The sequence below is a fragment of the Streptomyces hydrogenans genome (assembly GCF_014656075.1).
Classification (GTDB): Bacteria; Actinomycetota; Actinomycetes; order Streptomycetales; family Streptomycetaceae; genus Streptomyces; species Streptomyces hydrogenans.
In genome coordinates, this window is record NZ_BNBS01000011.1 from 57182 (window position 1) to 114852 (window position 57671).

46 protein-coding genes (2 of these 46 running past the window's edge) are annotated in these 57671 nt (G+C 73.9%); 26 read left to right on the forward strand and 20 right to left on the reverse strand.

Features of this window, described 5'->3' with window-relative positions; genetic code table 11:
• Together IE321_RS07570 and IE321_RS07575 are read right to left on the reverse strand one after the other, a co-directional pair.
• A protein-coding gene (locus tag IE321_RS07570) for a DMT family transporter (RefSeq protein WP_190222229.1) crosses the window boundary here: on the reverse strand, positions 1–123 show its 5' end (the start). The gene continues 807 nt to the left of window position 1, outside the view; only the first 123 of its 930 coding nucleotides appear in the window; it begins with the start codon at positions 121–123; its stop codon lies beyond the left edge, outside the window.
• Positions 124–128: 5 nt separating this feature from the next.
• Positions 129–1082, reverse strand: a complete 954-nt coding sequence (locus IE321_RS07575; protein ID WP_190222230.1) for an EamA family transporter — start codon at positions 1080–1082, stop codon at positions 129–131.
• 138 nt (positions 1083–1220) lie between these two features.
• Between IE321_RS07575 and IE321_RS07580 the strand changes: the two genes are divergently transcribed.
• Positions 1221–1730, forward strand: a complete 510-nt coding sequence (locus IE321_RS07580; protein ID WP_043230084.1) for a MarR family winged helix-turn-helix transcriptional regulator — start codon at positions 1221–1223, stop codon at positions 1728–1730.
• Positions 1731–1936: 206 nt separating this feature from the next.
• Here the strand turns inward: IE321_RS07580 and IE321_RS07585 are convergent, their stop codons facing one another.
• Genes IE321_RS07585 through IE321_RS07595 form a run of 3 tightly spaced genes read right to left on the reverse strand, consistent with a single transcriptional unit; the run spans position 1937 to position 4549 of the window.
• On the reverse strand, positions 1937–2164 hold the full coding sequence (locus IE321_RS07585; protein ID WP_043230086.1) for a hypothetical protein: 228 nt from the start codon (positions 2162–2164) through the stop codon (positions 1937–1939).
• A 20-nt stretch (positions 2165–2184) separates the two neighbouring features.
• Positions 2185–4272, reverse strand: coding sequence for a 4-alpha-glucanotransferase (gene malQ, locus IE321_RS07590; protein WP_190222231.1), 2088 nt, complete (start codon positions 4270–4272; stop codon positions 2185–2187).
• A 1-nt stretch (position 4273) separates the two neighbouring features.
• Positions 4274–4549 carry a hypothetical protein gene (locus IE321_RS07595; protein WP_043230088.1) on the reverse strand — a complete coding sequence of 92 codons (276 nt, stop codon included), beginning with the start codon at positions 4547–4549 and terminating at the stop codon, positions 4274–4276.
• 310 nt (positions 4550–4859) lie between these two features.
• Here IE321_RS07595 and IE321_RS07600 point away from each other — a divergent pair, with 310 nt between their 5' ends.
• Positions 4860–8048, forward strand: a complete 3189-nt coding sequence (locus IE321_RS07600; RefSeq protein ID WP_190222259.1) for a glycoside hydrolase family 84 protein — start codon at positions 4860–4862, stop codon at positions 8046–8048.
• Between the two features lie 64 nt (positions 8049–8112).
• Here IE321_RS07600 and IE321_RS07605 read toward each other — a convergent pair whose 3' ends face one another.
• Entirely contained in the window at positions 8113–8676 is a 564-nt protein-coding gene (locus IE321_RS07605) for an HNH endonuclease (protein ID WP_043230089.1), read from the reverse strand.
• Between the two features lie 240 nt (positions 8677–8916).
• Between IE321_RS07605 and IE321_RS07610 the strand changes: the two genes are divergently transcribed.
• From IE321_RS07610 to IE321_RS07640, 7 genes are all read left to right on the forward strand, one after another.
• Positions 8917–9999 carry a mechanosensitive ion channel family protein gene (locus tag IE321_RS07610; RefSeq protein ID WP_051842701.1) on the forward strand — a complete coding sequence of 361 codons (1083 nt, stop codon included), beginning with the start codon at positions 8917–8919 and terminating at the stop codon, positions 9997–9999.
• A 246-nt stretch (positions 10000–10245) separates the two neighbouring features.
• Positions 10246–11454: an ROK family transcriptional regulator gene (locus IE321_RS07615; RefSeq protein WP_043230092.1), complete on the forward strand. Its 1209-nt coding sequence runs from the start codon at positions 10246–10248 to the stop codon at positions 11452–11454.
• 69 nt (positions 11455–11523) lie between these two features.
• Positions 11524–12870, forward strand: a complete 1347-nt coding sequence (locus IE321_RS07620) for an ABC transporter substrate-binding protein (protein ID WP_043230094.1) — start codon at positions 11524–11526, stop codon at positions 12868–12870.
• Positions 12871–13006: 136 nt separating this feature from the next.
• On the forward strand, positions 13007–13888 hold the full coding sequence (locus IE321_RS07625) for a carbohydrate ABC transporter permease (protein ID WP_226651893.1): 882 nt from the start codon (positions 13007–13009) through the stop codon (positions 13886–13888).
• Between the two features lie 3 nt (positions 13889–13891).
• Positions 13892–14764 (forward strand): carbohydrate ABC transporter permease, encoded by an 873-nt coding sequence (locus IE321_RS07630; RefSeq protein ID WP_043230096.1) that lies wholly within the window; start codon positions 13892–13894, stop codon positions 14762–14764.
• A gap of 7 nt (positions 14765–14771) precedes the next feature.
• Positions 14772–16037, forward strand: coding sequence for a 6-phospho-beta-glucosidase (locus tag IE321_RS07635; RefSeq protein ID WP_043230098.1), 1266 nt, complete (start codon positions 14772–14774; stop codon positions 16035–16037).
• Positions 16028–17014: an N-acetylglucosamine kinase gene (locus tag IE321_RS07640; RefSeq protein WP_372470218.1), complete on the forward strand. Its 987-nt coding sequence runs from the start codon at positions 16028–16030 to the stop codon at positions 17012–17014. Before IE321_RS07635 ends, IE321_RS07640 begins: the two co-directional genes overlap by 10 nt.
• 301 nt (positions 17015–17315) lie before the next feature.
• On the opposite strand, the gene IE321_RS07645 is transcribed toward IE321_RS07640, so the two are convergent.
• Positions 17316–18023, reverse strand: a complete 708-nt coding sequence (locus IE321_RS07645) for a helix-turn-helix domain-containing protein (protein WP_190222233.1) — start codon at positions 18021–18023, stop codon at positions 17316–17318.
• Between the two features lie 323 nt (positions 18024–18346).
• Here IE321_RS07645 and IE321_RS07650 point away from each other — a divergent pair, with 323 nt between their 5' ends.
• Entirely contained in the window at positions 18347–19093 is a 747-nt protein-coding gene (locus IE321_RS07650; RefSeq protein ID WP_190222234.1) for a peptidoglycan-binding domain-containing protein, read from the forward strand.
• A gap of 17 nt (positions 19094–19110) precedes the next feature.
• Positions 19111–19875 carry a D-Ala-D-Ala carboxypeptidase family metallohydrolase gene (locus tag IE321_RS07655; RefSeq protein WP_190222235.1) on the forward strand — a complete coding sequence of 255 codons (765 nt, stop codon included), beginning with the start codon at positions 19111–19113 and terminating at the stop codon, positions 19873–19875.
• Between the two features lie 305 nt (positions 19876–20180).
• Here the strand turns inward: IE321_RS07655 and IE321_RS07660 are convergent, their stop codons facing one another.
• Positions 20181–22583, reverse strand: a complete 2403-nt coding sequence (locus IE321_RS07660) for a bifunctional serine/threonine-protein kinase/ABC transporter substrate-binding protein (RefSeq protein ID WP_190222236.1) — start codon at positions 22581–22583, stop codon at positions 20181–20183.
• 331 nt (positions 22584–22914) lie between these two features.
• Between IE321_RS07660 and IE321_RS07665 the strand changes: the two genes are divergently transcribed.
• A complete protein-coding gene (locus IE321_RS07665; protein WP_229916335.1) occupies positions 22915–23772 on the forward strand; it encodes an SMP-30/gluconolactonase/LRE family protein in 858 nt (285 codons plus the stop codon).
• A 112-nt stretch (positions 23773–23884) separates the two neighbouring features.
• Here the strand turns inward: IE321_RS07665 and atzF are convergent, their stop codons facing one another.
• The 4 genes from atzF to IE321_RS07685 are packed head-to-tail and all read right to left on the reverse strand — an operon-like array spanning position 23885 to position 30628.
• Positions 23885–25570 (reverse strand): allophanate hydrolase, encoded by a 1686-nt coding sequence (atzF, locus tag IE321_RS07670; RefSeq protein WP_190222238.1) that lies wholly within the window; start codon positions 25568–25570, stop codon positions 23885–23887.
• Positions 25567–29154, reverse strand: coding sequence for an urea carboxylase (gene uca / locus IE321_RS07675; protein ID WP_190222239.1), 3588 nt, complete (start codon positions 29152–29154; stop codon positions 25567–25569). The genes atzF and uca overlap by 4 nt, the downstream gene beginning before the upstream one ends.
• Positions 29151–29804 (reverse strand): urea amidolyase associated protein UAAP2, encoded by a 654-nt coding sequence (locus IE321_RS07680; protein WP_190222240.1) that lies wholly within the window; start codon positions 29802–29804, stop codon positions 29151–29153. The genes uca and IE321_RS07680 overlap by 4 nt, the downstream gene beginning before the upstream one ends.
• Complete coding sequence (locus IE321_RS07685; RefSeq protein ID WP_226652401.1) at positions 29801–30628, reverse strand: urea amidolyase associated protein UAAP1; 828 nt, start codon at positions 30626–30628, stop codon at positions 29801–29803. The genes IE321_RS07680 and IE321_RS07685 overlap by 4 nt, the downstream gene beginning before the upstream one ends.
• Before the next feature lie 185 nt (positions 30629–30813).
• Between IE321_RS07685 and IE321_RS07690 the strand changes: the two genes are divergently transcribed.
• Complete coding sequence (locus IE321_RS07690) at positions 30814–31509, forward strand: TetR/AcrR family transcriptional regulator (protein ID WP_226652399.1); 696 nt, start codon at positions 30814–30816, stop codon at positions 31507–31509.
• A 27-nt stretch (positions 31510–31536) separates the two neighbouring features.
• Here IE321_RS07690 and IE321_RS07695 read toward each other — a convergent pair whose 3' ends face one another.
• Positions 31537–33102, reverse strand: coding sequence for an amino acid permease (locus tag IE321_RS07695; protein WP_190222242.1), 1566 nt, complete (start codon positions 33100–33102; stop codon positions 31537–31539).
• Positions 33103–33455: 353 nt separating this feature from the next.
• On the opposite strand from IE321_RS07695, the gene IE321_RS07700 reads away from it, so the two are divergent.
• From IE321_RS07700 to IE321_RS07720, 5 genes are all read left to right on the forward strand, one after another.
• On the forward strand, positions 33456–33761 hold the full coding sequence (locus tag IE321_RS07700) for a hypothetical protein (RefSeq protein WP_190222243.1): 306 nt from the start codon (positions 33456–33458) through the stop codon (positions 33759–33761).
• A 322-nt stretch (positions 33762–34083) separates the two neighbouring features.
• Positions 34084–35136: a PucR family transcriptional regulator gene (locus IE321_RS07705; RefSeq protein ID WP_190222244.1), complete on the forward strand. Its 1053-nt coding sequence runs from the start codon at positions 34084–34086 to the stop codon at positions 35134–35136.
• A 491-nt stretch (positions 35137–35627) separates the two neighbouring features.
• Entirely contained in the window at positions 35628–36053 is a 426-nt protein-coding gene (locus IE321_RS07710; protein WP_190222245.1) for a hypothetical protein, read from the forward strand.
• A gap of 43 nt (positions 36054–36096) precedes the next feature.
• Positions 36097–38118, forward strand: a complete 2022-nt coding sequence (locus IE321_RS07715) for an SPFH domain-containing protein (RefSeq protein WP_190222246.1) — start codon at positions 36097–36099, stop codon at positions 38116–38118.
• A gap of 100 nt (positions 38119–38218) precedes the next feature.
• The gene (locus IE321_RS07720; protein WP_190222247.1) at positions 38219–43075 is read left to right on the forward strand and encodes a DNA repair ATPase; all 4857 of its coding nucleotides are present in this window, start codon (positions 38219–38221) and stop codon (positions 43073–43075) included.
• Positions 43076–43113: 38 nt separating this feature from the next.
• On the opposite strand, the gene IE321_RS07725 is transcribed toward IE321_RS07720, so the two are convergent.
• Together IE321_RS07725 and IE321_RS07730 are read right to left on the reverse strand one after the other, a co-directional pair.
• Positions 43114–46050: an ABC transporter permease gene (locus IE321_RS07725; protein ID WP_190222248.1), complete on the reverse strand. Its 2937-nt coding sequence runs from the start codon at positions 46048–46050 to the stop codon at positions 43114–43116.
• Between the two features lie 2 nt (positions 46051–46052).
• Complete coding sequence (locus IE321_RS07730) at positions 46053–46790, reverse strand: ABC transporter ATP-binding protein (protein WP_190222262.1); 738 nt, start codon at positions 46788–46790, stop codon at positions 46053–46055.
• 331 nt (positions 46791–47121) lie between these two features.
• Between IE321_RS07730 and IE321_RS07735 the strand changes: the two genes are divergently transcribed.
• The 4 genes from IE321_RS07735 to IE321_RS07750 all read left to right on the forward strand — a co-directional run bounded on the left by IE321_RS07735 (position 47122) and on the right by IE321_RS07750 (position 49464).
• On the forward strand, positions 47122–47379 hold the full coding sequence (locus tag IE321_RS07735; RefSeq protein ID WP_190222249.1) for an SHOCT domain-containing protein: 258 nt from the start codon (positions 47122–47124) through the stop codon (positions 47377–47379).
• Between the two features lie 206 nt (positions 47380–47585).
• Complete coding sequence (locus tag IE321_RS43150; protein ID WP_373316610.1) at positions 47586–47885, forward strand: DUF1918 domain-containing protein; 300 nt, start codon at positions 47586–47588, stop codon at positions 47883–47885.
• Positions 47867–48766, forward strand: a complete 900-nt coding sequence (locus tag IE321_RS07745) for a universal stress protein (protein WP_190222251.1) — start codon at positions 47867–47869, stop codon at positions 48764–48766. Before IE321_RS43150 ends, IE321_RS07745 begins: the two co-directional genes overlap by 19 nt.
• A complete protein-coding gene (locus IE321_RS07750; protein ID WP_190222252.1) occupies positions 48766–49464 on the forward strand; it encodes a helix-turn-helix domain-containing protein in 699 nt (232 codons plus the stop codon). Before IE321_RS07745 ends, IE321_RS07750 begins: the two co-directional genes overlap by 1 nt.
• A gap of 63 nt (positions 49465–49527) precedes the next feature.
• Here the strand turns inward: IE321_RS07750 and IE321_RS07755 are convergent, their stop codons facing one another.
• Positions 49528–50385: a universal stress protein gene (locus IE321_RS07755; protein ID WP_190222253.1), complete on the reverse strand. Its 858-nt coding sequence runs from the start codon at positions 50383–50385 to the stop codon at positions 49528–49530.
• Positions 50386–50573: 188 nt separating this feature from the next.
• Between IE321_RS07755 and IE321_RS07760 the strand changes: the two genes are divergently transcribed.
• From IE321_RS07760 to IE321_RS07775, 4 genes are all read left to right on the forward strand, one after another.
• Positions 50574–50777 (forward strand): hypothetical protein, encoded by a 204-nt coding sequence (locus IE321_RS07760; RefSeq protein ID WP_190222254.1) that lies wholly within the window; start codon positions 50574–50576, stop codon positions 50775–50777.
• Positions 50774–51703, forward strand: a complete 930-nt coding sequence (locus IE321_RS07765) for a universal stress protein (protein ID WP_190222255.1) — start codon at positions 50774–50776, stop codon at positions 51701–51703. The genes IE321_RS07760 and IE321_RS07765 overlap by 4 nt, the downstream gene beginning before the upstream one ends.
• Before the next feature lie 361 nt (positions 51704–52064).
• Complete coding sequence (locus tag IE321_RS07770; RefSeq protein WP_043226035.1) at positions 52065–52523, forward strand: Hsp20/alpha crystallin family protein; 459 nt, start codon at positions 52065–52067, stop codon at positions 52521–52523.
• Positions 52520–53023 (forward strand): flavodoxin domain-containing protein, encoded by a 504-nt coding sequence (locus IE321_RS07775; RefSeq protein ID WP_190222256.1) that lies wholly within the window; start codon positions 52520–52522, stop codon positions 53021–53023. The genes IE321_RS07770 and IE321_RS07775 overlap by 4 nt, the downstream gene beginning before the upstream one ends.
• Positions 53024–53566: 543 nt before the next feature.
• Here the strand turns inward: IE321_RS07775 and IE321_RS07780 are convergent.
• From IE321_RS07780 to IE321_RS07795, 4 genes are all read right to left on the reverse strand, one after another.
• Entirely contained in the window at positions 53567–54865 is a 1299-nt protein-coding gene (locus IE321_RS07780; RefSeq protein WP_226652395.1) for a metal-dependent hydrolase family protein, read from the reverse strand.
• Between the two features lie 277 nt (positions 54866–55142).
• Positions 55143–56039 carry a sulfite exporter TauE/SafE family protein gene (locus IE321_RS07785; protein ID WP_190222257.1) on the reverse strand — a complete coding sequence of 299 codons (897 nt, stop codon included), beginning with the start codon at positions 56037–56039 and terminating at the stop codon, positions 55143–55145.
• Positions 56036–56617: a rhodanese-like domain-containing protein gene (locus IE321_RS07790; RefSeq protein WP_190222258.1), complete on the reverse strand. Its 582-nt coding sequence runs from the start codon at positions 56615–56617 to the stop codon at positions 56036–56038. Before IE321_RS07790 ends, IE321_RS07785 begins: the two co-directional genes overlap by 4 nt.
• A gap of 203 nt (positions 56618–56820) precedes the next feature.
• Positions 56821–57671 carry part of the coding region annotated (locus IE321_RS07795; protein WP_268257401.1) for a rhodanese-like domain-containing protein on the reverse strand (this coding region is incomplete at its 5' end). Its footprint extends 30 nt past the window's final position, so 851 of the 881 annotated nt are shown.

The following is a 57671-nucleotide window of genomic DNA, read 5'->3' on the forward strand; positions in this document are numbered from 1 at the left end:
GCCGGACCAGACGACGGTGGCGAGGAGGGCGAGGAGCAGGCCGAGACCGGCGCCCCTGGCGGGCGCCGGTCTCCGGGTGGCCGCTGCGGACGCGGTCGGGTGGCGTGCGGTCGTGAGGGTCATGCGGCCTACCGTCGCATTCCCGAAACCTCCAGGTCCATCGAAACTTCCTGACCGTTCTTTTCAGTGGAACTGAACGGTACGGCTCCGGCCCCGGCAGCCCTGGGCTTCGCGGGGGCCAGCTGGCCGGCCAGGGTGGCGCCGAAGGCGATCACCATGCCGAGCACCTGCACGGGACCGAGGGCCTGGCCGAGGGCGACCCAGCCGATGACGGCGGCGGTGATCGGGGAGAGCGGGCCGAGCAGGGTGACCGAGGAGGCGCTCAGCCGCTCGATGCCGCGGAACCAGAGGAAGTAGGAGATCGCGGTGTTGCCGAGGGCGAGGTAGGCGTAGCCCGCGAGGTGGGTGCCGGTGAGGGCGGGCGGGGCGCCCTCGACCAGGAAGGCGATCGGGAGGATGACCAGGCCGCCGGCGGTGAGCTGCCAGCCGGTGAGGGCGAGGGCGCCGACGCCCTCGGGCCGGCCCCAGCGCTTGGTGAAGACGACGCCCGCGGACATCGAGAGGGAGGAGAGCAGTCCGGCGAGGACGCCGACCAGATCGAAGGCGGCCCCCGCCTTGAGCACCACGAGGCTGACGCCGAAGGCGGCGGCGACGGCGGTGAGCAGGGTCCTGGTGGTGGGCTTCTCGGCGAGGAAGAGGGCGGCGAGGCCGACGACGAAGAGCGGGCCGACGGAGCCGACGACGGCGGCGACTCCGCCGGGCAGCCGGTAGGCGGCGAGGAAGAGCAGCGGGAAGAAGGCCCCGATGTTGAGCGCGCCGAGGACCGCCGACTTCCACCACCAGGCGCCGCTCGGGAGCTTGCGGGTCAGCGCGAGGAGCAGCAGGCCGGCGGGGAGGGCCCGCATCAGGCCGGTGAAGAGGGGCCGGTCGGGCGGCAGGAACTCGGTGGTGACGAAGTAGGTCGAGCCCCAGGAGATCGGGGCGAGGGCGGTGAGCGCGACGACGGCGGCCTTGCGGGACATGGCAGGACTCCCCCTGAAGCGGTGCGGCCCCGGCGGTCCGGAGCGCGACTGGCTTGGCGGTAATTAACTTAGCACTAAGCTACTTACTTGCAAGTGGCTTTCTTGCCATCGACCGGGAAGGGGCGGAACACTGAGGTCATGAAGACGCAGCCCCCGGCGCACGACGCCGTCGACGCCATCACCGACCAGTGGGCGGCCGTCCGCCCCGACCTGGACACGCTCCCCATGGCGGTCTTCGGGCGCATCTACCGGCTGGCCGCCGCCATGCGCGGCAAGGTGGACAAGGCGTACGCGCCGTACGGCATGGCGCTCGGGGAGTTCGACGTGCTCGCGACGCTGCGCAGGTCCGGGGAGCCGTACACGCTCTCGCCGCGCGAGCTGACCGCCACCCTGATGATCACCACCGGCGGGATGACCGGCCGGCTGGACAAGCTGGAGAAGGCCGGACTGCTCACCCGCAGCCCCGACCCGAACGACCGGCGCGGACTGCGCGTCACGCTCACCGAGCGCGGCCGGGAGCTGGTGGACCAGGCGGTCGGCGCGGGCCTGGAACGGCAGCGCGAGGCGCTGGAGCCGGCGCTGACCGAGGAGGAGGCCGAGCAGCTCGCCGGACTCCTGCGGAAGCTGCTCGCGACGACGGCCGCGTGACGGTCGGCGCGTCCGGGCGGCCGTCGCCCGGACGCGGCACGGTCACCGCCCGGACGGACGCCGCCCGGACGGTCACGGCTCCGGCCGACGGCGCGGGCATGCGGTCCGCGTGTCCGCGTGCGGACGCGCGAGGGCGCCGCACGGCCTCTCCGGCCGGGCGGCGCCCTCGTCCCGCTACAGGTGGAGGCCCTGGGGCCTCCCGGGGGTCACGCCTTCTTGGACTTGTCGAGGACCATCACCAGACCGGTGATGACCAGGAACAGCACCAGCGGGGCGGCAACGAACAGGCCGAGGGTCTCGATGACCTCCAGCTTGGGGGCCGGGTCGTCACCGTCGTCGCGGGTCAGCGCGAGCGCGGGGGACGACATGAGCAGCATCATCAGCGTCGTACCGGCCGCGACGGCGCCGGCGCGCAGGGCGTTCTTCTTGTCCACGGTGCAAAAGTAGCGAACACCTAAACGGCCCGCGCGCCCGGGGGTGCCGTACGGGCTCCGACCCCCTCGGCGGCGGTCCGCAGCAGCGCGTGCGCGCGGGGCGAGGCGGCGATCCGCTCCAGGGTGAGCGGCTGTCCGTCGGGGCCCGCGACCGGCAGCCGCCAGTTGGGGTACTCGTCCCAGGTGCCCGGCAGGTTCTGCGGCCTGCGGTCCCCCACCAGGTCCGGCAGCCAGACCCCCACCATCCGGGCCGGGGTGCGGGCCAGGAAGCGGTGCAGGGCCCGGATCTCGGCCTCCTCGTCGCCCGGCCCCTCCGGGAGCAGCCCGAGCCGCTGGAGGATCCCGCGCCACTCGGCCGTCTCCGCCGCGTCGGCGGCCCGCTCACGCGCCAGGTCGCCGGTGAGCAGGCCCAGCCGGTGCCGCAGCACCACGTGGTCGCCGGAGAGCCGGGCGGCGGTGGGGGGCAGGTCGTGGGTGGTGGCGGTGGCCACGCAGTCGGCCCGCCACGCCTCGGGCGGCAGCGGGGCGCCGCCGCCGTCCCAGTCCCGCTCGAACCAGAGCACCGAGGTGCCGAACACCCCGCGCGCGGCGAGGGCTTCGCGGACGCCCGGCTCGACGGTGCCCAGGTCCTCGCCGACGACCAGGGCGCCGGCCCGGTGCGCCTCCAGGACGAGGACGGCCAGCATCGCCTCGGCGTCGTACCGGACGTAGGTGCCCTCGGTGGGCTCCCGGCCCTCCGGCACCCACCAGAGCCGGAACAGGCCCATCACGTGGTCGAGGCGCAGCGCGCCCGCGTGCCGCAGGAGTTCGCGCAGCAGCCCGCGGTACGGGGCGTACCCGGCGGCGGCGAGGGCGTCGGGCCGCCACGGCGGCAGCCCCCAGTCCTGGCCGCGGGAGTTGAAGGCGTCCGGCGGGGCGCCGACCGACATCCCGGCGGCGAAGTCGCCCTGCCGGGCCCAGACGTCGGAGCCCTCGGGGTGCACGCCGACGGCCAGGTCGTGGACGAGCCCGACCGCCATCCCGGCCTCCCGCGCCGCCTCGGCCGCCTCGCCGAGCTGTCGGTCCGTCAGCCAGGCGAGCCGGCAGTGGAAGTCGACCCGGGCGGCCAGCGCCGCGTCGGCGCGGACCGCCGCCGCGGCGCCGTCGGGGGTGCGCAGCGGTGCGGGCCAGGAGCGCCAGCGCGGGCCGTGGAGTTCGGCCAGCGCCTGGTAGGTGGCGTGGTCCTCCAGGGCGCGGCCGCGTTCGGCGAGGAAGTCGTGGTACTCGGCGCCGCGGCCGGGGCCGGGCTCGACCGCGGCGAGGAGTTCCAGGGCCCGGAGCTTGAGCGCCCAGACGGCGTCCCGGTCGATCGTGGTGCCCTTGGCGAGGACGCTCTCGCGGAGTTCGGCGGCGGAGGCGAGGATCCCGTCCAGCTCCTCGCGCCGGCCGGGGTCCAGGTGGGCGTACTCGGGGATCCGCTCGATCCGCAGGTGGACGGGGTCGGGGAAGCGCCGGGAGGAGGGGCGGTACGGCGAGGGGTCGCAGGGAGCCCCGGGCACGCCCGCGTGCAGCGGGTTGACCTGGACGAAGCCGGCGCCGTGCGCGCGCCCCGCCCAGGAGACGAGTTCGCGCAGGTCGCCGAGGTCGCCCATGCCCCAGGAGTGCTCGGAGAGCAGCGAGTAGAGCTGCACGAGCAGGCCGTACGCGCGCGTCGCCGGGGCGGGCACGCGCGCGGGGGCGACGATCAGGGTGGCGCGGGCGGTGCGCCCGTCGGGCGCCTCGGCGTCCACGGTGTGCACGCCGAGCGGCAGCCGCTCCCAGTCGTCGCCGGCGCGGACCTCGCCGGTCTCGGTGGTGACCCGGAGCAGGGTCCCGTCGGGCAGCCCGTCCGGCGGGCGCACCGGCTCGCCGCCGGTGTGCCGGACCAGGGTGGGCGGGAGCAGGCGCTCCCGGTCGGCCCGCTCCGCCGCGCCGAGGGAGGCGGCGACCGCCTCCGGGGTGGTCGCGTCGACCCCGAGGGCGCCGAGCACCGCGATCACGGTGGCCTCGGGCACGGGCGCGGTGACGCCCTCGGACGGGCTGAACGCGGTGGCGACGCCGTGACGGGCGGCGAGGCGGGCCAGGGTCACTTCACACTCCGGGGGACTCCGTGCCGCACCGGCCTCCGGGGGCGGTGGGCTCGCTGGTGAGGGGGGCGGCGCCGGTGAGCGGCGGCTCGCTGGTGAGGGGCGCCGCGCCGGCGAGCGGGGGCTCGCTGGTCAGCGGCGCGAGGTCGGCGCACGGGGGCTCGCTGGTCAGCGGCGCGTCGGCGGCCGGCGCGGGCTCGCCGGCCGACGGGGCGCCGCCGGGTGCGGCCTGACGTGGGATCCGTATCCGTCCGGAGAGGTGGCGGGCGGTCGTGGTCACGGGGGTCTCCCGGGTCTCGTCTCGACGTGGTGGCCGGCCGGCGGCGGGTGGCCGCCGGCCGTGGGTGCGACGAGTGATAGCCCTACCCACCACACCTCCCTTTGCCCCTTTTACCGGGGGAAGTCGGCGAAAGGGCGACAGCTCGCCGGTGGTTCGCCGGGCAAAGCCGACACTTCGCCCCGGCGGATTGACACCCGCGTGCGACGGGTGGTGGGCTCGTGATCCGCTCGTTACCAACCGGCCGGGCGGGGCCCGCCCCTGACGACCCGGCGGGTTCCGGCCCCGGCGAAGGGAGACCGCCGTGACCCCCGTGCGTCCGGGACGCGGACCGCGTACGGCGACCGCGGTCGCCGCCGCCGTCATCGGCGGACTCCTGGGCGGTGCCGTGCCCGGTGCGGCGGGCGCCGTCCCGCTCCCCGTGACCGTGCCCGACCTGGCCGCCTCTCCCGCGCCCGCGAAGGCCCCCACCGGGCCCGCCGCGAGCCCGGCCGTGCCCGCGCCCCGGACCGGCTCCCCGCGCGTGGCGCCCGCGGTGCCCGCCGTGTGGCCCCGGCCGCAGTCGCTGACGGCCGCCGGGCCGGCCGTGCGCCTCGGGGAGCGGGTCACGCTCGTCGCGGACGAGGACGCCGATCCGTACGCCCTCGCGGCGCTGCGGGCGCTGCTCGGCGAGGCCGGGGTGCGGAGCGTCCACGAGGGGCTGCCGGGCGCCGGGCCGGTCGTCCGGGTCTCGGGCCCGTCCGGGGAGGCGGCGCAGGAGGCGCTGGCCTCCTTCGGGGTGGCCGAGCGGGCCGATCTGCCGGCCGGCGGCTACCGGCTGGCCACCGGCCGCTTCGGCGGGCGGGACACGGTGGTGCTGGACGGGGTCGGCGAGGACGGGCTCTTCCACGCGGTGCAGACGCTCCGCCGGCTCCTCGGCGAGGGGACGGACGGCCTCGGCGGCGAGGTGCCGGGCGTCGTCGTCCGGGACTGGCCGGGGACCGCCGAGCGGGGGATCGCGGAGGGCTTCTACGGCACCCCGTGGACGACGGAGCAGCGCCTGGCGGCGGTCGACTTCCTGGGCCGCACCAAGCAGAACCGCTATCTGTACGCGCCGGGCGACGACCCCTACCGGGCGGCGCAGTGGCGCGAGCCCTACCCGGAGGCGCAGCGGGCCGGGTTCCTGGCGCTGGCCGAGCGGGCCCGGGCGAACCACGTGACGCTCGGCTGGGCGGTGGCGCCCGCGCAGTCGATGTGCCTGTCCTCGGACGAGGACGTGGCGGCGCTGACGCGGAAGCTGGACGCGATGGCGGAGCTCGGCTTCCGCTCCTTCCAGCTCCAGTTCCCCGACGCCGGGTACGGCGAGTGGACCTGCGACGAGGACGCCGACGCCTTCGGGCGGGACGCGGCGGGCGCGGCCCGGGCGCACGCGCGCGTGGCGAACACCGTGGCCCGGCACCTGGCCGGGCGCCGGCCGGACGCCGAGCCGCTGACGGTGCTGCCGACGGAGTACTACCAGGAGGGCACCAGCGAGTACCGCTCGGCGCTCGCGGAGGCCCTGGACCCGCGCGTGCGGGTGGCGTGGACGGGCGTGGGGGTGGTGCCGCGCACCGTCACCGGCACCGAACTGGCCGGGACGCGGGCGGCCCTGGGGCAGCGCCCGCTGGTCACCCTGGACAACTACCCGGTCAACGACTACGCGCAGGACCGGCTCTTCCTGGGGCCGGTCCGGGGCCGGGAGCCCGCGGTGGCGGCCGGTTCCGCCGCCTATCTGGCGCACGCGATGGAGCAGCCGGCCGCCTCCAGGATCCCGCTGTTCACCACCGCCGACTTCGCCTGGAACCCGCGCGGCTACCGGCCCGGGGAGTCCTGGCGGGCGGCCGTCGCCGACCTGGCGGGCCCCGATCCGGCCGCGCGGGCCGCGCTCGGCGCCCTGGCCGGGAACGCGGCCTCGTCGATCCTCGCCCCGGACGCCGAGTCGGCCGGTCTCAAGCCGCTGATGAGCGCCTTCTGGTCGGCCCGGGCCGCGGGTCCGGCGGCGGCCCGGGAGAAGGCGGGCGCCGAGCTGCGGGCCGCCTTCGACGTGGTGCGGGAGGCGGCGGAGCGGCTGGCCGGCACGGCGGACGGCGCCCTGCGCGCCGCGGCCGGGCCCTGGCTGGAGCAGTTGGCGCGGTACGGGGCGGCGGGCGAGGCGGCCGTCGACATGCTCCTCGCGCAGGCGCGCGGGGACGGGCCCGCCGCCTGGCAGGCGCAGTTGCGCCTGGAGCCGCTGCGGCCGCGGATCGCGGCGAGCGGGGTGACGGTCGGCGACGGGGTCCTGGACCCCTTCCTGGAGCGGGCGGCGAAGGAGGCGGCGGCCTGGACGGGCGCCGACCGGGACCCGGAGCGCGCGGTGGACCGGGCCTCCGGCTCGTACACGGTGAAGCTGGACCGGTCGCGGCCGGTGGAGTCGGTGACGGTGCTCACCGGGAAGCCCTCGGACAGGCCGGCCGGCGGCGGGGAGCCGGGCGACGGGAAGGCCGCGCACGCGCGCGTGGAGGCGTATGTGACGGGCGAGGGCTGGCGGCCGCTGGGGCCGCTGGACTCCTCGGGCTGGACGCAGACCGAGCTGAAGGGGCTGCGCGCGGAGGCGCTGCGGATCGTCTGGGACGGCGAGGGCCCGGCGCCCGACGTGCGGTCGCTGGTGCCGTGGTTCGCGGACGGGCCCAAGGCCGGCCTGGAGCTGTCCCGGAGCACGGCGGACCTGGAGGCCGGCGGCCCGGCGGGCCGGGTGGACCTGGAGCTGACGGGGCGGCGGGCGGCCGAGGTGCGGGACGCCCCGACGGCGCGGGCGCCGAAGGGGATCTCGGTGCGGCTGCCGAAGGAGGCCGCGGTGGAGCGCGGCGGCACGACGACGGTGCCGATGGAGGTGTCGGTGGCGCCCGGCACGCCGTCCGGGGAGTACCGGGTGCCGGTGTCGTTCGCGGGCGAGGAGCGGGTGCTGACGGTGCGGGCCTTCCCGCGCACCGGCGGCCCGGACCTGGCCCGGACGGCGACGGCCTCCTCCTCCGGCGACGAGACGGCGGACTTCCCGGCCGCGCTGGCGGTGGACGGCGATCCGGCGACCCGCTGGTCCTCGCCGGCGGAGGACGGGGCGTGGTTCCAGCTGGAGCTGGCCGAACCGGCCCGGATAGGGCAGGTGGTGCTGCACTGGCAGGACGCGCACGCCTCCCGCTACCGGGTGCAGGTATCGGCCGACGGCCGGAACTGGCGGACCGCGGCGACCGTGCCGGAGGGCCGGGGCGGCCGGGAGTCGGTGCGGATGGACGCGGCGGACACCCGCTTCCTGCGGGTGCAGGGCGAGAAGCGGGCGACGCCGTACGGCTACTCGCTCTGGTCGGTGGAGACGTACGCGGTGACGCCGCCGGAGGAGGGCTCCCCGGAGGCGAAGGCACCGGAGACGAAGGCGCCGGAGGCGAAGGCGCCCGGTACGGAGACGCCGGGTACGGAGACGGACGCGCCGGAGGAGGGCGTCGCCCCCTGAGCGGCGGCGCCCTCGGCTCCGTACCCCTGGCCGGACCGGCCGGGAAACACGAGAGGCCCGGATCTCAGCCGGTCGTCAACGCCCCCGCGGGGGTGTCGGCGACGGAGTCGATCCGGGCCATCGCGTCCTCGGCGCCGTACGGCGTGAGGTAGGGCAGCCATCGTGGGTCCCGGTGGCCGGTCCCGATGATCCGCCAGGCCAGGCCGGTCGGCGGCGCGGGCTGGTGGCGCAGCCGCCAGCCGATCTCCCGCAGGTGCTTGTCGGCCTTGAGGTGGTTGCAGCGGCGGCAGGCCGCCACCACGTTCTCCCAGGCGTGCGTCCCTCCCCGGCTGCGCGGGATGACGTGGTCGACGCTGGTCGCCACTCCCCCGCAGTACATGCAGCGCCCGCCGTCGCGTGCGAAGAGGGCCCTGCGGGTCAAGGGAACGGGCCCCCGGTAGGGGACCCGCACGAAGCGCTTCAGCCGTACCACGCTGGGCGCGGGGACGATCTGATGCTCGCTGTGCAGGAAGGCGCCGGACTCCTCGATGCAGAGGGCCTTGTTCTCCAGTACGAGGACGAGTGCGCGGCGGAGCGGTACGACGCCCAGGGGCTCGTACGACGCGTTGAGGACCAGGACATGCGGCACGGATGCCTCCTATGACGCCGGCGGCGCGTGGCTCGCGCCGGGACGAACTGCTCTCAGTCTCTCCTCATGCCTGGTCGGAGCGCCACCACGTTCCCGCGATCGCGGGGGACGCGGCGGACGTGTTCTCGACCACACCGGCATGTCTTCCGGGTATGTGCCCGGGTGAGGTCGGTCTCTCCCTCGAACAGGGCAACGGGTGCACGTCCGATGCCCCGTTAGGGTGGATGGCCTGCGTACGCGATGCCTGGAGGTTGTCCCGTGTCCTGGTCCGTCCTGGCGGCCGCCACCGAACCCGAGCCCATCCCGGTGTCTCTGGACGAGGCGGCGGAGAAGGCCACCAACGCGGCGAGCTGGGTGGAGGAGAACTGGTCCACCTGGCTCAACACCGGTCTGCGCATCCTGCTGATCGTGATCGTCGCCCTGATGCTGCGGTGGGCCGTCCGGCGCGCCCTGACGAAGCTGATCGAGCGGATGAACCGCTCCGCCCAGGCGGTGCAGGGGACGGCGCTCGGCGGACTGCTCGTCAACGCGGAGCGCAGGAGGCAGCGGTCCGAGGCGATCGGCTCGGTGCTGCGGTCGGTGGCGTCGTTCCTGATCCTGGGCACCGCCGGACTGATGGTGCTCGGCGCCTTCGACATCGACCTGGCGCCGCTGCTCGCCTCGGCCGGTGTGGCCGGTGTGGCGATCGGCTTCGGCGCGCGGAACCTGGTGACGGACTTCCTCTCCGGCGTCTTCATGATCCTGGAGGACCAGTACGGCGTCGGTGACTCGGTCGACGCGGGCGTGGCCTCCGGCGAGGTCGTCGAGGTCGGGCTGCGGGTGACGAAGCTGCGCGGGATCGACGGCGAGATCTGGTACGTGCGCAACGGCGAGATCAAGCGGATAGGGAACCTCAGCCAGGGCTGGGCGACGGCGGCGGTGGACGTGACGGTCCGGCCGACGGAGGACCTGGACGAGGTGCGGTCGGTGATCGCGGCGGCGGGCGAGGCGATGGCCAAGGACGAGCCGTGGAACGAGCGGCTGTGGGGTCCGGTGGAGGTGCTGGGCCTGACCGAGGTGCTGCTGGACTCGATGACGGTCCGGGTCTCCGCGAAGACGATGCCCGGCAAGAAGCTGGGCGTCGAGCGCGAGCTGCGGTGGCGGATCAAGCGCGGTCTGGACGAGGCCGGCATCCGGATCGTCGGCGGGCTGCCCCCGCAGGCGGAGGAGGCGGCGGCCGACCCGACGGCGGGCATGGCGGCCCCCTCGGTCTTCTCGAACGCGGCCTCGCCGCAGTCGGCGGCGGCCACCCCGCTGCCGAGGACGGACCTCTCCAAGCCCTGACGGCCCGTCCCCCGGGCCCTCGGCGCACGCCCCGACCGCCCGTCCCCACGGGCCTCGACGCCCCCGTCGGCAACGCTTCGGTTGCCGACGGGGGCGTCTCGCGTTCACGGGTATTGACGGCCAGGTGGCGGCCGTCCTACCGTCCTCCCACCGGATAGGAAACTTTCCTAACAGTGTGGTGGGAAGCAGGGCCGCCGCGAGGCGCCAGAATGGGCCTCCCAGCATCGAAGGGCAGGTACGAACGTCATGGCAGGTACCCAGGGAACCCCTGGCACCCCGCGCGTGCTGCGGGCCATGAACGACCGCGCCGCGCTCGACCTCCTGCTGGAGCACGGCACCCTCTCGCGGACCCGGATCGGCAAGCTCACCGGCCTCTCCAAGCCGACCGCCTCCCAGCTCCTCGCCCGCCTCGAAGCCGCCGGCCTGGTCCGCGCCACCGGCACCACCGAGGGCCGGCCCGGCCCCAGCGCCCAGCTGTACGCGCTGAACCCGGACGCCGGCCACGCCGCCGGACTCGACGTCAACCAGCACCGCATCCGCGCCGCCGTCGCCGACATCACCGGCACCGTCACCGGCGAGTACGAGCTCCGCACCGGAGGACGTACCGGCGACGGAGTCGTCCGGCAGGTCACCGACGCCCTCGACGGGGCCGTCGCGGCCGCCGGGCTCACCCGGGCCGACGTCCGACGGCTGGTCATCGGCACCCCCGGCGCCTTCGACCCGGCCACCGGGCGGCTCCGCTACGCCTCCCACCTCCCCGGCTGGCACTCCCCCACCCTCCTGGAGGAGCTGGCCGCGGTCCTGCCCATGCCCTTCGAGTACGAGAACGACGTCAACCTGGTGGCCATCGCCGAGCGGGCCGTCGGCGCCGCCCGCGGCCACGAGGACTTCGTCCTGCTGTGGAACGAGGAGGGCCTCGGCGCCGCCCTCGTCCTCGGCGGCCGGCTGCACCGGGGCTTCACCGGCGGTGCCGGCGAGGTCGGCTTCCTCCCGGTCCCCGGCACCCCGCTGGTCCGCCAGGTCACCAAGGCCAACTCCGGCGGCTTCCAGGAGCTCGCCGGCGTCCAGTCCGTGCCCCGGCTCGCCCGCGCGGCCGGCATCGACACCCCCGACCACCCCTATGTGCCGGTGGCCTCCGGGCTGCTCGCCCGGGCCGCCGAGACCCCCGACGAGGGCCCGCACGCGGAGCTGCTCGACCGGTACGCCGAACGGCTCGCCACCGGTCTCGCCTCCCTCACCGCCGTCCTCGACCCCGAACTGATCGTGCTGTCCGGAGACGTCCTCGTCGCCGGCGGCGAACCGCTGCGGGCCCGCGTCCAGGCCGAGCTCGCCGACCTCGCGGCCTCCCGGCCGCGGCTGGTCCTGACCGCCGTCCCCCGTGAACCCGTGCTGCGCGGGGCGCTGGAGAGCGCCCTCGCCACCACCCGCGACGAGGTCTTCGACACCTCGCGCTGACCCCGCACCAGGCCCCGTACCAGGCTCCTTCCCCCCTTCCCCCTCCGCCCCGCCCAGGGAGACATCGCCATGTCCGCACGCCCGCGCAGAGCCGTCGCCGCGCTCGCCGCCACCGCCTCCATCGCCCTCTTCGCCGGCGCCTGTACCGGCTCCGCCGGCACCAAGGCGAGCGACGACCCCAAGGCCGAGACCACGATCACCTTCTGGCACGGCTGGTCGGCCCCGGCCGAGGTCAAGGCGATCGAGGACAACGTCGCCCGCTTCACGAAGGCCCACCCGAACATCAAGGTGAAGGTCGTCGGCAACATCAACGACGACAAGCTCGGCCAGGCGCTGCGCGCGGGCGGATCCAACGGCCCGGACGTGGTCGCGTCCTTCACCACCGCCAACGTCGGCAAGTTCTGCCACACGGGCGCGCTCGCCGACCTCAAGCCCTTCGTCGAGAAGGACAAGCTGGACCTGGACAAGATCTTCCCGAAGGTCCTCCAGGACTACACCCAGTTCGAGGGCAAGCGCTGCACGCTGCCGCTGCTCTCCGACGCGTACGGCCTCTACTACAACAAGGACGCCTTCCGCGAGGCCGGCCTCGACCCCGAGGCCCCGCCGAAGACCTGGTCCGAGTTCACGAAGGCCGCCAAGGCGCTGACGAAGGCCAAGGGCGACTCCTTCGAGCGGCTCGGCTTCATGCCGAACTACCTCGGCTACGAGACGGTCGTCTCGCACTACATGTCGCAGTGGGGCCACGGCGGCTACTTCGACAAGGACGGCAGGTCGACGGCGGCCTCCGACCCGGCGTTCGCCGAGATGATGACGTACCAGAAGTCGCTGGTGGACGCGCTCGGCGGCTTCCAGAAGCTGGACAAGTACCGCACCACCTTCGGTGACGAGTGGGGCGCGAAGCACCCCTTCCAGACCGGCCAGGTCGCCATGCAGCTGGACGGCGAGTGGCGGCTGAACTTCATCAAGGACGCCAAGGTGCCCTTCGAGGTCGGCGTCGCCCCGCTGCCCGTCGCCGACGACGAGGTGGCCGAGTACGGCAAGGGCTACCTCTCCGGCACGATCATGGGCATCGCCCCGCAGTCGGAGAAGCAGAACGCCGCCTGGGAGCTGGTCAAGTACATGACCACGGACACCGAGGCGGTGGTGAACTTCGCCAACGCCATCGGCAACGTCCCCTCCACCCTCGACGCCCTCAAGTCCCCGGACCTGAAGTTCGACGCCCGCTTCAAGACCTTCCTCGACATCGCCCGGCACCCGAAGTCCACCACCTCGGACGGCGCGGTGAACGGCTCCGCGTACCAGGACACCCTCCAGAAGTTCGCCCAGCAGTACGAGAAGGGCCAGGTCTCCGACCTGAAGAAGGGGCTCGCCGACACCGCCGCCCAGATCGACCGCGACATCGCCGCGGCGAAGTGACGGCCGGACCCCGCCCATGAGCACGGACACCCTGCCCGCGACGGAGGCGGCCCCGGCCGCCTCCGGCTCCACCGCCGCCCGGCGCAACACCCTGCGGTCCCGGCGCCGGAGCAACGCCCTGCGGACGCTGGCCTTCATGTCGCCCTGGCTGATCGGCTTCGGCTTCTTCTTCGTCTACCCGCTGGTCTCGACCGTCTACTTCTCGCTGATGAAGTACGACGGGCTCAACGCGCCGGAGTGGCGCGGCCTGGACAACTGGGAGTACGTCTTCACGTCCTTCCCGCAGTTCTGGCCCGCCCTGCGGAACACCCTCTGGCTCTGCGTCGTCATGGTGAGCTGCCGGGTCGTCTTCGGACTCGGCATCGGCATGCTCATCACCAAGATCAAGACGGGTGCCGGGATCTTCCGGACCCTCTTCTACCTGCCCTTCCTGGCCCCGCCGGTGGCCGCGACGCTCGCCTTCGTCTTCCTGCTCAACCCCGGCACCGGACCGGTCAACACCCTCCTGGAGGCCATCGGCCTGCCCGCCCCCGCCTGGTTCACCGACCCGGCCTGGGCCAAGCCGGCCCTGACCCTCCTCGCCGTGTGGGGCATCGGCGACCTCATGGTCATCTTCATGGCCGCCCTGCTCGACGTGCCCAAGGAGCAGTACGAGGCCGCCGAACTGGACGGCGCGAACGGGCGGCAGCGGTTCCGGCACATCACGCTGCCGAACATCTCGCCGATCATCCTGTTCGCGGTGGTCACCGGGATCATCGGCGCGATGCAGTACTACACCCAGCCGATCGTGGCCTCGAAGGTCGCCTCCGGCGTGATGGGCGGCTCCGGCGTCACCTTCGTCCCCGGCTACCCGGACGACTCCACGCTGACCCTGCCGCAGCTCGTCTACAGCCTCGGCTTCAGCCAGTTCAACTACGGCGCGGCCTGTGTGGTGGCGCTCGTGCTCTTCGCCTTCTCCATGGCCTTCACCGCGCTGCTCATGCGCCGGCGCGGCGGCCTGATCGGCTCGGGTGACTGAACCATGACCCTCACCGCCCCCGTGACCGGCACCGCCGCGAGGCGGGCCCGCCGGACGGCCCTGCTGCACTGGATCGCCGTCCACTCGCTCGGGATCGCCGCGGCGCTCTTCTTCGTGCTGCCGTTCGTCTTCGTGGTCCTCACCTCGCTGATGAGCGACCAGCAGGCGCTGACCCGCGACCTCACCCCGGACTCCTGGCACTTCGGGAACTACCTCAAGGTCTTCGAGACCGAGGGCTTCCTCACCTGGTGGAAGAACTCCCTGCTGTACGCCGGGCTCGGCACCGTCCTCGTCGTGGTGTCGTCGCTGCCCGTGGCGTACGCGCTCGCCAAGTTCCGCTTCCGCGGCCGGCACCTGTCGCTGCTGCTGGTGATCTCGATGATGATGCTGCCGCCGCAGGTCGTGATCATCCCCATGTACCTGTTCTGGGCCCAGCAGATGGACCTCTCCGGCTCGCTGTGGCCGCTGATCATCCCGATGGCCTTCGGCGACGCCTTCGCGATCTTCCTGCTGCGGCAGTTCCTCCTCACCATCCCCGACGAGTACGTCGAGGCGGCCCGGATCGACGGCTGCGGCGAACTGCGCATCCTGCTGCGGGTCGTGCTGCCGATGGCGAAGCCGGCCGTCGCCGCCGTCGCCCTCTTCCAGTTCTTCTACTGCTGGAACGACTACTTCGGGCCGCAGATCTACGCCTCCGAGAACCCGGCCGCCTGGACGCTCAGTTACGGCCTGGAGTCCTTCAAGGGCGCGCACCACACCGACTGGAACCTGACCATGGCCGCGACCGTACTGGTCATGGCCCCCGTGATCCTCGTGTTCTTCTTCGCGCAGAAGGCGTTCGTCGAGGGAGTCACACTGACCGGAGTGAAGGGCTGATACGAGAATGAAGCTCGCTGTCGTGGGGGGCGGATCGACCTACACCCCCGAACTGATCGACGGATTCGCGCGGCTGCGCGACACCCTGCCCCTCACCGAACTCGTCCTCGTCGACCCGGCCGCCGACCGCCTCGACCTCGTCGGCGGGCTCGCCCGCCGGATCTTCGCCAAGCAGGCGCACGACGGACGGATCACCACCACGACCGACCTCGACGCCGCCGTCGAGGGCGCCGACGCCGTCCTCCTCCAGCTCCGCGTCGGCGGCCAGGCCGCCCGGAACCAGGACGAGACCTGGCCGCTGGAGTGCGGCTGCGTCGGCCAGGAGACCACCGGCGCCGGCGGCCTCGCCAAGGCGCTGCGCACGGTCCCCGTCGTCCTCGACATCGCCGAGCGGGTCCGCCGCGCCAACCCCGACGCCTGGATCATCGACTTCACCAACCCCGTCGGGATCGTCACCCGCGCCCTGCTGGGCGCCGGGCACAAGGCCGTCGGCCTGTGCAACGTGGCCATCGGCTTCCAGCGGAAGTTCGCGAAGCTCCTCGACGTGGCCCCCTCCGAGGTCCACCTCGACCACGTCGGCCTCAACCACCTCACCTGGGAGACCGGCGTGCGGCTCGGCGGCCCGGACGGCGAGGACGTGCTGCCGCGCCTGCTCGCCGAGCACGGCGACGCCATCGCGGGCGACCTGCGCCTGCCGCGCCCCGTGGTGGACCGGCTCGGCGTCGTCCCCTCCTACTACCTGCGCTACTTCTACGCGCACGACGAGGTGGTGGAGGAGCTGCGCACCAAGCCCTCGCGGGCCGCCGAGGTCGCCGCGATGGAGAAGGAACTCCTGGAGATGTACGGCGACCCGGCGCTCGACGAGAAGCCGGCGCTGCTCGGCAAGCGCGGCGGCGCCTTCTACTCGGAGGCGGCCGTGGACCTGGCGGCCTCGCTGCTGGCGGGCGGGGGTTCGCCGTACCAGGTGGTCAACACCCTCAACAACGGCACGCTGCCGTTCCTGCCGGACGACGCCGTCATCGAGACGCAGGCGGCGGTGGGCACGAACGGGGCGGTGCCGCTGCCCGTGGCGCCGGTCGACCCGCTGTACGCCGGGCTGATCGCGCACACGACGGCCTACGAGGACCTGGCGCTCGACGCCGCCCTGCGGGGCGGCCGGGAGCGGGTCTTCAAGGCGCTCCTCGCGCACCCGCTGGTCGGGCAGTACGCGGCCGCCGAGCGGCTCACCGACCTGCTGGTCGCGCACAACCGGGAGCACCTCGCGTGGGCGTGAACCTGAACGGGGTGCTCCTCGCGGTCGACGCAGGGAACAGCAAGACCGACGTGGCGGTGCTCGCGCCGGACGGCACGGTGCTGGGGACGGCGCGCGGCGGCGGGTTCCAGCCCCCGCTGGTGGGGGTGGCGGAGGCGGTCGACACGCTGGCGGAGATCGTCGGGCGGGCCTGGCGGGCAGCGGGCGGCCCGGCGGACCCCCGCTTCGCCCATGTCACCGCCTGTCTCGCCAACGCCGACCTGCCGGTCGAGGAACTGGAGCTGGAGCGGGAGCTGCTGGGGCGGGGGTGGAGCCGTTCGGTACGGGTCCACAACGACACCTTCGCCATACTGCGGGCCGGGCTCGACGAACCGCGCGGGGTGGCCGTGGTCTGCGGCGCGGGCGTCAACTGCGTGGGCATGACCCCGGACGGGCGGACCGCCCGCTTCCCGGCGATCGGCAAGATATCCGGGGACTGGGGCGGGGGCGGCGGCCTCTCGGACGAGGCCATGTGGTTCGCGGCCCGCGCGGAGGACGGCCGGGGCGCGCCGACCGAGCTGGCCCGCGCGCTCCCCGCGCACTTCGGCCTGGACACGATGTACGCGCTGATCGAGGCCGTGCACCTGGGCCGGATCCCGCACGACCGGCGGCACGAGCTGGCGCCGGTGCTGTTCCGGGTGGCGGCGGAGGGCGACCCGGTGGCGCTGGCCCTGGTGCACCGGATGGCCGAGGAGGTCGTGGCGCTGTCGACGGTGGCGCTGCGGCGGCTGGAACTCCTGGACGAGGAGGCGCCGGTGGTGCTCGGCGGCAGCGTGCTGGCCGCCCGGCACCCGCAGTTGGAGTCCCGGATCCGCGAACTGCTCACCGAGCGGGCGCCGAAGGCGGTCGTCCGGTTCGTCACGGCGCCGCCGGTGCTGGGCGCGGGGCTGCTCGCCCTGGACGAGGCGGGCGCGGACGCGGAGGCGGCGGAGCGGCTGCGGGAGCACTACGCGGCCTGACGCCACGGCGAGGGGCGTCCTCCGGCACGGAGGCGCCCCACCGGCATGTTCACCTGTTCGAGCGATCCCCCGGACGGAACCGATCCGGGGGATCCGACGTATTCAGAGTGAGGGGTGTTCGAAGAGGGTTCGAGGAGAGTGCGGGGAGAGTCCGGGGAGACGTCGAGGGGGGTTCGCCTGCGGAAGTCCCGTGGGGGTGGGGCACGATAGGCACAAGATCGTGTCATTCCCGGTGTGCGGGCGGGCCGCCTGCGGCCATACTGCTCGCCGGGGTCGATCGACGTCGAGACCGAGGGGGAGGTCACGTGACACAGCCGCCGAGCGCGCCCGCCGGGGCGCCGGACACCGCAACCGCGCCCGCGCGGCCGACGGTGCCGGGGCAGGTCTCGCGCGCCGCGGCCGTCGGGGCCGCGCCTCCGGCGGGCTCCGCGGCCGGACCGGCCCCGGCCCGCGCGGACCCGTCGGCGCCGTCGGGCTCTCGGGACGAGGCCGGCGCGCCACCCGCCGCGGGTCGCTCCTCCCGTAAGGGTTCCCCGTCCCGTACGGGCTTCCCCCGGCCCGTCGGCTCCTCCGGCCCCGGCCCCGGCGCCGTCCCGTCCCGGCCCTCGTCCTGCCCCTCGCCCCGGCCCTCCGGTCCCGGGCCGTCCGTCCCCTCTCGCTCTCCCCGCTCCGGCTCTTGCTCCCCCTGGGCCTCCGGTCCGGCTCCTTCGCGTCTGCTTCTGCGGGCCAGTTTCTCGGCGTGTTCCCAGAGGGCGATCAGGGGCGTCGGGTCCTGTCCGACCACGTCCGCGAGCTGCTGGATCGCGGCGCGGCTCGGCCACTGCTTCCCGTTGAGGAAGCGTTCCCAGGACGAGCGGCTGTAGTGCGTCTTCTCGGCGAGCCGGCCGTAGCTCAGACCGAACTCCTCCTTGATCCGGCGCATCCCCGCCAGGACCCGTTCGCGGACGGCCCTGAGCTCGGCGTCCCGCCGACGCCGCTCGTCCCGGGCCCGCTCCTCGACAGCAGTCATCCGAAGTCTCTCCCCCGTGTTGAACCCCCCTTGCAGGCAAGGGAGTTCATGAACAACGTGCCGCTACCTGCGGCAGGACTTTGTCACACCGGGACACCCGCGTCCCAGCGGACTCACAGACCTCCGAGGCATGCTCAAGTGATCTGCGCCACAAACAGCGGAGTGAAGCGGGTCGTCCCGCCCCGTCCCGTCCCGCAGGCCCCCGGCGTCCCGCCCGTCCCGGTCCCGTCCCGTATCGCTCGCGAGAACCTCCGAAGCGACAGCCATGGCAGCAGCATGACTTCGGCCGCTCCCCGATCCACCGCGAAGACAAGGACCCCCGAGTGACACCCACCCGAACGCCGGACCTCCGGCGCCGCCTGCCGCTCGCCCAGGCGGCGCTCGTGCTGGCCGCCGCCCTGCTCGCCGTGCTGGCGCCCTCCGTCCCCGCGCACGCCCTGGACTCCACCACCTGGATACAGCGCAACCTCGCGGGCATCGGCTACCTGCCGGCCGGCGGGATCGACGGCGTCTACGGCGCGCAGACCACCGCCGCGGTCCGCTCCTTCCAGCAGGACAACGGGCTCGCCGAGGACGGCGACTACGGAAGCCGCACCGAACTCGCCCTGCACAACAAGGTGAAGGAGGTGCAGCGCAAGGCCGGCGCCACGGCCGACGGCGCGTACGGCGACGGCACCAAGTCCAAGGTGACGTCCTGGCAGCAGGCGAACGGCCTGTCCGCCGACGGTGTCGCCGGCCCCGCGACGATGAACGCGATGCGGGTGGCCCGCACCGTGAAGATCACCGCACAGTGGAAGATCACCGAGCACGGCTGGTCCGTGAGCGGCCAGTTCGGCTGCCTCGACAACCTCTGGATCCGCGAGAGCACGTGGAAGGTGTACGCGACGAACCCCTCGTCCGGCGCCTACGGCATCCCGCAGTCCCTGCCCGGCGACAAGATGGGCGCGGCGGGCCCCGACTGGCAGACCAACCCGGCCACCCAGATCGAGTGGGGACTCGACTACATCAAGTCCCGCTACGGCACTCCGTGCGGGGCGTGGTCCTTCTGGCAGTCCCACAACTGGTACTAGGCGAAGAGGAGTTCACCATGACATCGGCATCCGACCTGTCCCGCCGTTCACTGCTGCGCCTCGGCGCCGGCGCGGCCGCGGCCACCGGTCTGGCCGTCGGCGGCGGTCTGGTCCTGGCTTCCCCGGCCGCCGCGTACGGCTGGCCCCCGCAACTCGCCCAGGGCGCGAGCGGCGCGGCCGTCACGGAGCTCCAGATCCGGATCGCGGGCTGGGCGGCGGGCTCGGCCCAGCAGACGTACGTCACCGTCGACGGCCAGTTCGGCCCCGGGACCGGCGCGGCGCTGCGCCGCTTCCAGGCGGCGTACGGGCTCTCCGCCGACGGGGTGGCCGGGCCCCAGACCTTCGGCAAGCTCAACGCGCTGGAGAGCTCCGACGGGTCGACCGCGCACTTCGACTTCTCCGAGTTCCAGAGCAAGGACGGCTCGGGCTTCTCGGGCGGCAAGGTGGGCGCGGCGACCGTGAAGGAGAACGTGCGCCGCAACATGTACAAGCTGGAGGCGCTGCGCAAGAAGTGCGGCGACCGGGCCGTCACGGTCAACTCCGGCTTCCGCAGCATCTCCCACAACTCCTCGGTGGGCGGTGCCTCGAACTCCATGCACCTGTACGGCATCGCCGCGGACGTCGCCATCTCCGGGCTGTCCACGAAGAGCATCTACCAGAACGCCGAGACCTGCGGCTACTCGGGACTGGAGACGTACACGGTGTCCTGGCAGCACGTGGACTCCCGGGTCGAGCACGCGTACGGCTCGCAGTCGTGGTGGTGGGAGGACGGCGTGGCCTGACCTCGGACGCGTGCCTTCCCATGGCGGCCACATGAGGTGCGACGTGGATCACAGCCAGAGACGGCGCGGAAGGGAACCGGACATGCGCGCTTCCCCTCTCCCTGTCCGGTAACACCGTGCGGGCCCCTCCCCCCGGGCCCGCACGGTGCCTCCGCCCCCCTGTTCGTCACGTCCCGCTCCCAGGGCGACGAGCACGTCCGCTTCGGCGACAAGCCGGGCACCGCCTCGGCCACTCCCCGACGCCGGCATCCGATCAGCGGCCGGCGGCCGGCCGGCGCCGGTGACGGCAGTCGAAGGGCGCCCCGTCACGGGGCGGAAGAACCGGTCGTCCTGGCCTGCCAGCTTCCGTCGTCCACCTGGTACACCGTCAGTCGGCGGTCGACCGCGTCGCCGCCGTCGAAGGCGACGGGGCCTGTGACGCCGTCGAAGGCCAGATGCTCGACGGCCCGCGGCAGTTTCGCGCGGGTGTCGCCGGGAAGGGTGCCGCCGTTCGACTTCGCGAGGTCCTTCACCGCCTCGATGAGCGCCCAGGTCGCGTCGTAGGCGTAGGGGCCGTACCAGCCGGGCGGCTGCGCGTAGCCCGCCTTCTCGTACCGGGCGAGGAAGTCGCGTCCTGCCGCCGACTCCTCGGCCGGTGCGCCGATCTGGGTCGCGAGGTCGCCGTCGGCCCGGGGGTTCCCGGTGAGGTACGCCTGGTCGAAGATGCCGTCGCCGCCCATGAGGGGGACGGTCACGCCCGCTTGCTTGAGCTGTTGGGACAGCGGTGCCGCGGTGTCGTAGTAGCCGCCGAAGTAGACGGCTTCGGCTTCCGAGGACCGCACCCTGAGGGCGAGGCCCGCGAAGTCGCGTTCCGCGGGATCGACTCGCTCGGTGCCGACGACGGTCCCCCCGAGTCTCTTCCACGCGGCGGTGAGGCCGGAGGCGACGGCGGTTCCGTGGGGGCTCGCGTCGTCGACCACGTAGATCTTGGTCTTGCCGGCGCCGTGCAGGTACCGGGCGGCGAACGGCCCTTGGTCGGCATCCGTGCCGACCGTCCGGAAGTAGGTGGAGTACGGACGGGCGCGGGTGCCGGTGGCCCAGTCGGGGCCCAGGGTCAGGGCGGGGTCGGTGTTGCCCGGTGACACGTTGACCACGCCCGCGCGGGAGAGCACGGGCACCAGGGTGCGGGCGACGCCGGAGTTGAGCGGGCCGACGACGCCGACCAGTTTGTCGTCGGACACGAACCGGGTGGCGTTGACCGCGCCCTTGGAGGGGTCGGCTCCGTCGTCCAGGGCAGTGAGTTCGAAGGTGACACCGGGGACGTGTCCGGTCTCGTTGGCGGTCCGGACCGCGAGTTCGGCGGAGTTCCTGATGCCGGTGCCCATCGAGGCGAGTCCGCCGCTGAGGGGCGCGTCCACCCCGATCCGCACCGTGACGGAGGAGGCCGCCGACCCGCTGCCGCCCGCCCCGCCGCCCCGCGGGTCGTCGTCGCGGGTGAGGGACCAGGTCAGGAGCGAGCCCGTGGCGAGCACGGCGAGCACCGTCCCCAGGACCGCGGAGCGCCGGGTGAGGCCCCGCGGCCCCCTGGACGTCCGGCCGTCCGGCTCTGACGGGGCCGTCGCGTCGAGTGTGGGCGGCTGCTCGTCCGGGGCCGCGACGACCGGCGGCGCGGTCGGCCGGTCGGGCACGCGGTGACGCGCGGCGCCCACGACGCCCCCGGAGGGGTCGGGGACGGTGGGGGTCGGTACGGACGGCGTCGACGAGGGGGCCCGTTCGGGCGTCGTCGGGGCAGAGGACGGTTCCACCGGCGCGTCCGGCCTCGGAGCCGCCTTCGTACCGGGAGCGGGCACCGGTCCCGGAGCACCGCCCGGTTCGGCCTCCCGCCCGGGGCCGGTGGGGGAGGGGGCGGCGCTCAGCACGGCCCTGAGCGTCTCGGCCGCCTCCGCGGCGCCCACGCGCTCGGCCGGGTCCTTGGTGAGCAGCGCGTCCAGCAGCGGGGCGAGTGGACCCGCGTGGACCGACGGCCGGTGCGGACGGGTGAACACGGCCACGGCGAGGGCGTGGAGACCCTCAGCCTCGAACGGGGGACGCCCCTCGACGGCGTGGTACAGGGTGGCGCCGAGAGCCCAGAGGTCGTTGGCAGGAGTCGGGCGTTTGCCGTCGAGCTGCTCCGGCGGCATGTACTGCGGGGTGCCGATGACGATCCCGCTGTGGCTCAGCTTGGTCGTGGCGTCGGCGAGGTGGGCGATGCCGAAGTCGGTCAGGACGACGCGGTCCCTGGCCAGGAGCACGTTGTCCGGCTTGATGTCGCGGTGGACGATCCGCGCCGCGTGCGCCTCGGTCAGCGCGTCGAGCACGGCGGCTCCGATCTCCGCCACCCGCCGTACCGGCAGCCGGCCGTGGTCGCGGATCTCGGCGGCCAGGGACCGGCCGCGGATCAGCTCCATGACGATGACGGGGGCGCCGCGGTGCTCCACGACGTCATGGACGGTGATGACCCCCGGGTGGCTGAGAGTGACCGCTGCGCGTGCCTCGCCGGTGAACCGCCTGAGCAGGGCCTCGCGGTCGGCCTCGTTCATGCCCGGAGGGAAGAGGATCTCCTTGATGGCGACTTCGCGCCCGAAGAGCTGCTGGTCAAGGCCGCGCCAGACCCGGCCCATGCCGCCTTGGCCGATACGTTCGACCAGGCGGTAGCGGCCGGCGATGAGTGGGTGGTTCTCCTCGGTCACGCGCACACTCTAGATTCTGAAGGCCGATCGGGTGACGGAAAGACGGCTTGATCGGGTGGGCCCCGCGAGAGCGGGCGGCCGCCACCCGACGCCGCGGTGCTCCGAAACGCGCCCGCGCCGGGCATTGGAGTGGCGCGGGGGACGGCGGGCGGCGTGGTTCCCGTGTCTTCCGCCGTCCCTTCCTACGGTCGGCGCAGGTACGGCAGCGGGCCGGGCCGCTCAGACCCGATGGGGAGTCATGGTGCGTACGACGGCCGGGCCCGGAGCAGTGACGTCCATGCCTGCGAAGGGGCGCGCCCCCCGCCGGCGGGCCCGTCGACTCGCTGCCGCGGTGGGACTCCTGGCGCTGTGCGCGCTGCCCACCTCGACGGCGGGCGCGGCCCCGCCGCAGGACGGCCGGACCTCCGCGCACGCGTCCCTGTACGTGTCCGACTACGGCCACAACAGGGTGGTCGCCCTGCCCACGGGAGACGGTGACCAGAGACCCGTGCCCTTCGAGGGGCTCGTACGGCCGACGGGCATGGTCTGGGACGCGTCGGGCCGCCTCTACGTGTCGGACACCGGCAACAACCGCGTGGTCGTGCGGGCGGCGCACGGGGGCGGCCAGACCACCGTCCCCACCGACGGCTTGTCGCGCCCCCTCGGGCTCGCCGTCGACCGGGCCGGGAACCTCTACGTCGCCGACAGCTTCAACGACCGGGTCGTGAAGGTGTCCGTGGCGAGCGGGACCCAGACGACCGTACCGACCACGGGGCTGCTGCACCCCTGGGGGCTGGCGCTGGACGCCGCCGGGAACCTGTACGTCTCCGACTTCGTCAACGACCGCGTCGTCAAGGTGGCCGGCGACGGGAGCGGCCAGTCCACGGTCCCCGCCGTCGGCCTCTCCCAGCCGACCGGCCTGGCACTCGGCGACACGGGGGACCTCTACATCGCCGACAGCGGCCACGACCGCGTGGTCAGGATCGCGGAGGACGGCGGCCAGACCACCGTCCCCATCACCGGTCTCGGCGATCCGCTCGGCCTCGCGCTCGACGGCTGCGGCGGCCTGTACATCGCCGACGGCTTCAACGACCGGGTGGTCCGCGTCCAGGAGACGGGCGGTGGCCAGACCACCCTCCCGGCCACCGGCCTGAACACGCCGACGGGCCTCGCCTTCCCGCCGATGGGCGCCCGCCCCGAAACACCATGATCCGGCGCCTTCGGTCCCGGCCGCTCCGGGGCCGGTCGTCCGAAGGCGCGGAAGGCACGGCTCACCCGCCGCGGGCCGGGGCCCCGCGGTCTTCGGGGCCCTTGCGGACGCCTCACTCGCGCGGAAGGGCGTGCCCGGCTTCCACGGGACGGGCGAGCGAGGCGAGCGCGGCACGCCAGCCGCCGTACGCGGTGATCTCACGGGCGCCGTCGAGGGCCCCGGGCTCGCAGAGGAAGCCGGGTACGCAGGCGCCGTCCGCGAGTTCCACGCTGCCGAGGGTCATCGGGCGGGGGAGGGCGGCCACCAGCGCGCCCAGCCCCTCGGCGGGGAGCCGCCACACCTCGGCCTCGATCGCCGCGCCGCCCTCGCGGACCCGGACCAGACCGGGTTTCGGCGGGGTCGTGTCCAGCGCGTACAGCCGGTATGCGGACGCCGTGGTGGTGGTGCGGACGAAGCGGCCTCCCAGGGCGAGCAGTTGTCCGTCGAGCGGCTGTCCGGTGAGGTGCGCGCCGACCACCGCCAGGTGCAGGGGCGGAGCCGTGAGCGCCCCGGCGATCCGGGCGAGCCGTTCGTCGGTGTGGGCCGGGCCGATCAGCATCACGCCGAACGGCCGCCCGGCCACCTCGCCCGCCGGGACGGCGACCGCCGCGAGGCCGAACAGGTTCGTGGAGTTGGTGAACCGGCCGAGCCGCGCGTTCGCGCCCAGCGGGTCGGCGGCGACCTCCGCGAGCGTCGGGTGCCCCGGTGCCGTCGGCAGGAGCAGGGCGTCCGCGTCGCCGAGGGAGGCCAGGGCCCGGGCGCGGAGGGAGGTCAGCCTCTCCCGGTCCGCGCAGAGGCGGTGGGCCGGGACGTCCCGGGCCCCCGCGATGATCCCGGCCACCGTCGGGTCGAGGTCCGGCGATCCGGCGTGCGCGTCGACGAAGGCGCCGACGGCCGCGTAGCGCTCGGCGACGAACGCCCCCTCGTACAGCATCGCCGCCGCCTCGGTGAACGGTTCCAGGTCCACCGGCAGCAGCTCGGCGCCCGCGTCGGCGAGCCGGGCGGCCGCCGCTTCGAACGCCTCCGCCCAGCCCTCGTCCAGCTCGCCGAGCTGCGGGGCGTCGGGGACCGCGATCCGCCACGGCCCCGGACGGCGCGCCGGCACTGCGGCGGGCTCCGCCGGCGCCGCCATGAAGGACAGCGCCTGCCCGGCCTCCGGGAGCGTGCGGGCGAAGACCGTCACGCAGTCGAGCGACGCGCAGGCGGGGACGACGCCCTCGGTGGGGACCAGGCCGGGGGTCGGCTTGAGGCCGACCACGCCGTTGAAGGCCGCCGGCACCCGGCCGGAGCCCGCGGTGTCCGTGCCGAGGGCGAGGTCCACGAGGCCGAGGGCGACCGCGACCGCCGAGCCGGACGAGGAGCCTCCGGAGACGTACGCCGGGTCGACGGCGTCGCGGACCGCACCGTAGGGGCTGCGGGTGCCGACCAGGCCGGTGGCGAACTGGTCGAGGTTGGTGGTGCCGAGGACCACGGCCCCCGCCGCCCGCAGTCGTGCCACCGCCGGCGCGTCGGCCTCGGGAAGGTACGCGTACGAGGGGCAGCCGGCGGTGGTCGGGAACCCGGCCACGTCGATGTTGCCCTTGACCGCGAGCACCGTCCCGGCCAGCGGCAGCCGCTCCCCGGCGGCGGTCCGCGCGTCGACCGCGGCGGCCTCCGCCTCCGCGTCCTCCTGGGGGCGGAGATCGATCCACACCTCCGGGCGGTCCACCCGCGCGACGCGCGCGTACGCGGCCCGGACCCGTTCCAGCGCGGTGCTCATGCCGCCACCTCCGCGGTCTCGACGGGGGCCAGGACGACGAGGGCGGTGCCCGCCTCGACCTGGCTTCCCGGTCTGATCAGGATCTCCGTGACGACGCCCCCGGCGGGCGCCGTCACGGGAGACTCCATCTTCATCGCCTCCAGCGCGACGAGCTGCTGACCCGCCGACACCCGGTCGCCGACCTCGACGTTGACCTGCCAGACGCAGGCGGTGAAGTCGGCCTCCACCAGCCTGCCGCCCTCGGGCACCTCGACGTCGGTGGTCGGGGGGAGGACCTCGGCCGCCGCGTCGGCGCGGGCGAACTCGCCGGCCGCCTCCCAGGCGTCGCGCTCGGCCCCGAAGGCCGCGCTCTGCCGGTCCCGGAAGGCGGCGATCGAGACGGCGTTCGCGTCGAGGAAGCGCCGGTACGCGGCGAGCGAGAAGGTGCCTTCCTCGGTCCTCGGGACGAACCGGCCGGAGACGATGTCGGCGCGCAGCTCCAGGAGCTCGTCGGCGTCGACCGGGTACCACTTGATGCGGTCGAAGAAGCGCATCAGCCAGGGCCTGCCCGGTTCGAAGGCGCCGCGCTGCCGCCAGGGCGACCAGACCTGGGTGGTGCGGCCGACGAACTGGTAGCCGCCGGGGCCCTCCATCCCGTAGACGCAGAGGTAGGCGCCGCCGATGCCGACCGAGTTCTCCGCCGTCCAGGTGCGGGCCGGGTTGTACTTGGTCGTCACCAGACGGTGCCGGGGGTCCAGCGGGGTGGCGACGGGCGCGCCGAGGTAGACGTCGCCCAGGCCGAGGACCAGGTACTCGGCGTCGAAGACGGTCCGGTACACGTCGTGGACCGTGTCCAGGCCGTTGACGCGGCGGATGAACTCGATGTTCGACGGGCACCAGGGGGCGTCGTCGCGCACGCCCGCGACGTACCGCTCGATGGCCTCGCGGGTCGCCGGGTCGTCCCAGGAGAGCGGCAGGTGCACGACCCTGCTGGGCACCACCAGGTCGTCGGTGGCGGGCAGTTCCTCCTCCACCCGCAGCACGACGTCGAGCAGGTCGTGCTGCGGCAGGACGTCCGGGTCGGTCCGGATCTGGAGCGAGCGGATGCCCGGGGTGAGGTCGAGGACGCCGGGGAGCCCGCGCGCGGCCAGCGCCTCCGCGAGCGCGTGGACGCGCATCCGCAGCGCCAGGTCGAGCTGCATCGGCCCGTACTCGACCAGGAGGTTGTCGTCGCCGCTGCGCCGGTAGGTGACCGAGGGGCGCGCCGTCGTCTCCGCCAGGCGGGCGAGAACGCCTCCGTCCCCGAGCGGCGGCCGGTCGGCGCGGGGCGCCGCCGCCGGGGTGCGGCGCAGGGCGGCGGCCGTCTCGGGGGTCACCGGGACGAAGCGGACGGTGTCGCCGGGCCGGAGCTGGCCGAGCTTCCAGCGCTGCCCCGTGACCACCGTCGCCGGGCAGACGAAGCCGCCGAGGGAGGGGCCGTCGGGGCCGAGGAGGACCGGCATGTCGCCGGTGTAGTCGACGGCGCCGACGGAGTACGGCGTGTCGTGGATGTTGGAGGGGTGCAGTCCCGCCTCGCCGCCGTCCGTCCGCGCCCAGCGCGGCTTGGGGCCGACGAGGCGGACGCCGGTGCGGGCCGAGTTGAAGTGGACCTTCCAGCCGGCGGCGTAGAAGTCGCGGACGTCGTCCTCGGTGAAGAACTCGGGCGCCGCGTGCGGGCCTTCGACCGCGCCGATGTGCCAGGTGGCGTCGAAAGCCGGCCGGGCGTCGAGGGGGACGACGGAGGTGTTCGTACGGGTGTGTCCGCCGTGCAGGACGTCGCCCGGGCGCAGGGCGCGGCCGCCGTGTCCGCCGAACCGGCCGAGGGTGAAGGTGGCGGCGCTGCCGAGGAACTCCGGTACGTCGAGGCCGCCCGCGAACAGGACGTAGGTGCGCAGGCCGTGTGCGGTGGGCGCGTCGACGGCGAGGGTCTGCCCGGCCTCGACGGTGACCGGTTCCCACTGCGGCACGGCGGTGCCGTCGACCGTCACCCGGGCCGGGGCGCCGGTGACGCAGACGGTGGTGGGGTGGGTGAACCGCAGGGAGGGGCCCTGGAGGGTGCATTCGAGGCCGGGGGCGCCCTCGTCGTTGCCGAGGGCGGTGTTGCCGAGCCGGAAGGACAGGTCGTCCATCGGGCCGCCCGGCGGGACTCCGACCTGCCAGTGGCCGGTGCGGCCGGGCCAGTCCTGGACGGTGGTCAGGGTGCCGGCCGCGACGACCTCGACGCGCGGCGTGGGGTCGACCACGCCGGCCAGCGTGCCCGTGGAGTGCGTGGCGGTGCGGACGTCGGGATCACGCAGGGCGGCCCGTACGAGACCGAGGTTGGTCTCGATGCCGTCGACGCGGGTCGCGGCGAGGGCCGCGTCGAGCCGGTCGAGCGCCTCGGCGCGGTCGGCGCCGTGTGCGATCACCTTGGCGAGCATGGGGTCGTAGGCGGTGGTGACCTCGGTGCCGGTCTCCACCCAGGCGTCCACGCGGACGCCGTCGGGGAAGGCGACGCGGGTCAGCAGTCCGGCGCTGGGGCGGTGGTCGCGGGACGGGTCCTCCGCGTAGAGCCGGGCTTCGACGGCGTGACCCCGGGGAGCCGGGGGCGCGGTGACGACGTCGGTGTCGCCCCGGGCGAGACGGAGCATCCAGGCGACGAGGTCGACGCCGTAGACCGCTTCGGTGACGGGGTGCTCGACCTGGAGGCGGGTGTTGACCTCCAGGAAGTACGCCTCCTCGCGGGCGGCGTCGTACACGAACTCGACCGTGCCGGCGGATCGGTAGTCCACCGACGCGCACAGGTCGCGGGCGGCGGTCGTGAGCCGGTGCCGGACGTGGTCCGGGAGGCCGGGGGCCGGAGCCTCCTCCAGGACCTTCTGGTTGCGGCGCTGGAGCGAGCAGTCGCGGTCGCCGAAGGCGACGACCTTTCCGAGCCCGTCGCCGAAGACCTGCACCTCGACGTGGCGGGCCCGCTCCACGAGCCGCTCCAGGAAGACTCCGGCGGAGGAGAAGGAGGCGGCGGCGACCCGCTGCACCCGGTCCCAGGCGACGGCGAGTTCGGCCGGGTCGTGGCAGGCCTGCATGCCGATGCCGCCTCCGCCGCCGGTCGCCTTGAGCATCACCGGGTAGCCGATCCCGTCGGCGGCGGCGAGGGCGGCCGCCACGTCGGGCAGCAGGCCGGTGCCGGGGGCGAGCGGGACGCCCGCCGCCTCGGCGGCGGCGCGCGCGGTGTGCTTGGCGCCGAAGAGCTCCAGCTGTTCGGGGGTGGGGCCGACGAAGACGATTCCGGCGTCGGCGCAGCGGCGCGCGAAGTCGGCGTCCTCGGAGAGGAACCCGTAGCCGGGGTGGATCGCGTCGGCGCCGGTGTCCTTGGCCGCCTTCAGCACCAGGTCGGCGTCGAGGTACGACTCCTTGGCCGGGGCGGGGCCGAGCCGGACGGCTTCGTCGGCCAGGCGGACGTGCTCGGTGCCCCGGTCGGGGTCGGAGTACACCGCGACGGTCCGCAGCCCGAGCGTCCGGGCGGTGCGGATGATCCGGGCGGCGATCTCGCCGCGGTTGGCGACCAGCAGGGTGTCGAAGGTCATCGGATGCCGTCCTCGTCGCTCGCGCCGGGCTCGGTGATCGTCATGCGCACGGCCGTCGGGTCGAAGCCGTTGCAGGGGTTGTTGATCTGCGGGCAGTTGGAGAGCAGCGCCAGGACGTCGGTCTCGGCGCGGAGCACGACCTTCAGGCCGGGGGCCGAGATGCCGTCGACGATGCCGAGGGTGCCGTCCTTCTCGACCGGCACGTTCATGAACCAGTTGATGTTGGGGACCAGGTCGCGCTTGCCGAGCCCGTGCCGGGCGCCTTCGGCGAGGAAGTTCTCCACGCAGGCGTGCTGCGCCCAGGTGTGGTGGCCGTAGCGGAGGGTGTTGGACTCCTTGGAGCAGGCTCCGCCGAGGGTGTCGTGCCGGCCGCAGGTGTCCTCGACGACGGTCATCAGCGGCGTGTGCTCGTTGGAGAGCAGGACCGAGCCGGTGGTCAGGAAGACGTTGCCCCGGGCCTGGATCGTGTCGGGGGCGCTGTAGCGCACGGAGGTGTCGTGCGCGTCGTAGAGCAGGAAGTCGGCGGCCTGGTTGCCGTACAGGTCGGTGACGGTCAGCAGCTGTCCCTCGCGGACGACGGCGGACCAGGCGGCCCGGGCGGGGACGGTGTCGTCGGAGACGACGCGGCCGGGCAGGGAGGTGGCGGTCATGCGAGCCCCCGGGCGGTGAGGTGGTCGACGGTGTTCAGGAAGGCCCGGCGGCCTTCGGGGGTGGCGTCCCACAGGGCGTCGCCCGGGACGGTGGGGCGGGACCGGTACGCGAGGACCCGGAGGTGTCCGCAGAGGTACTCCGGGCGCGGGTCCAGCGGGTGCGGGACGTTGGCGAGGAGGACGGTGACGTCCTGCTCGGCGCGGAGCGTGACGGTCGCGCCGGGGCCCGCCGAGCCGGTGAACCGGGTGGTGCCGTCCTCGGCGATCCGTACGCCCTGGAAGAAGGAGACGGACGGCGGGAGGTCGCGCGGGGCCAGGCCGTTCTTGAGGGCTGCGAGCTTCAGCAGTTCGCGCCCCGCCGGCGAGGCGGACTGCGGGGCGCCGTCGCCGTACCGGGCGGTGTTGCGGGCGAGGGTCGAGGTGCCGGTGAGGGCGTCGTGCCGGCCGGAGGTGTCCTCGACGAGGGAGGCGAGCACCCGGCCCTGGTCGGAGAGGAGCAGGTGCCCCTCGCCGAGGTAGGCGTTCCAGAGCACCTTGACCGTGTCGGCCGTGTTGAGCCGCTCCCAGGGGCGGTCGGCGCTGTGGAGGAGGAGGTGGGCGCAGGCGTCGCCGGTGAGGTCGGTCAGCCGCAGTTCCGTGCCCCGGGCGAGGACCTTGTGGGCGTAGTCGCCGCCCGCCACGGTCTCGGCCCAGACGACGTCGCCCGCTCCGACGCCCTCGGGAGGCTCCGGCCAGTCGCCCGCGGGGACGACCGGCATGGCATCGGCCGTCGCGCCCTCCTGGGCACGGGCATGCTCGCGCGCGCCGTACGTCGATGCGGTCATGGGCGATGGCGCTGAGGGTGTCCCCATGGCTCGTCCTCCGGTCCGGAATCAATTTCTGTCGCTCGACAGAAATTAGGCAGCGGGAGCTTCGCGGTCATTGCCCTCGCGTTTCCGGTCGGTTACCTGGAACTCACCCCCCACGGCTCGGTCCGGATGAGGCGCCGCCCCTGTGCGAGGATCACGGAGTGAGTACGCCGAAGACGCCCGCCGGCAGGAGAGTCGGCCGCCCGCGGGCCCAGGAGCGCCCGGCAGGCGGCCCGGAGCCGCGCGACGAAGTCCTCCTGGTGGCCGGTGAGTTGTTCACCACCCACGGCTACACCGCGACCTCCACCCGGTCCATCGCCGAGCGCGCCGGGCTGCGGCAGGCATCGCTGTACCACTACTTCGACGGCAAGGAGGCGATCCTCGCCGAGCTCCTGGAGGGGACCGTGCGCCCCTCGCTGGAGGTGGCGGCCGCGCTCGTGTCCCGTACGGAGGCGTCCCCGGAGGCGCGCCTGTGGGCGCTGTGCCACTCCGACGCGGCGCTGCTGTGCGGAGGCCCGCACAACCTCGGCGCCCTCTACCTGCTGCCCGAGGTCGGGACGGAGCGCTTCGCCGACTTCCACCGGCTCAGGAGCGAACTCAAGTCCTCCTACGCGGGACTGCTCGCCGCCACCGCGCCCGGTGCGGACCTCGCCGTCGAGGAGCTGGCGCTCCGTGCGGACCTCCTCTTCGGTCTCACCGAGAGCGTGATCCTCATCCGGCGGGCCGACCCCGACCGTGACCCCGGGGCCCTCGCCGGGGCGACGGCCGACGCCGCGCTGCGGGTGGCCGGCGTGTCGCCGCGCTCCCTGGCACGGCTGCGCCGCGAGGGGCGGGAACTCCTCGCGACGCGGCTCTGATCCGCGGATCCCGGGCGCGGCCCGGGCTCAGACGCGTACGGGGGCGGCTTCCGGTCGCACGGGAACCCCGTGCTCCGGAGCCTCCCGGCGCCGCCGGTACCAGCGGTACGCCGCCCCCGCCGCGACCGTCGCCGCGAGGACCAGGAGGGTGAACCACCGGAAGTACCAGTGGCCGCCCTCGGGGTCGTACACCTCGGCGCGCGGCCAGGCGAGGTTGACCGTCATGAAGAGGCCGTAGGCGAGCGCGAGCGCGTTGACGGGAAGCCCCCAGCGGCCGAGGGAGAACAGGGGACGGTCCAGCTCGTCCCGCTCGCCGTCGGCCGGAGGCGGCCACGCGCCCCGCAGGCGCCGGACCAGCATCGGTCCGGTGACCATGGCGTACGCCAGGTACACCATGGCGATGCACGTGGTGCCGATGGCGAGGAACGCCTGCGGGGAGGCGAGGTTGAGCAGGAGCAGCAGTGCCGCACCGACGCCGACCACCACGGCGGCCGTGCCGGGCATCCCGGTCCGTCGCGGCACCCGCGCCAGCGCCGCCGACCGGGGGAGGACGCCGTCGCGGGCCATCGAGAAGAGCATGCGGGTCGCCGAGGTCTGGATCGCGAGGGTCGCCGCGCAGATGGCGAGCGCCACGTCGGCGAGCAGGATCCGGCCGAGACCGTCGCCGAGGGTGCTGGTGAGCACGTAACCGAGGCCCTCCGTCGCCAGGCGTCCGTCGGTGAGGCTGGGCGCGGCGAGCAGGCCGCCGAGGAGCAGCAGTCCGCCGCAGACGCCGGAGGTGGTGAGGGCGGTGAGCGTCGTGCGGGGCGCGGTGCGGCGGGGGTTGACGGTCTCCTCGCTCATCTCGCTCGCGCTCTCGAAACCGATCAGGACGTACGCGGCGGTGAACGAGCCCACGAGGAGCGCCGTGATCAGCCCGCCCTGCCCGCCGGTGTGCAGGGTGATGCCGGGATCCCGCTCGGCGTGGGTGGCCAGGAGGACGACGATCAGCACGACTCCGCCGATCTCGGCCGTGACCCCGATCGTGTTGACGGCCGACAGCGCGCGGTTGTCCAGGACGTTGAGCAGGGTGGTGAGCGCCAACAGGACGAGTCCGAGGAGGGCGGCGTTCGCGGCGCCGCTGGTCGTCGTGGGCGACGGGTCGCCGCCGACGATCTGGAAGCCGGGCCAGACGGCGGGCAGGACGACCTGGAGGGCGAGCGCGGCGGCCGCGACCACCACGATCCGCCCGACCACCATGATCCAGCCCGCGTACCAGCCGAAGGCGGGGCTGCCGAGCCGGCTCGCCCACTGGTAGATCGCCCCGGCGATGGGCATGCGGGCGGCGAGTTCGGCGAAGCAGGCGGCGACCAGGAGCTGCCCGGCCAGGACGGCGGGCCAGGTCCAGAAGAAGAGCGGCCCGCCGAAGGAATAGCCGAGCGAGAAGAACTGGAAGACCGTGGTCAGCACGGAGATGAAGGAGAACCCGGCGGCGAAGGAGGCGTACCGCCCCATCCGCCGCCGCAGCTCCTGGGGATAGCCGAACGAGGCGAGCGCGTCGCCGTCCCCGGGCGGGGGAGACGCCGGTGGTGTGGGATCGGTGGTCACGGTCATGGCGGGCCCCTGTCGCGGAGGTGAGGGTCGTCCGTGGGAATTCCTGTCGGTTGACAGAAATTAGGGACGACCCGTTTCCGCCGCGTGTCGCGACCGTGTCCCACCCGTTAGTGACTGCTCTCCTGACGGCCCGCCGGGAGCCCGGCTCGGCCGGCGGTCCCGCGCACCGCCTCTCCGACGAGGCCGGCGACGGCCTGGGGCCGGGAGGCGGGGAAGGGCTACATCGTCGTCGTCACGGGCAGGACCAGGGCGGTGGAGGCCTTCGCCGAGCCGTCCTGACGTTAGGATCGTGCGCTGGTGAGCCGGGAAGTCTGGTCGGCACTGTGTTCCGCCTGCCCCGAAAGAGTCCGGCCGTGCCCCTCGCCCTGTTCCTGATCGCCCTGTTCGCCCTCGCCTTCCTGGTCTTCGACGTCGTCCTGTGCTTCCGGGCGTGGCGGATGACCGGGCTGCCCCGGTGGCGACGGATCCTTCCCGCGCTGCCGCTGCCGCTGCCGCTGCCGCTGCGCGCGGCGCTCCCGGCGAGTGCGGGCCGCGCCTGGGGCGTCACGCGCGTGGCCGAGGCCGTCGCGTCTCCGTCGAACGCGGCCACCGCGCTGCTCGGGAGGTACGAGACGGACCGGCGGCGCCGGCGACGCGAGCGTCCGGAGGCGGCCGTATGAGCACGTCGCAGAGCCGGGGACTCGCCGTCGGTGGAGCGGTGTTCCTCCTCGCTCCGAGTGTCGCCGTGACGGTCGGCCGACGGCCGTGCCTCCCGCGCGATGCACGGGCTCCGGTGCCGCTGCCGAGCGCTGTCGGTCCGTGTGCGCACGCGGCCGTGCCGGTCGACGAGATCCCCCGTCCGACCGGTGCTTCTCCTGACGCGCGGGGCACGTGCTCCTGCGTCGGACGGGGGCTGATGGGCGCGGCCGTCGGTCTGTTCGGCCTCCACGAAACGCCCGCCGGCTCGGACCGGCGGGGCCGGAAGCGACGGTGGGGCGGGAAATGAGAGACGACTACACACCCGAGTACGTGTCACTGCTGGCGGACGTGGCGGTCACCGGCCGACGCCTCACCAGGGACGAGGTCGAACGGCGCCGTGAGGCCGGCGAAGAGGCGGCCGCTGAGGGGCACGCCTTGCGGGAGCTGGTCGGCGGCCACCTGAGCGCGGTCCGGTCGGCCTGGCCCGAGCAACCCTTGAGCCGGAGGACGGTCATGGACCTGCTCGCCGCGGTCGAGCAGTCCGTCGACGCCTTCTCCACCGGATTCGAACGGGCCCAGCGGCTCGCCGTCCGCCAGGAGGAGGCCGAACGCCGGGAGTTCATCGACGACCTGCTCTACGGGCGCAGCGACCTGGGCCGCACGGCCGAACGGGCCGAACGCTTCGGACTGCGCCTGTCCCAGGCGCACGCGGTCGCCGTCGCCCGCGGCTCCCGGGCGTACACCGAGGCGGACCCGGTCCCGCAGCAGGTGGAGCGGGCCCTGATCGGAAGGTTCGGCGACCGGCACATCCTGCTCACCACGAAGGGCGGCCGGATGGTCTGCGTCGCCCCCGGCGACCAGCCCGAGGTCCTCGCCCACTTCGCCAAGCAGGCGTTCGCCGCCACCGGCGGGGGACAGGCGGCGATCGGCCGGCCCCAGCCGGGACCCCGGGGCGTGGTGCACTCCTACGAGGAGGCCCTCGGTGCCCTGGACCTCGCCGACCGTCTCGGCCTCGACGCACCCGTCCTGCACGCCGTCGACCTCCTCGTCTACCCGGTCCTCACCCGGGACCGGCAGGCCATGGAGGACCTCGTCCGCAGCACCCTCGGGCCGCTGCGGTCCTCCCGCGGCGGCGCGGAACCGCTTCTCGACACCCTGACCGCCTACTTCGACAGCGGATGCGTGACGACCAGGACGGCTCAGGATCTCAACCTGTCGGTCAGGGCGGTCAGTTACCGCCTGGAGCGCATCCACCGGCTGACCGGCACCGACCCCGCCGACCCCGCGAGCCGCTACACCCTCCAGACCGCCGTGATCGGAGCCCGCCTGCTCGGCTGGCCAGGAAAGGACTTCTGAACGCGGACCCGCCGGCATCGGACCGCCGGGCATCGCCTTGCCACGACCGGGTGCGCGCGTCCCGACAGCCTGCGCCCATGCCGGAGGTCTGGATCCGCCTCGACCTTCAGCCGCAGGTCGCTCCCGCGGACGGAAGCCGTTCGGGTGGGGAAGCGCGGTCGTGCTGCCCGAAGCGGCACGTGGGGGGACATGCGTGTGGTCCGCCTCCGTGGACGGGAGTCGCCCGTGCCGGGTGCTTTCACCAGCCGCCGGTACGACGGCGAGTGCGATCGGAAGCCCGTGCTCATCGAGGACTCCATGAGGCGCGCGGTGGAGCGGTGACGGGGTCGACCGCCTCGCGGGAGGTGTACGCGCCTCGGCATCAAGAACTCGTCAAGATTGCCGTACTCCGGCAATGCGACTCAGAGGCTCAGCCCGTCAGAATGGATTCGGCGAAGGCGATGCCCCGCTACTGATGCCGGGTTCCGGAAGGCTACCGTGGGGGAGGCGGGATGGGAGAGTTCGCTGGAGCGGCCTTCGGCTTTCCCGGTCTGCTGCTGACCGCCGCCTTCGCCGCCGTGATCGGGTTCTGGGCGCTGGTGCTCTGCCGGGTCGTCGCCCCGGACGCGTTCGACGGTGACGTGGACTCCGAGACGCTGGGGATCGCCGGCGCGCCGGTCGCCGCGGCCGCGTCCGTCGCCGTCGGCGCCGGATGGGCGCTCCACCTGACCGGCACGGTGCTCCTCGGCCGGGCAGGACTGCCCGGCGCCTGGTTCCTGCTGCTCTCCATGGCCTTGCTTCCGTGTGCTCTGGCGCTGTCCTGGCTGCTCACGAGGCGGCTCTTCGGCAGGCGACGACGGGTCTCGCCCTCCGATGCCCACCGGTGCGCGTCCGGCAGCGCCCTGCCCGCGCCGGATTCCGCGCGTACCGCCGTCTGAGCCGGTACGTCCTCCTCTTCTTCGATCGACACGGGGTTCTCTCATGGATGCCATCACCTCGGGCCTCGGCGTGCTCGTCGCCGTTGTCCTGCTCGCCGTCGTCGCGGCGTTGTTCATGGTCGGCCGGCTGTTCCGCAAGGTGGAGCAGGGCAAGGCGCTGATCGTCTCCAAGATGCGGAAGGTGGACGTCACCTTCACCGGGCAGGTGGTCCTGCCCGTGCTCCACAAGGCCGAGGTCATGGACATCTCGGTGAAGACCATCGAGATCTCCCGGACCGGCCGGGACGGCCTGATCTGCCAGGACAACATCCGGGCCGACATCCGGATCTCCTTCTTCGTCCGGGTGAACAAGACCGTCGACGACGTCATCAAGGTCGCCCAGGCCATCGGCACCGCCCGCGCCAGCGACCAGGCGACCCTCCAGGAGCTGTTCAACGCGAAGTTCTCCGAGGCGCTGAAGTCGGTCGGCAAGCAGATGGACTTCACCGACCTCTACACCAAGCGCGAGGAACTGCGCTTCCGGATCATTGAGTTGATCGGCATCGACCTCAACGGCTACAGCCTGGAGGACGCCGCCATCGATCACCTGGAGCAGACCCCGCTCACCCAGCTCGACGCCGGCAACATCCTCGACGCCCAGGGCATCCGCAAGATCACCGAGCTGACCGCCGCCGAGAACGTCCGCACGAACGAACTCCGACAGCACGAGCAGAAGGAGATCACCCGGCAGAACGTGGACGCCCGCGAGGCGATCCTGGAGCTGGAGCGCCGCCAGGCGGACGCGGAGATCAAGCAGAAGCGCGAGATCGAGACCGTCCGGGCCCGCGAGGAGGCGGAGACCGCGAAGGTCGTGGAGGAGGAGCGGCTCCGCGCCCAGGGCGCCTTCCTGCGCACCGAGGAGCAGCTCGGTGTCCAGCGCGAGAACCAGGCTCGCGAGGTGGCCGTCGCGCAGAAGAACCGCGAGCGGGTCATCGCGATCGAGAACGAGCGGATCGAGAAGGACCGCCTCCTGGAGGTCATCGCCCGCGAGCGCGAGACCGAGCTGAACCGCATCGCGGCCGAGAAGGAGGTCGAGGCGGAGCGCCGGGACATCGCCGAGGTCATCCGGGAGCGGGTCGCCGTCGACCGCACGGTCGCCGAGCAGGAGGAGTCCATCAAGCGGCTGAGGACCGTGGAGGAGGCCGAGCGGGAGCGGCAGGCCCTGGTCATCGCCGCCGAGGCCGAGGCCCAGGAGAAGCTGGTCAAGGACATCAAGGCCGCCGAGGCCGCCGAGCAGGCGGCCGTCCACCGGGCCGCCGAGGAACTGACCCTGGCCGAGGCCCGGCACAAGGCCGCCGACATGGACGCCCGCGCCAAGATCCGGCTCGCCGAGGGCGTCCAGGCCGAGGCCGCCGCCGAAGGGCTCGCCGCCGTCCAGGTCCGCGAGAAGGAGGCGGACGCCATCGAGAAGGCGGGCCGTGCCGAGGCGGAGGCCACCGAGGCGCGTCTCCGGGCCGAGGCCGAGGGCCTGCGGGCCAGGGCGCTCGCCGAGGCCACCGCGATCGGCGAGAAGCTGAAGGCGGAGGCCGAGGGGCTCAACCAGAAGGCGATCGCCGTCGCCGCGTTCGACGAGGCGTCCCGTACCCACGAGGAGTACCGGCTGCGCCTGGAGGCGGAGAAGGACATCCGGCTCGCCGGTCTCGACGTCCAGCGGCAGGTCGCCGAGGCGCAGGCCACCGTGCTGGCCACCGGTCTGGAGAACGCCGACATCAGCATCGTCGGCGGCGAGTCCGTCTTCCTCGACCGGCTCGTGCAGTCCATCGCGCTCGGCAGGTCCGTCGACGGCTTCGTCGGCCACTCCACCACGGCCCAGGCTCTGGCGGGTCCGTGGCTGAACGGGGAGGGGTCCTTCACCGAGGACCTGACGAAGGTGCTCGGCTCGCTCTCCAGCGCCGACGTGCAGAACCTCAGCGTCTCCGCGCTCCTCGCGAAGGTCATGAAGTCCGGCCTGCCGGAAGCACCCGCGCCCGCACCGGCCACCGCGCCGGTGGAGACCGCCGCGCTGAACGGCGCGGCCACGAACTGACCGCCCACGGGGGTGCGGTCAGAACGGGTCCGGTGCCGGCGAACGGGGGAGTCACCGGCACCGGACCCGTCCATCACCACGGTACAAGGAGCGGCAGAGGATGAGCAGCGGAATCGACCAGGACACGTACGCGGTGCTGCGAGACCGCCTCATCGCCCGGGCGGGCGAACTCGCCCGGCGCGCCGAAGCGCTCAACGAGGCCCGGATCACGGAGTTCGGGTCGGGCGAGATGACCCTGGCGGCCACCCGCCGCATCCGCACCGAGCGCGCCTGCCTGCCCCGGGACGTCGTCAGCGCGGGTGGCGGCCGGCTGCTCCTCGGCCGGCACACGCCGAGCGCGGGTGACACCGAGCCGTCGGTGGCCGACGTCTTCGCCCTGTACGACCGGGACCTGAACCCGCTGCCCGAGGACGCCGTGCCCGGTCTCCTCGACGATCCGGACTTCCGCCGCGAGTTCACGGCCCTGCACCGCTACTTCCGAGGCGCCCACCTGCTGCGACTGCGGCGGGTGGAGGGCCGCCTCCTCGCCGTGTTCCGGACCGGGGAGAAGGCCGACGACCTCCGCGTGCTGCGCTGGGCGACCGACTCCTCCGGCGCGACGCGGTTCCTGGACGCCCAGGGGGAGCGGGACCACGTCCTGCCTCCGTCCCAGGAGGTCGAGTGGGTGGAGACGACGCGTGAGGACCACGTCCCGGGCCGTTTCCCCCACATCGCGATCGGCGGCCGCCTCTTCGTCTCCACCGTCGGCGGAAGCCTGACCCTCAAGACGGAGAACGACACCGAGACCCCCGAGGGCGTCCACACCGAACCGGTGGACGAACCCCTCCAGTCCCTGGCCGATGCCGAGGTCGCCCACGCGACCGTCGGCCCCCTGACCGTCGTCCGCGTACGCCCCTACAAGGAGGAGACCCACCGGCATCTGGTCTTCAACGCCATGACCGGTACCGTGGTCCGCCTCGACGGACTGGGACAGGCGTGCCTGAGGCTCCCCGACGACGCCGGCCTCGTGTTCCCGGACGGATACTGTCTGGCCTCCGGCCCGTTCAGGACGTTCGACACGGACACCTCAGGGCTCGCGTTCGACCACGCGGTCCTCTCGCCCAACGGGGAGGACCTGCTCTTCGTCTTCCACGCCCAGGCCGAGGGCCGCACCCTCCTGCTCCCCTACAACCTCATCCGCAAGGAGATCGCCGCTCCGGTCTCCTGCCACGGGCACGCGCTCCTCGACGACGGCACGATGGTGGCCCTGCGCACCGGCGACGGCGAACCCGGACGCGTCCACCCGGTGCAGCTCTGGCGGACGCCGTACGTCGCCGACACCCACGTCACGTCGACCGAGGGCGGCCCCCTGGCACGCATCGGCAACGCCGACCTCGTGCGCGGAATCTCCGACTGCCTGTCCATCGCCCGGCAGGCCACCGAGCTCACCCCCGCCGGCGAGGTGTACGCGGCGCTGCTCACCGCCTGCACCCGCGCGGCCGACGTCCACCACTGGCTGGGGGAGCCGGAGGCAGGTGACCTGCGGGCCCCGCTGGCCGAGCTCCACGACACGCTCACCCAGGTGCTCGACGAGTTCGCCACCGTGGCGACCCTCCGACGTCAGGCCGCGGAGGCGCTCACGGAGTCCGCCGAGGGGATCGCCCGACTGGTGCGGCGCGTCCGGGGCGAGGCCCCCGCCACGGCCGAGGAGTGGATCTCCCGCATCACCGAACTGCGCCGCGCGCAGGGACACCTGGTGACCCTCAAGGAGATGCGCTACGTCGATGCGGACGCCGTCGACGCCCTGGCCGCCGACGTGGAGTCCGACATCCTCTCCGCGGCCCGCAGGGCCGTCGCCTTCCTCGGCCGCGACAGCGCCTTCGCCCCCCACCACGCCGAGGCCGAGAGCCTGGCCGCCCGGGCCCGGGAGCTGGCCACCGCGGCGGAGGCGGGCCCCGTCGGCGACCGGATCGACGAACAGGCCCTCGCGCTGCGGACCCTCAGCGAGATCATCACCGGCCTCGACATCGCGGACGCCACCGTCCGCACCTCGATCCTCTCCCGGATCGCCGACGTCCTCGGCGCCCTGAACCGCGCCCGAGCCGTCCTCACCGCCCGGCGCGCCGAACTCCTCGACCGGGAGGGCGCTGCGGAGTTCGCGGCGGAACTCGCCCTCCTCGGTCAGGCCGTGACCGGCGCCCTCGCCGCGGCCGACACCCCGGAGGCGTGCGACGACCAGCTCGGCCGCCTGACGGTCCAACTGGAGAACCTGGAAGCCCGCTTCACCGGGTCGGAGCGGTTCCTGGACGGCCTCGCGGACAAGCGCACGGAGATCCACGACGCCTTCACCGCGCGCAGGCAGTCCCTCCAGGACGCCCGCGCCCGGCGGGCGGAACGACTCACCGAGTCCGCGGGCCGCGTCCTGGAAGCGATCGGCCGCCGCTCCTCGGCCCTGGCGGGCATCGACGAGGTCCACACGTACTTCGCGTCGGATCCCATGGTCGTCAAAGTCAGGCGCACGGCGGCGGAACTGCGCGAACTCGGCGACCGGACACGGGCGGAGGAGCTGGAGAGCCGTCTCGCCACCGCCCGTCAGGAAGCCGGCCGCACCCTGCGGGACCGCGCCGAGCTCTACTCCGACGCGGGTGACACCATCCGGCTCGGCCGGCACCGCTTCGCCGTCAACCGCCAGACCCCCGAGCTGACGCTCGTCCCGGCGGGAGACAGCCTCGTCCTCGCGCTGACCGGTACCGACTACCGCGCGCCCGTCACCGACCCGGCCCTCGCGGAGACCCGCCGCTTCTGGGACCGGCCCCTGCCCTCGGAGTCACCGGGCGTCTACCGGGCCGAACACCTGGCCGCCCGCCTCCTCGCCGACCACGGCGCCGACCGACTCGCCGGGGAGGACCTCCACGCGCTCGCGCGACGGAGGGCCGAGAGCGCGTACGACGAAGGGTACGAGCCCGGGGTCCACGACCACGACGCGGCGGTCATCCTGGGGCACCTGCTCAAGCTGTACGCGACCGCAGGCGTGCTCGGCCACTCCGGCCGTGCCCGGGCGGCGGCTCAGCTTCACTGGTCCCTCACCGCCACCGCCGCCGACCGCGCACAGTGGACCGAGCGGGCGATCTCCCTGACCCACGCCCGCGACCTCTTCGACACGCCCTCCGCGCTCGACGGACTGCGCCGCGCCCTCACCCAGGAGATCGGGGATCCGGCCGCCGCCACGTACCTCGTCGACGAACTGGGCGCCGAGCCCGCGGGCTTCGCCCTGTCCGCACCGGCTCGCGCCCTCCTGGAGAAGTTCCACCGGGCAGTGGCCACCTCCCCGTACGAGGCGTCCCTCGCCGCCCTCGCGGCCCCGGACACCCGTCGACAGCACGTCGAGGCATGGCTCGGCGCCTACCTGTCGGCGTCGGGCGAGTCCGTCGACGAGGACGTGCTCGCCGAGGCGGTCGCCGTCGAACTCTGCCCCGGCCTCGAACGGTACGATGCCGACGGCCCGACCACGGCGCACGCCACCGGCCTGCTCGGGAGCCACCCCCGGATGCGGGACCACGCCCTGGAACTCCGGCTCGACGAGTTCCTGGCCCGGACCGAGGACTTCGCACGCGACGACGTACCCGCTCACCGCGCCTACCAGCAGCGGCGTACGGCCCTCATCGAGCAGGAGCGCGCCCGGCTGCGCGTGGACGAACACCGCCCCCGGGTCATGGCGTCCTTCGTCCGCAACCGGCTCGTCGACGAGGTCTACCTGCCCCTCATCGGCGACAACCTGGCCAAGCAGCTGGGTGCGGCGGGCGACGCCAAGCGGAGCGACTCCCACGGCCTGCTCCTGCTCCTGTCACCGCCCGGGTACGGAAAGACCACGCTGATCGAGTACGTCGCCGACCGACTCGGCCTGCTCCTCGTCAGGATCGACGGCCCCGCCCTCGGGCGGCGGACGGTCTCCCTCGACCCCGCCGAGGCTCCCGACGCGACAGCCCGAAGGGAACTGGGGAAGATCGCCTTCGCCCTCGCGGCGGGCAACAACGTCCTGCTGTACGTCGACGACATCCAGCACTGCTCACCGGAGTTCCTGCAGAAGTTCATCCCCCTCTGCGACGCCACCCGGACCCTGAACGGCCACGACCTGCGCGGCAAGCGCTTCGCCGTCTGCATGGCCGGCAACCCCTTCACCGAGTCCGGTCACGCCTTCCGTGTCCCCGACATGCTCGCCAATCGCGCCGACGTGTGGAACCTCGGCGACGTCCTCACCGGCAAGGAGGACGCCTTCGCCCTCAGCTTCGTCGAGAACGCCCTCACCTCCCACCCCCTCCTCGCCCCGCTCGCCGCCCGCGACCGCGCCGACGTGGAACTCCTCGTCCGCCTCGCGGCCGGGGACCCGACCGCCCGCCGCGACCGGCTCACCCACCCCTACGCCCCGGCCGAGACCGACCGGATCCTGGCGGTCCTGCGCCACCTGCTGACCGCCCGCGAGACCGTCCTGGCCGTCAACGCGGAGTACATCGCCTCCGCCGCCCGCTCCGACGAGGCCCGTACCGAACCGGCCTTCCGGCTCCAGGGCTCGTACCGCACCATGAACAGGATCGCGGCCCGCCTCTCGCCCGCCATGAACGACGCCGAACTCGCCGCGGTCATCCACGACCACTACACCGCCGAGGCCCAGACCCTCACCACCGACGCCGAGGCCAACCTCCTCAAGCTCGCCGCACTCCGCGGCGCCCTCACCCCGGACCAGGCCGCCCGCTGGACGGAGATCACCGCCGCCCACGCCCGCACCCGGGCACTCGGGGGCGCACCCGACGAACCCCTGTCCCGGGCGGTCGCCGCCCTCGGCCTGCTCGCCGACCGCATCACCGCGGTCGAGGCGGCGATCGACCGGGCGACGGGCTCCTGCCACCTGCCCGCGCGCCGCACCGGCCGTCACGCCGCACCGCCTGAGGGCGCATCCGCCCCCGGGCACGACCAGAACTGAAGCGAAGGCCGACCGGACGCGCTGTCCCGAGTCGCCCGTCATTCGGTGACGCGGACCGCGAGGGCCGGGCGGATGGCGGCCGCGCGGCGGGCGGGCCCGATCGTGGCCAGGAGCGACGCGACGAAGGTGGCTGCCGCCAGGCCGCCGACGCCGGCCCACTCGACGGGGAACCCTCCTTCGAGACCCTCGAACGCGGCGCTGTTCCGGTACATCAGCCAGGTCGTCAGCACGCCCAGCAGGGATCCGAGCGCGATGCCCTCCACCGCGACGAAGGCGCTTTCCCACAGGAAGGACCGCTGGACGGTCCGCGCCCGGAAGCCGAGGGCCCGGAGGACGCCGATGGTGCGGCGGCGTTCGCGTACGGCCCGGACCATGACGACGCCGAGGCCGGTGATGCCCACGCCGAGGCCCAGGACGAGGAAGCCCTGCATGAGGCGGAAGAAGGCGGTGCTGGAATCGAACTGGCGTCGGAGGTCCGATTCGATGGGTGTGGCGACCAGGCTGGACGAGAGCTGCTCGCCCTGCAGTCGGGTCGCCAGGGCGTCGGGGGAGGTGCCGGGGCTGGTTCTCACCAGTGCGGAGGCGTTCTGCGCCTGGGTGCCGAACAGCTCGCGCGTGGCCCGCTCGCTCATCACCACGGGGTAGGTGGTCGAACTGGCGCCGGTGCCCGGGTAGAAGACCAGCCCGTTGCTGAGCACGCCGGCGATGACCTTCTGTTCGCTGCGGCCCGTCCGGGGATCCGTCAGGGTGAGGGTGTCCCCGGGGTCGTAGTAGTCGCCGGCCGGGCCGCCGGTGCTGCCGAAGAAGCCGTCGAGCACGACGTAGCGGGGGTCGGAGGCGAGAGCCCGCCATACCGCGGGGTCGTCGGCCAGGCCGGGCAGCCGCTCGCGGAACGTGATGCCGGTGATGGCCCCGTCGGGTACGCCGACGACGGCACTGTCCAGCGGTCGGGGGCCGCGGCCACCCGGATCGGTGGCCCGCCCGGTGGCGTTGAGCAGCGGTGTCACGGCGGAGACACCGGCGGCCGACGGGCCGCCACGCAGATCGGAGAAGAGGCGGTCGCCCGCGACCTCGGGGTTGTAGTCGAGGCGCAGGGAGTATCCGGCGGTGGCGTCGGCGACGACTCCGTCGACGCCGGCGCGGAGGATGCCCGAGATCTCCGTCAGGAGCACGAGCACGAACACGATCAGGGTGTACATCACCAGCGTCGCGCCGGTCCTGAATCGCTTGGCCAAGGGGTACGCGACGGCGAGCCGTGCCGCCAGGCCGCCTTCCGTCGGGCGCTGGAGGAGCCGTCGTACGGGACGGAGCAGGGTCTTCTGGTTGTCGCTGACGAGCACCACGGCGGAGAAGGCGGCCAGGGCTCCTTGGACGACGTACACGGACATGGAGGGCGTGTCGAAGATCCGGGGGCGGATGACGGGAGCGAGGAGCGTCCAGGCGAGTACGGCTCCCGCGACCAGGGTGGTGACCGTGTGCCGGGGGAGGACACGCAGGAGCGCCGGGGCTGCGAAGGCGAGGGCGAGCGCCGGCATGAGGTACGTGGCGTCCGGTTGGCTGCGCGCCACGGCCGGGACGGCCACGAACGCGCACAGGACGGCCAAGGCGGTGGAGACCGCGAGCAGACGGCGGCGCGGCTCTCGTCCGGGCGTGGCGGGAAGGTCGCGGATCGCGGCGATGATGTTGAACCTGCTGATGCGCACGCTGGTCGCGAGGATCGCGGCGAAGGCGATGAGCAGGCCCATGGCCAGTCCGTTGAGGACGCTGGTGGGAGTGATCGCGAACGCGATGCGGATGCTGCTGCCACCGACCGACCAGCCCTGGAAGATCTGCGCGGCCACCACGGCGACGCCCCAGCCGACGGCCACCCCGATGGCCACGCCCGGCACCGCGGACAGCAACGCGTAGGTCGCCCCTTCGAGGGTGAAGGACCCGACCAGCCGCGAGCGCTTCATCCCGACGGCCCGCACCATGCCCATCTGGGATTTCCGCTCCTCGCCGAGCATCACGAAGATGTTCACCAGCAGGAGCGCGCCCGCGATGATGCTGAAGCTGCCGATCATGAGGAACAGGGCTCCGAGGGAGTCCCCGGCCTGTTCGGCGTCCCGCAGGACCGTGTGCTTCGGAGCGTCGATCGTCGCCCGGTCGGCGAGCGGGCCCAGAGCCTGGCGGATGTCGGTGGTCACACGGTCGGTCAGGGCTTCGCCGCGCTCGACGCCGCCCCGGTTGGACACGAAGGTGACCGAGCGCGGCTCCGTGCCCGCGGCCCGGGCGGCGGAGTCCAGGGCCCGCGGTGGCAGGAAGACGTCGCGGTTCAGCCTGCCGCCGAGGCCCACACCGGCGAGGCCCCGCTCCGGCACCACACGCTCGACCCGGTACGTCTGGGGTGCGCCGAACAGGTACACCGTGATCGGGTCGCCGGCTCCCACGCTCAGGGACCGGGCCAGCGGCTCGTTGACCACGACATGACCGGGCTTCGGGTTCGGTCCGCCGAGACCGGAGTCGCCACCTGGCGCGCCGAACCGCGACGCCTCGCCGAAGTCCATCTGCCAGGCCAGGACGCGCGGCTCGGCGACCGTCCGGCCACCGGTACGGCTGACGGCCGATGCCTGCGCGGCCCCGGCGTGCAGAACACCGTCGACATCGGGATCGCCGACCAGGCCGGCCAGTCGTTCCGTGACGACGCGCCCGGTCGGTCCAGGGGGTGCGACGACGCGCTCGTCCACCGGCCCCAGAGTGCGGTACGCCTCCTGGCGCACGGAGAAGTTCAGGGTGTCACCGACGACGAGGGCGCCGATGACGATGGCCGTGCCGAGCATCGACCCGCCGATCACCAGCGCCGCCTCGGTGCGCCGGCGGGCGACCTGCCGGAACGCCAGCCGTCGTGACACCGGCTGCCGGACGGCCACCAGCACCAGGGCCGCGAGGGCGAGCGCGAGGGCGCCGAGCAACGGGACGAGGAGGTTCGGGTACATGGTCAGCCCCGGGGGAGGTCACGGATCGCGGCCGGAGCGGTGACGGCCCGGCGGACGTCGTCGACCAGCTGCCCGTCGCGCATCCGGATCAGCCGGGGGGCACGCGCGCCGATGGCGCTGTCGTGCGTGACCAGGACGATGGTCTGGCCCTCGTCCTGGTTGAGTTCGCACAGCAGGTCCATGATCTGGTCCGCCATCGCGCTGTCCAGGTTGCCCGTCGGTTCGTCCGCCCAGACGATGGCCGGGCTTCCGGAGAGGGCGCGGGCGATGGTCACCCGCTGCTGTTCACCGCCGGACATCTCGCTCGGCCGGTGCTCGACCCGGTGACCGAGACCCACCCGGTCGAGCATGTCCAGGGCTCTGCGGCGCGCCTCGCGCGGCCGGGTGCCCACGAGCAGCAGGGGCAGTTCGACGTTCTCCACGGCGGAGAAGACGGGGATGAGGTTGAACGCCTGGAAGACGAATCCCATGGTGTGGGCCCGGTGCTCCGTGCGCGCGGCGTCCGACATGGCGAAGAGGTCGTGGCCGTCGATCTCCACCCGACCGCCGTCGATGTCGTCGAGTCCCGACAGACAGTTCAGCAGCGTGGTCTTTCCGGAGCCGGACGGACCCATGACCGCGACCATCTCGCCGCGGCGTACGAGGAGGTCCAGGTCGAGCAGGGCGGTGACCGCGACGGAGCCCGTCCGGTAGATCTTGCGCACCCCGGTGGCGACGAGGAGTGCCCGGTCGGTGTTCATGGTGTCCATTCCAACCTCCGGAGGAAGCGCCGCACTACGGCCGCCCGGGCCCGACAAGGGGCCGAAGGGCCCCATCGCCGGGACCCTGGGAGGCCCGCTTCGAGCGGTCTGCCGAGGCTGTCGACCGGCGCGGTCCGCCGGCGCGGGCGGACATCCGCCGTCAGACGTCCGCTGCGGCTCGGGCGCGTCTTCCGTACCCGCTCGGCCCTCAGGGGGGACCGACCGGCCCTGTGCGGGGAGCGTCGGCCGGCGCACCGTGGGGAACGGAAGCCGGCACGGTCGCGGATGTGCTCTGCCAGGACCGTGTCGGCCGTCGGGAGAGTGAGTGGCCATGATGTTCTGGTACGGCGACGGCATGAACGGATGGGGCTGGTTCGCCATGTCCGCAGGAATGATCCTCTTCTGGGGCCTTCTGATCACAGCCGTCGTGTTGATCTTCCGCACGCTGGACCGGGCCGCGGAACGGCCGGCGCGTCAGGACCGCCCCGCGGGACCGGAGCGGATCCTCGGTGAGCGGCTGGCCCGCGGTGAGATCGACGAGGAGGAGTACCGAAGGCGGCTGAGCGCCCTGCGAAGCGGCGAGCCGTAGACCGCGCCGTGAGAGGCCACCGGGACGCGGGAGCGACGCGCCCGGTGACCCGGGAGCACGGCCCGTCGGACGCACGCGGAGCCGCAGGGTCGGCACGAGGCGCTGGAGCGGGCGGGCGCGGCCGACCCCGGGCAACCCGGTGGACGGGCGTCCCGGGGCGCGGTGGCGGGGGGACCGCCGGGGACGAGGGGCGCGACGGCGAGATCGTGGCACCGCACCACGAGGACGGGAGCCCGCCCTCCGACGCCCGTCGGTCGGACACCGGCAAGGTCACCCTCGCCTTCCCCGGTCCCGACGCACGCGTCCAGCACTTCTCCCGCTCCGGCCGGGCGGCTGCGTCACGGCGGTGGAAGGGGCACGGGCGCCGTCGTGCGGGTGTCCCGGCACCGAGGGGCGGTCCGGAGGGGCCCGATCGGCCCTGTCCTCCCCTCCGCGACAGTGCGAGCGTGACAGCAGACCCTCACGTGACCGAAAGGCGGTGGGCAGGATGGAATCCCCCCTGGTAGTCGGCGTCGACGGTTCCGGTCCCGGTCTCACGGCCCTGGACTGGGCCGTCGACGAGGCCGTGCGGCAGGGGCGCCCCCTGCGGATCGTGTACGCCTCGCTGTGGGAACGGTACGAGGGGGCCGTGCCTCCCTGGAGCACCGACCGGCCGTGGGGCCAGGTCCTCGCCGACACCATCGTCGGCCAGGCCGCGGATCGCGCCCGGCGACGGGCGCCGGGTCTCCCGCTCACCACCCGCGTCGCCGCCGAGGACGCCGCCGGAGCTCTGCTCCAGGAGGGGCGGCAAGCATGGGGCGTCGTCGTCGGAGCGCGAGGGCGCACCGAACTCGGAGACCTCCTGCTCGGATCGGTCGGCCTCGTCGTCGCCGCCCGGGCGTGGTGTCCCGTCGTCGTCGTGCGGGGAGACCGGCAGGCCCTGGAAGCGCGCCACGGACGGATCCTCCTCGGCGTCGGCGACCAGGACGTCGACGCCCCGTCCGTCGCGTTCGCCTTCCGCGAGGCGGCGGTCCGCGACGCGGAGCTGGACGCGGTGCGCACCTGGCGCCGGCCCCTCCACGACCCGCTGCTGCGCGGGGAGGCCGGGGTGTACCTCGCCGAGGAGGCGTCGGAGACCCTGGACAAGGCCCTCGCCGCACGCGTGCGGGAACACCCGGAGGTACGGGTGCGCCGGAGCAGCGTCGAAGGGGCCGCGCACCGCGTGCTGACCGAGCGCTCCGCCGCCGCCGACCTCCTCGTGCTCGGTGCGCGCCGACGGGACGGACTGGTCGGCCTCCAGCTCGGCAGGGCGGCCCACCGGGCCCTGCACCACGCCCTGTGCCCGGTCGCCGTCGTACCGCAGCCGCCCCTCACCACCACCGCGGCGGTCACGGAAGGGGACGAGTGATGAACACCATCGGCGACCGGCGGTACCGGAGCGACCTCGGCCGCCGCGTCATGACGCGGCGACGGCAGCTCGGTCTGTCCCGCGAGGAGCTGGCGGAGCGCACCGGATCCACCCCCGGATACATCGTCCACGTGGAGGAGCAGCTGCCCACGCCGGGCATCGAGTTCCTGGTCCGCCTCGCCCACGCCCTGGAGACGACCATCCAGGACCTGACCGGTCTCACGGCGAACCGCGCCCCCGGTGGGGCGTCGCCGGGGAACCGGCCGGAACTGGTGGAGCTCGACGAGCCCGAGTGCTGGTCCCTGCTCGACGACCGCGGTGTCGGCCGGATCGGTGTCGAGGGGACCGACGGCCTCGCCGTGTTCCCGGTCAACTACCAGGTGCTCGACGGAAGCCTGGTCTTCTCGACCGCGGCGGACTCCGCCCTCGGTCGGGCAGCGGCCTCCGGCGTCGAGGCCGCCTTCGAGGCGGACCGTCCGGACGAGGCGTTCCGGCGAGGCTGGAGCGTGCTGCTCGTCGGCCCGGTGCACATCCTCTCCGACCCGGCCGAGGCCATGGACATGAGCCGGGCGGTGACGGTGCGCCCTTGGTCCGGAGGCGAGCGGGACACCGTCGTGAGGCTCGTCCCACGCCGTGTCACGGGACGACGGATCCATGTCCCCGGCGCGCCCGGCGAGCCTGCCGAGCCGGGCGCGTGAGCCGGGAAGGAAAGGACCTGGGGTGCGGGCGGACCGACGGGTCCGCCCGCACACCCACGCTCATCACAGAGGGACGACCGCCACCGGCGCCGGGCTGTGATGGATGACCGCCTGCGTCACGTGACCGACGTGCGGGCCGACCGGCAGTCGACGGGCGCGGCGCCCCACGACGACGAGTTCCGCTTCCCGGGAGGCCTCGGCCATCTGAGGGGCGGCCGAGCCCACGACCGCCTTGGCCGTGACCGAGGTACCCGGATACCGCGTGCGCCACGGCGACAGCAGCCCTTCGAGGCCGACACGCACGCCGGCACCCAGCTCCTCACCGATTCCCGGGTCCACGACGGCCGCGTAGCCGTAGGAGGCGGGCGCCGTCCAGGTGCTGAGGAACCGCAGCGGAGCGTGCCGCCTGGCCGCTTCCTCGAAGGCGAAGGCCAGCAGGGGCTCGCACGGATGACGAAGGTCGACCCCGACCACGATCCCGCGGACGGAGGACACCGGATCCGGGCGCTCCGCACGCACGAGGACGACCGGCCGCCGGGCCGCGCCCACGACCGCGAGGGAGACCGAGCCCACGACGAAGCCGAGGACGCCGCCGAGACCGCGCGAGCCCAGCACCAGCAGGTCCGCCTCGTCCGCCGCCGCGACCAGCTCGTCCGCCGCCCGCCCGCGCGCCCGCTCCGTGGCGACCTCCAGCTCGGGATGCTCCTTCCGGGCCCGCTCCGCCCCTTCGCGCAGGAGGGTCTCGGCCCTCTCGTACAGCGCCCGGGCGTGGGCGACCGGGATCTCCGGAGTGTTCGGCCACTCCTCCACGTGGACGAGGCGGAGCGGAACCTCGCGGAGGTCCGCTTCCCCCGCCGCCCAGCGTGCCGCGGCGAGGCTCTCGTCCGAACCGTCCAGCCCCACGGTGACCTGTGCTGTCATCACTGCCTCCTCAACCGGCACCGTCGATGACACCAGGCTGGTCCGGCGCACGGCCGGGCGGTGAGGGCCGGGCAGGTCTCGATCGGGACCGAACGGCCCATCGCGGCGGGCGCCCCGTGATGCCAGCGTGAGGAGTGTCGTCCTTCCCGACGCCGTACGAGCCCCGGGCACACACCCGAGGAGGAGCCATGAGCAGCGACACCCCCGGTCGGCCCGAGCCGACCGACGTCGTCGTGGGGATCGACGGATCCCCCTCGGCCCGGACGGCCGCCCCGGGGGCCGCCGCGGAGGCGGACCGCCGGTCCCGCCCGCCGCACCTCGTCCACCACGCCCACTGTCCCGTGGAGACCGTCCCCGTCGGCTTCGGGACGCGGGGCGGCGACGCGCCGTGAGCGACCTCCTGTACGGAGTCGATCCCGCGGAGCTCTCCGTACCCGCCCTGGTGTGGGCCGCCGACGAGGCGGCCCGCAGACGGCTGCGGCTGCGCCTCGTCGTCGCCGTACCCCCCGTCCACGACCGGCTGAGGTACGACGCCCTGGCCCATCGGTCCGCCCTGCGGATCCGGGCGGAGACCGCCCTCTCCGATGTCCGGGAACTCGTCCGAAGACTCCACGCCGAGCTGAGGACGGCCGCGGAACTCGTGGACGGGGCGCCCGCCACGGTACTGCTCGCGCGAGCCGATGAAGCGGATCTGGTGGTGCTCGGGTCGCGCCGGCTCGGCAGGGCCGCCGAACTGCTCGGCGAGAGCTCGGTGGTCGTCCCGCTCACCGCGCGCGCCCCCTGTCCCGTCGTCGTGGTCCGGGCACCGGAACACACCGAGGTCCATCCGCCGACGCTCGTCGTCGGCGTGGACGGCAGCGAACGGAGCCGGTCCGCCGTCGCGTTCGCCGTACGGGAGGCGAGCCTGCGCGAGGCACGGCTGAGGGCGGTCTGGGTCTGGCCCCGCCCGCTCCTCGCACACGAGGACACCGAGGCCGGTCTGTCCGAGCGCCGCCGCCTCCTCGCGGAGTCCGTGGCCGGCTGGACGGACCACCACCCCGACGTGGAGATCCTCCGGGACGTCGTCCGCGGACATCCGGTCGAGCAACTCGCTCTGGCCGCACGTGAATCCCTCGCTCTGGTCGTGGGGAGGACCGGGCGCGGCGGCTACACGGGCATGCGCCTCGGATCGACGGTCCACGGCCTCCTGCACCACGCCGACTGCCCGGTGATCACCGTCCCCTCCGGCACGCCGCAGGAACGCGGCGACCACGACCACGACCGGGAGCGGGCCGGACGGCCCCCTCCGACGGAGACCGACCGGCCTCCGTCGCCCTGACCCGCTCGGCACCGGTAACCGCGCACGCCGCCCCGGAAGGCGGTGGAAGAGGACGCACCCGCGGTCGTCCCGGGACCGGAAGAGGCGAGCGCCACGCAGCGCATCCGCATGAGCGCCAAGCCGCGGCGGCCCCGAGAGCGGTCCCCGCTCGCCCGGTGACCCGTCCACGAGCAGGAGGGCGTTTCGAGGGCCGGTCGGGCCCCTCGGGAACGGGACCGTTCGGCCCTCCTCGACACCCCCGTTCGACACTCCGCCGCGCCCCGTGCGGACGGAAGGCTGGAACCGTGGAGCCGGACGGACTCCGCTACCGGACATTCCGCGCCGGAACGACACCCCGGCACCGTGGAAGAGGAGCAGAACGATGACCGGAGCCAAGCCGGAACGCAGGCACAGCTTCTTCCCCGACCTCGACACCTGGTTCGGCCGGGAGTTCCCGGGGCTTCCCGGATGGCGCCCCGCCACGGCCGCCCACGCCATCCCGGTCGAGGTCTCCACCGGCGACGACGGCGTCTACACGCTGAGGGCCGAACTCCCCGGGATGGACCCGGACGACATCACCCTCACGGTCGACGACAACCTCGTCACCGTGAGCGCCGAGCAGCGGGAGAGCACCGAGGACAAGGACCACTCGGAATTCCGCTACGGCGCGTTCCGCAGGACCGTGCGCCTCCCCGACACCATCCCCGCGGACGACGTCGACGCCTCCTACGCGGACGGCATCCTCACCGTCCGGATCCCGATGCCCACCCAGGACACCCGCACGGCACGGACCATCCGCGTCAAGCGGCGGGCAGCCGACGACAAGGAGGACCGGTCATGACCACGAAGCGCGTCCTCGTCGCCTACGGCAGCAAGCACGGCTCCACCGCCGGCATCGCCGACGAGATAGGCCGGGCCCTCAGGGACGACGGATTCGACACCGACGTCCGTCCCGCCGACACCGTCACCGACGTCAGGGACTACGACGGCGTCGTCCTCGGCGGAGCGCTCTACGCCGGACACTGGAACGGCGAGGCCCGCCGGTGCGCCCGGCGCAACGCCGAACAGCTCCGCCACCGCCCCGTCTGGCTCTTCAGCAGCGGCCCCGTCGACAGCTCCGCCGAACAGCGCGACATCCCGCCCGTTCGTGGAGTCGCCCGCCGGATGAAGCAGCTCGGTGCGAGGGAGCACGTCACCTTCGGGGGCGCCCTCACCGCCGACAACCCGGATCTGGTCGCCCGGGCCATGGTCCGCCACGGCAAGGGCGGCGACTTCCGTGACCCGGCCCGCATCCGGGCCTGGGCCCACCGCATCGGAGACGCGCTGGGAGAAACCGGCTGAGTGCCGGCCTTTCGGCCCGAGGGGACGGAGCCCACTCCGACTCCGACGGAGCCCACTCCGACTCCGACGGAGCCCACGCCCGCACCGACGGATCCGACCCCGACTCCGACGGATCCGACCCCGACTCCGACGGAGCCGACGCCCACGCCGACCTCTTCGGAGCCGACGCCCGGGCCCACGCATCCGACCTATCCGCCGAACCCGCCCGGTGGTTACGGAGACGAACTGGCGGAGGCCGGTAGTGCCCGCACGACGTCGCTCGGAATCGTCGCCCTGTTCCTCGTCACCAGCGGGTCCTCGTTCGTGGCCTGGAAGCTGCGACGGCGCGGCAGGTCCGCCTTCTAGGGGTATCCGACCCGCAGCGTCGCTCGCACGGGTGGGAGACGGGCGCGGGACGGTCGATGGATCCGGAGGAGGCGGCCTGGGCGGCCGGGAGCGCGCCTTGTCCGTCTCCCGGTGGTCCGGCCCGCGTTCGGACCACCGGGAGACCGCTGGTCCGAAAGGGGCTTCGAGCCGGTTCGGTCCTTCGTCGGTCCCGCGCTTCTACGGGACCAGGGCGGGCAGGCCCGCGGAGGCGAGAACGCCGGCCCGGTCGATGGCGACGCGTCCTTCTTTGAGCACGGCGTGCACCTGGGCGGGGTCGGCGAGGGAGTCGATGTCGTCCAGGGGGTCGGTGCCGCAGATGACGAGGTCGGCGGCCTTGCCGGCGACCAGGCTGCCGGTGGCGTCGCCCACCGCGCACAGATCGGCGGCCTCGGAGGTGGCTGCCCGGATGGCCTGGAGCGGCGTCATGCCGCCGATGCGGACGAGGAGTCCCAGCTCCTTGAGGTTCTGCCCGTGGGGGGCGATCAGGCCCGCGTCGGTCCCCATCGCGACACGGATCCCGGCCTCCACGGAGCGGGCCACGGACTCCTGGGCGACCCGGTGCCAGTGGACGGCCTTGGCGTGGACGGCCGCCGGCACGGAGGACGGGTCGGGATCGGTCATGGTCTCCAGGAGGGTGGGCACGAGGAACTGGCCGCGTTCGGCCATCTCCGCGCGCAGCTCGTCGGTGAGGGCGTAGCCGTGCTCGATGCTGCGGACCCCGGAGCGGACGGCCGCGGCGATGCCGGCTTCCCCGATCGCGTGGACCGCGACGGGAAGGCCGCCGTAGGCTTCGGCCTCCTCCACGGCCGCGCGGATCATCTCGGGCCGCAGTCCGAGCCATTCGGGCTGGTCGTGCGGGGAGGTGACCCCTCCGCTGGCGGCGAGCTTGACGCAGTCGGCGCCGGCGGCGACGAGTTCGCGCACGCGGGTGCGGATGTCGTCGACGGTGTCCACGAGGCCGGCGGGGCTGCCGGGGAAGGTGACGGCGGTGGCGAGGGCGTCGACGCCGCTCGGGAGGCGGAAGTCGGCGTGGCCGGCGGTCTGGCTCAGCATGCTCACCGCGACCAGGAGCCGCGGCCCTGCGACGCGGCGTTCGGCCACGGCCCGCCGGAAGCCCGCGTCGAGTCCCATGAGGTCGCGTGCCGTGGTCACCCCGTTGTGCAAGGTGACCCGGAGCCGTTCGATCACCTTCAGCGTCCGGTAGCTGACGGGTTCGGCCGCACCCGCCAGCGGGCTCTCCACCGGACCCGGCAGGGCGAAGTGCACGTGCGCGTCGATGAATCCGGGGCAGACGGTCCGCCCTCCCAGGTCCACTCGGGTCGCGCTGCGCAGGCCCGGATCGTCGGGTGCCTCGTCGGCGGGCCCGCACCAGCGGATGAGGGCGCCCTCGATCACCAGTACGCCGTCGGCGACCGGCGGGGCGCCCGTGCCGTCGACGATCCGGGCGTTGTGCAGCACGACGGGGAGGGAGGACACGGCAATCCTTCGGGTTCGGGACAGCGGTGACGCGATCGTGCCACGGCACGCAGGCCGGATCGTGGAGCCGCTCGGCAGCGAGGAACGGGCTCACTGGACTTCGCCGTGCACGACGCCGACGGCACCCGGCTCGCCCACGCCCGCGCGGTCACCGACCGTGCCACCTCCGCCTGGCTCCGCGACGTCCCTGTGGAACCCGCCCACCGCGGCGGAGGGCTCGGTACACGGCCGGCGGAAGCTGTCCGCGCCCCCTCGCTCCCTGTCTGGCCCAAGCGCGTCATCTCGGTGCCGCGTCCTGGCGGGCGCGGGGCACCGGCCGTGGGGGTGTCTTCTTCGACCGCCTCCGGAGTCGGGCGGCCACCGCTGTGCTTGCGGCGGCGCCGAAGGCGGCCCAGGTGGCGGGGTGGGTCCAGACGCCGGTGTCGAGTTGCTGGGCGAGGACGAAGACGCCCATCACCACGACGAACCAGCCGAAGGCCCGGCGCAGCACGTCCTGTGGGATGCGTCCGGCGAGGCGGGCGCCGATCAGGCTGCCCGCGACCGCCGCCACGGTCACGGTCAGGGCGATGCCCCAGTCGATGGACGCCCCGGAGAGGTGTCCGGCGAGTCCGGCGAAGGACTTCATCGCGATGACGAGGAGCGAGGTGCCGACCGCGATACCCATGGGCAGCCCGCCGAGGATGGCGAGGGCGGGGACGACGAGGAATCCGCCGCCGGAGCCGACCAGGCCGGTCACGGCGCCGACGGCGAGGCCTTCGACGGCGATGTGCTTGAGCGGCAGGTCGCGGTGGGCGGGCCGGGCCGCCTTCTTCGCGCCGTCGCGCGGTTTGCGGAGCATCGCGAAGGCGGTGGCCAGCATCATCAGCGCGAACGCGACCAGCAGGATCGTGCCGGGAACGTACTCGGCGAGACGGCCGCCGCCGTACGCGCCCGCCATGCTGAACGCGCCGAAGAGCAGGCCGGTCCGCCACCGCACCCGGTGGGCGCGGGCGTGCGGGACGAGCGCGGCGAGGCTGGTCACGCCGACGACGAACAGCGAGGTGGCGATGGCCTCCTTGGTGTCCTGTCCGGCGAGGTAGACCAGGATCGGGACGGTGAGGATGGACCCGCCGCCGCCGAGGACGCCGAGGCTGACGCCGATGAGGAGGGAGGCGGCGACGATGAGGGCGGTCACGACGCGCTCCGCAGCTCCGAGACGACGGTGCGGATGTCGGTGCGCGGCCCACGGTTGTACGGGAGCTTGGACAGCAGCACGCCCATGGCGCAGGAGTTGCTGAGCGCGGCATGGGTCAGGCCGGCGCCGACGGCGGTGCCGATGAGGTGGACGCCGGGGACCAGGAGGCCGAACAGGCCGGTGGTCAGCACGATCGAGCCCGCCACCAGGCGGACCTGACGCTCCATGTCCCAGCGCTCAGGCCCCCGCGCGACGGGGGCGCCGACCGCCTCCCAGGCGTTCATGCCGCCCTCCAGGACACGGAGGTTCGGCAGGCCGGCCTGGGTGAGGGCCTGCTCCGCCTCCCGGGCGCGCCGGCCGGAGCGGCAGACGAGCACGACCTCCTCGTCCAGGTGGGACAGGAGCTCCGCGCGGTGCTCGCGCAGCGTGCTCGAGGGGACGTTGTAGGAGCCCGGGACGTGGACGGTGCGGAACTCGCCGGGCGTGCGCACGTCGAGCAGCCGGGGGGCGCGGCCCTCCTGGACGAGGCGGTGCAGGACGGCGGGGGTGATCGACTGAACGGTGCGCTCGGTGCTCATGCAGGACTCCGGAAGGTGGGCGCGGGGTGGCGGGCCATGGCAGGGACCCGGGCGGCGGAGAAGAAGGAGGCCGTCGCGGGCGGGGCAGTGCGGCTCCGCCCGCGACGGGGGAGGGGCGGGGACAGTGCGGCCCCCGGTTCCTCCACGGCCGGCGGTGCACGACGGGCAGGGCCCGGATCCGTGCCCGACCGGCGGTCGGGTGGTCAGCCGGCGGGCTCGGCCGCGAGGGCCCAGGCCGCGTAGCCGCCGAGGATGTCGGAGACGTCCTCGAAGCCTCGGTGGCGCAGCAGGCTGGCGGCGACGGAGGACCGGTGGCCGCCCGCGCAGTGCAGGACGAGGGGCCGGTCGGTGGGGAGTTCGCCGGTACGGGCGGGCAGCTCGCTGAGCGGGATGTGCAGGGCCTCGGGGAGGAAACCGTTCGCCTCCCGCTCGCCGCAGGTGCGCACGTCCACGACGACCGGCGGGTGGTCGCCCGCGAGGGCGGTCCGCAGGTGGGCGGCGGTGACGCGGCTGGCGGGGGCGACCTCGTCCGCCAGGACCCGCAGCGCGTCCTCGGGATTGCGGACGTAACCCACGACGTGGTCGAAGCCGATGCGGGCGAGCCGGGTGACGACCTCCTCCTCGCGGTTCTGCGGAGCCATCACGAGCAGTTCGTCGGACGGGACCAGGACCGTGCCGGCCTGCTCGGCGAAGCGTCCGTCGGCGGGCACGTTCACCGCGCCGCGCAGGTGCCCGGCCGCGAACTCCTGCGGGTCGCGGGCGTCGACGACGACCGCTCCGCCGGCGCGCAGGCCCTCGAACTCGTCCAGGGCGAGCGGCCGGGCCGCGGCGGTCGCGTCGTACAGCGTGCGGTCCTTGCGGTTGAGGCCGGCGTCGTAGGCGAAGTAGCCGGGCGCCGCCGTCTGGCCGGCGGTGACCAGCGCCACGAACTCCTCGCGGCCCATCGGCGCGCAGGCGTAGTTGGTGGCGCGCTGCTCTCCGATCGTGGAGGACTTCTCCGTGGACAGGTTCTTGCCGCAGGCGGAGCCCGCGCCGTGGGCGGGGAAGACCCGGA

Coding starts and splice junctions, on each gene's coding strand:
- IE321_RS07745 (WP_190222251.1), top strand. CDS start 47,867: ATGGAATCCCCCCTGGTAGTCGGCGTCGACGGTTCCGGTCCCGGTCTC.
- uca (WP_190222239.1), bottom strand. CDS start 29,154: ATGACCTTCGACACCCTGCTGGTCGCCAACCGCGGCGAGATCGCCGCC.
- IE321_RS07750 (WP_190222252.1), top strand. CDS start 48,766: ATGAACACCATCGGCGACCGGCGGTACCGGAGCGACCTCGGCCGCCGC.
- IE321_RS07760 (WP_190222254.1), top strand. CDS start 50,574: ATGAGCAGCGACACCCCCGGTCGGCCCGAGCCGACCGACGTCGTCGTG.
- IE321_RS07720 (WP_190222247.1), top strand. CDS start 38,219: ATGAGCAGCGGAATCGACCAGGACACGTACGCGGTGCTGCGAGACCGC.
- IE321_RS07655 (WP_190222235.1), top strand. CDS start 19,111: ATGACATCGGCATCCGACCTGTCCCGCCGTTCACTGCTGCGCCTCGGC.
- IE321_RS07725 (WP_190222248.1), bottom strand. CDS start 46,050: ATGTACCCGAACCTCCTCGTCCCGTTGCTCGGCGCCCTCGCGCTCGCC.
- IE321_RS07715 (WP_190222246.1), top strand. CDS start 36,097: ATGGATGCCATCACCTCGGGCCTCGGCGTGCTCGTCGCCGTTGTCCTG.
- IE321_RS07625 (WP_226651893.1), top strand. CDS start 13,007: ATGTCGCCCTGGCTGATCGGCTTCGGCTTCTTCTTCGTCTACCCGCTG.
- IE321_RS07735 (WP_190222249.1), top strand. CDS start 47,122: ATGATGTTCTGGTACGGCGACGGCATGAACGGATGGGGCTGGTTCGCC.
- IE321_RS07730 (WP_190222262.1), bottom strand. CDS start 46,790: ATGAACACCGACCGGGCACTCCTCGTCGCCACCGGGGTGCGCAAGATC.
- IE321_RS07695 (WP_190222242.1), bottom strand. CDS start 33,102: ATGACCGTGACCACCGATCCCACACCACCGGCGTCTCCCCCGCCCGGG.
- IE321_RS07620 (WP_043230094.1), top strand. CDS start 11,524: ATGTCCGCACGCCCGCGCAGAGCCGTCGCCGCGCTCGCCGCCACCGCC.
- IE321_RS07610 (WP_051842701.1), top strand. CDS start 8,917: ATGCCTGGAGGTTGTCCCGTGTCCTGGTCCGTCCTGGCGGCCGCCACC.
- IE321_RS07615 (WP_043230092.1), top strand. CDS start 10,246: ATGGCAGGTACCCAGGGAACCCCTGGCACCCCGCGCGTGCTGCGGGCC.
- IE321_RS07635 (WP_043230098.1), top strand. CDS start 14,772: ATGAAGCTCGCTGTCGTGGGGGGCGGATCGACCTACACCCCCGAACTG.
- IE321_RS07680 (WP_190222240.1), bottom strand. CDS start 29,804: ATGACCGCCACCTCCCTGCCCGGCCGCGTCGTCTCCGACGACACCGTC.
- IE321_RS07705 (WP_190222244.1), top strand. CDS start 34,084: ATGAGAGACGACTACACACCCGAGTACGTGTCACTGCTGGCGGACGTG.
- IE321_RS07685 (WP_226652401.1), bottom strand. CDS start 30,628: ATGACCGCATCGACGTACGGCGCGCGCGAGCATGCCCGTGCCCAGGAG.
- IE321_RS07580 (WP_043230084.1), top strand. CDS start 1,221: ATGAAGACGCAGCCCCCGGCGCACGACGCCGTCGACGCCATCACCGAC.
- IE321_RS07775 (WP_190222256.1), top strand. CDS start 52,520: ATGACCACGAAGCGCGTCCTCGTCGCCTACGGCAGCAAGCACGGCTCC.
- IE321_RS07630 (WP_043230096.1), top strand. CDS start 13,892: ATGACCCTCACCGCCCCCGTGACCGGCACCGCCGCGAGGCGGGCCCGC.
- IE321_RS07645 (WP_190222233.1), bottom strand. CDS start 18,023: ATGACTGCTGTCGAGGAGCGGGCCCGGGACGAGCGGCGTCGGCGGGAC.
- IE321_RS07575 (WP_190222230.1), bottom strand. CDS start 1,082: ATGTCCCGCAAGGCCGCCGTCGTCGCGCTCACCGCCCTCGCCCCGATC.
- atzF (WP_190222238.1), bottom strand. CDS start 25,570: ATGAGCACCGCGCTGGAACGGGTCCGGGCCGCGTACGCGCGCGTCGCG.
- IE321_RS07790 (WP_190222258.1), bottom strand. CDS start 56,617: ATGAGCACCGAGCGCACCGTTCAGTCGATCACCCCCGCCGTCCTGCAC.
- IE321_RS07710 (WP_190222245.1), top strand. CDS start 35,628: ATGGGAGAGTTCGCTGGAGCGGCCTTCGGCTTTCCCGGTCTGCTGCTG.
- IE321_RS07755 (WP_190222253.1), bottom strand. CDS start 50,385: ATGACAGCACAGGTCACCGTGGGGCTGGACGGTTCGGACGAGAGCCTC.
- IE321_RS07770 (WP_043226035.1), top strand. CDS start 52,065: ATGACCGGAGCCAAGCCGGAACGCAGGCACAGCTTCTTCCCCGACCTC.